The sequence below is a fragment of the Seohaeicola nanhaiensis genome (assembly GCF_042654245.1).
GTDB lineage: Bacteria > Pseudomonadota > Alphaproteobacteria > Rhodobacterales > Rhodobacteraceae > Seohaeicola_A > Seohaeicola_A nanhaiensis.
On record NZ_JBHSGI010000024.1, the window covers coordinates 1 to 50,550 of the forward strand.

The following is a 50,550-nucleotide window of genomic DNA, read 5'->3' on the forward strand; positions in this document are numbered from 1 at the left end:
CGCTTCGCCATCCGCGAAGGCGGCCGCACCGTCGGTTCGGGCGTCGTCGCCAAGATCGTCAAGTAAGGCGGACCTTGTCCGCCGGTTGGATGGCCGGAGGCTTTCTTCGAAGGTCTCCGGCGTGCCCGCACCGGACTAACGAAGGAGGCCCCCGCGGCCTCTGCCAAGAAAAAGAGGTTCGATGAGGGGCGGCGATGGGCGCCGGCCCTCCTCTCAACCGGACATGCCCTCGAAGGGGACGACAAAATGGCCATTCAAAGCCAAAACATCCGCATTCGGCTGAAGGCGTTCGACTATCGCGTGCTGGACGCCAGCACCGCAGAGATCGTCAGCACCGCCAAGCGGACCGGCGCGCAGGTGCGCGGACCGATCCCGCTGCCGAACAAGATCGAGAAGTTCACGGTTCTGCGTGGGCCTCACATCGACAAGAAATCCCGCGACCAGTTCGAGATCCGCACCCACAAGCGGCTGCTCGACATCGTCGATCCGACCCCGCAGACGGTGGACGCGCTGATGAAGCTCGACCTCGCCGCCGGCGTGGACGTCGAGATCAAGCTGCAGTCGTAATCAGGGAGGCGAGACGCGATGTTGCGCTCTGGAGTCATTGCTAAAAAAGTCGGTATGACGCGCCTCTTCATGGAAGACGGCCGTCAGGTTCCGGTGACCGTTCTGCAGCTCGACAACCTTCAGGTTGTCGCTCAGCGCACGGCCGAGAAAGATGGATATACCGCAGTTCAGCTCGGTGCCGGCGCGGCCAAGGCCAAGCGGACCAGCGCCCCGATGCGCGGCCACTTTGCCGCGGCAAAGGTCGAGCCCAAGCGGAAAGTGGCAGAGTTCCGGGTCGACCCCGAGAACCTGATTGGCGTCGGTGAGGAAATTACAGCCGACCACTACTTTGCGGGCCAGTATGTCGATGTGGCCGGCACTTCAATCGGTAAAGGCTTTGCCGGTGTCATGAAGCGGCACAACTTCGGCGGCCTTCGGGCGTCGCACGGTGTGTCGGTCAGCCACCGCTCGCACGGGTCGGTCGGTCAGTGTCAGGATCCCGGCAAGATCTTCAAAGGAAAGAAGATGGCCGGTCACATGGGCACCGTCCGTGTCACCACCCAGAACCTGGAAGTGGTGCGCACCGATTCTGCCCGTGGCCTGATCATGGTCAAGGGCGCGGTCCCGGGTTCGAAGGGCGGTTGGGTGACGGTGAAGGACGCCGTCAAAAAACCGTTCCCCGAGAATGCGATCCTGCCGGCCGCTCTGCGTTCGGCTGCCGAAGAGGCCGCCAAGGCCGCTGAAGTAGCCGCCGCCGCCGCCGCCGCAGAGGCCGAAGCCGAAGCCAAGCGTCTTGCCGAAGAGCAGGCCGCCGCCGAAGCCGCCGCGCTGAAGGCCGCCGAGGAATCGGTCGCCGAGGACAAAGCCGGTGACGAAGCCGCCACCGAGAAGAAGGAAGGCGAAGAATGAAACTCGACGTGATCAAGCTCGACGGCGCCAAGGCTGGCAGCGTCGATCTGGACGAGGCCCTGTTCGGGCTGGAGCCGCGCGCCGACCTTCTGCACCGTGTGGTGCGCTGGCAGCGCAACAAGGCACAGGCCGGCACCCACTCGGTGCTGGGCAAGTCGGATGTCAGCTATTCGACCAAGAAGATCTATCGCCAGAAGGGCACCGGCGGCGCTCGCCACGGCTCCAAGAAGGCCCCGATCTTCCGTCACGGCGGCACCTACAAGGGCCCGACGCCGCGCAGCCACGGGCATGACCTGCCCAAGAAGGTGCGCAAACTCGGCCTGATGCATGCCCTCTCGGCCAAGGCCAAGGCGGGTGAGCTGGTGGTGATCGAAGCCGCCGAGGCCGCGGGCAAGACCGGCGCCCTCGCCAAGCAGATCGCCAGCCTCGGCTGGAAGCGCGCGCTCATCATCGATGGCGCCTCGGTCAACGAAGACTTCGCACGCGCCGCACGCAACATCGAAGGCCTGGACATCCTGCCGACGATGGGCGCCAACGTTTACGACATCCTCAAGCGTGACACCCTGGTGATCACCAAGGCGGGGATCGAAGCACTGGAGGCTCGTCTGAAATGAGCGCGAAACCCCAGCACTATGATGTGATCCGCAAGCCGATCATCACCGAAAAGGCAACCATGGCGTCGGAAGCCAACGCCGTTGTCTTCGAGGTGGCGATGGACAGCACCAAGCCGCTGATCAAGGAAGCAGTGGAGACGCTGTTCAATGTCAAGGTGAAGGCCGTCAACACGACCATCACCAAGGGCAAGGTCAAGCGGTTCAAGGGCCGTCCGGGCACGCGTCGGGACGTCAAGAAGGCCTACGTGACGCTCGAAGAGGGCAACACGATCGACGTGACCACGGGTCTCTGAGGCCACCTCCGTCCGTGAAATTGGAAGCCCCCGGCAATGCCGGGGGTTTTCTTTTTGCCGCGCGGTTCTGGCGGGGGCGCACTTTTGTTGGTTCGGAAGTTGCGTCGCAATGTCTTTGCTGTCGGTAAGCCCCCGTCGAAGGGGTCGCACAGGCGTAAATTCGGCATTACCTGCCAGCCTAGGTCACAAAGTCTCGGCGTAACGCTTGAAACTGTCCAGAATGGCCCGCCAGCCGTCCCTTTGCATCTCGACTGGGTGGGTGTCTTCGGCTTCGAAAACCGTCGTCACGCGCACGCCATCGCCTTCCGGCGTGAAATCGGTCTGCACCCGCCGGCCGTCACCGATGGTGTAGACCAGCCGTTCGCCGGGCTTGACCTCATTGTAGACAGCCTCGAAGTCGAAGCCAAAGCTCTTGTCCTTCGCCTCCATACGCGCCTGGTAGACTCCACCGACGCGCAGGTCGTTCTCAGCCCAAGGGCAGCACCAGTCGTCGCTCGCAAAGTTCCACTGGGTGATGTGGGCGGGCTCGGTATAGGCCCTCCACACAGTGTCGATCGGGGCCTTCACCAGCGCGTCTATCGTGATCGTCCCAGAATTCATGGCCCGTTCTCCCAAACCGCTCGCGCGTGATCCTAGCATCACCCCGGCGTATTCCCAGCCTGCCTGGGCGTCTCGGCAATAAATCGCGGTGAACCTATGGACAGGGCAGGGGCGCTCTGTTACCTGACCGCAGTCGCGCGGCCCCGGATTCGTTCCGGGGCCTGTGACTTTATACGAACCGGGGACCTTCGGGGCCCTATACCACGGGCCTCAGGGCCTCAAACATAGCGGTGGGGATACCCGCCGCAAAGCTAACGGAAGACAGAAAGCATGGCACTCAAGTCGTATAAGCCGACGACGCCGGGCCAGCGCGGGCTGGTGCTGATCGACCGTTCGGAGCTGTACAAGGGCCGTCCTGTCAAATCCCTCACCGAGGGTTTGAACAAGCACGGTGGCCGTAACAACACCGGACGGATCACGATGCGCCGCCAGGGCGGCGGGGCAAAACGCCTCTATCGGATCGTCGATTTCAAGCGCGCCAAACTCGACGTGGCCGCTACCGTGGAACGGATCGAATACGACCCGAACCGCACCGCCTTCATCGCGCTGGTGAAGTATGAGGATGGTGAGCAGACCTATATCCTTGCGCCCCAGCGTCTCGCCATTGGCGATCAGGTGATCGCCTCGGCCAAGGCCGACATCAAGCCCGGTAACGCGATGCCCTTCTCGGGTATGCCGATCGGCACGATCGTCCACAACATCGAGATGAAACCCGGCAAGGGCGGCCAGATCGCACGCGCCGCGGGCACCTACGCCCAGTTCGTCGGCCGTGACGGCGGCTATGCGCAGATCCGCCTGTCCTCGGGCGAACTCCGCATGGTTCGTCAGGAGTGCATGGCCACCGTCGGTGCCGTCTCGAACCCGGACAACAGCAACCAGAACATCGGCAAGGCTGGCCGCAACCGGCACCTTGGCAAGCGCCCCGCCGTCCGCGGCGTCGCGATGAACCCGATCGACCACCCGCACGGCGGTGGTGAAGGCCGCACCTCGGGTGGCCGTCACCCGGTGACCCCGTGGGGCAAGCCGACCAAGGGTGCCAAGACCCGCAATCGCAACAAGGCGTCCAGCAAGCTGATCATCCGGTCGCGGCACGCCAAGAAGAAGGGGCGCTAAATGTCTCGCTCTGTCTGGAAAGGTCCCTTCGTCGACGCCTATGTGTTGAAGAAGGCCGAAGCGGCCCGCGAAGGCGGCCGTCACGATGTCATCAAAATCTGGTCGCGCCGCTCGACGATCCTGCCCCAGTTCGTGGGCCTGACGTTTGGCGTCTACAACGGCAAGAAGCATATTCCCGTCAACGTCTCCGAAGACATGATCGGTCAGAAGTTCGGTGAGTATTCGCCGACCCGGACCTATTACGGTCACGCGGCCGACAAGAAAGCGAAGCGGAAGTAAGTCATGGGCAAGGAAAAGAACCCCCGCCGCGTGGCTGACAACGAAGCAATGGCCAAACTGCGCATGCTTCGCACCAGCCCGCAAAAGCTGAACCTGGTCGCCGCAATGATCCGCGGCAAGAAGGTCGACAAGGCGCTGAGCGACCTGACCTTCTCGAAGAAGCGGATTGCCGAGGACGTGAAGAAATGCCTTCAGTCCGCGATCGCCAACGCCGAGAACAACCATAACCTGGACGTCGACGAACTCGTCGTCGCCGAGGCCTATGTCGGCAAGAACATGGTGCTCAAGCGTGGCCGTCCCCGGGCACGTGGCCGCTATGGCCGCATCCTGAAGCCGTTTTCGGAACTGACGATCAAGGTGCGTCAAGTCGAGGAGCAAGCCTGATGGGTAACAAAGTCAATCCGGTCGGCATGCGCCTTCAGGTCAACCGCACCTGGGACAGCCGTTGGTACGCCGACACCAAGGATTACGGCGATCTTCTTCTCGAAGATCTCAAGATCCGCGCATTCATCCATGAAGAATGCAAACAGGCCGGCATCGCCCGCGTGATCATCGAACGCCCGCACAAGAAGTGCCGGGTCACGATCCACGCGGCTCGTCCGGGTGTCATCATCGGCAAGAAAGGCGCGGACATCGAGACGCTTCGCAAGAAGATCGCGTCGATGACCAAGTCGGAACTGCACCTCAACATCGTCGAGGTCCGCAAGCCCGAACTGGACGCCCGCCTGGTCGGCGAGAGCATCGCCCAGCAGCTGGAACGCCGTGTGTCCTTCCGCCGCGCCATGAAGCGCGCCGTGCAGAACGCCATGCGGATGGGTGCGCTCGGCATTCGGGTCAACGTTTCGGGCCGCCTCGGCGGGGCCGAGATCGCCCGGACCGAGTGGTATCGCGAGGGCCGCGTGCCCCTGCACACCCTGCGTGCCGACATCGACTATGCACATGTCGAGGCCATGACCGCCTACGGGATCATCGGGATCAAGACCTGGATCTTCAAGGGCGAGATCATGGAGCACGATCCCGCTGCGCGTGACCGCAAGACGCAGGAACTGCAGGATGGCCCCGCACCGCGCGGCGCCGCCGGCGGTCGCCGGTAAGGAGTAGAACAGATGCTTCAACCAAAGCGTACGAAATTCCGCAAACAGCACAAGGGCCGTATCCACGGCGAGGCGAAGGGCGGAAGCGACCTGAACTTCGGCAGCTTCGGCCTGAAGGCGCTGCAACCCGAACGCGTCACCGCGCGTCAGATCGAGGCCGCACGGCGGGCGCTCACGCGCCACATGAAACGCCAGGGCCGCGTCTGGATCCGGATTTTCCCGGATGTTCCGGTGACCTCCAAGCCCACCGAAGTCCGGATGGGTAAGGGTAAGGGTTCGGTCGACTATTGGGCCTGCCGGGTGAAACCGGGCCGGATCATGTTCGAACTCGACGGCGTCGACGAGGAAATCGCCCGCGAGGCCCTGCGCCTTGCGGCGATGAAACTCCCGATCAAGACCCGCGTCGTGCACCGCGAAGACTGGTAAAACCTCGCGCAGCGCGGTTCAGCGGGTTTCGAGGAATCCGGGGTCCGCGCGCCGATGAACAGTAAGAGCCCCCGCCGAAGCGTTCGGCGGGGGTTTTGTTTTCCGACTAGCATCTGGCCAGCGGGACGCGTCAAGAACCGTCGGAAGAGAGCGAAAGGGCCAGCTGGAGTGCTCTCGCCAAATTCCGGAACCTGCTGTATGTCACCGCCATGGCTCAGATCGATTCACTCTTCGTCACCCGTTTTTATCGCGCGCAACTGTCCGAGCAGGGCAAGCCGGTGGATCTGGACGAGTTGGAAAACTCGTGTCTGTCGATTGCAGAGGACGACGAGGCCGGCCAGAAATGGTGCGAAAAGAACGGCTATCCGGGCTACACCAGCTACGCCTCGCTCGCAGACCTGGCCTGGCGCTTTCCGGTCTTCAAGGAGCTGGTGAAGGTGCTCGACAAACACGTCGCGGCCTTCGTCAAGGAACTGCAATTCGATCTCGGCGGCCAGAAGGTCAAGCTCGACTCGCTCTGGATCAACATCCTGCCTCCCGGAGGGGTGCATACTTCACACATCCATCCTCACAGCGTGATCAGCGGCACGACCTATGTCGCGGTGCCCGAGGGCGCCAGCGCGCTCAAGCTCGAGGACCCGCGGCTGCCGATGATGATGGCCGCCCCACCACGTCGCAAGAAGGCGGACCCCGAGCTACGCCCCTTCGTCTACGCTGCGCCGCTGCCGGGGGAGGTGTTCCTCTGGGAAAGCTGGCTGCGCCACGAGGTGCCGGTGAACATGTCCGACGAAGACCGGATTTCGGTCAGCTTCAACTACGGCTGGGGCTAGGGCTGTGTAGGGTGGGCGATTCCGCTCACCTTGGCCGGGAAAGGTGGGCAGATTGCGCACCCTACGCGACAACGGGCATGAAGGGCTTGCCATCCCCGCCAATCCCGCCTATAGGGGCCGCTCATCCATGTACTCCACTGGAATCAGGGTGACCCTCGCGCATGAGGCAAGGGGCCTTCCGGTGATGTTGAAAGGAGTTTGGCGCATGAACGCCAAGGAACTGCACGACAAGACCCCGGACCAGCTCCGCGAGGAACTGGCCAACCTGAAGAAGGAAAGCTTCAACCTGCGTTTCCAGCAGGCCACCGGCCAGCTGGAAAACCCGGCCCGGATCCGCGCCGCCCGCCGCAACGCGGCCCGCGTGCTGACCGTGCTGAACCAGAAGGCCGCCGCTGCGGCCGCGCAGGAATAAGGAGTTTTCGAAGATGCCCAAGCGTATCCTGCAAGGCACCGTGACCAGCAACGCCAACGAGCAGACCATCACCGTTCTGGTCGAGCGTCGCTTTACCCATCCGGTTCTGAAGAAAACCGTCCGTCGGTCCAAGAAGTATCGGGCCCACGACGAAAAGAACGCATTCAACGTGGGCGACACCGTCCGCATCATCGAATGCGCTCCGAAGTCGAAAACCAAGCGCTGGGAGGTGCTGGAGGCGTAAGTCTTCAACACACCCGGTTTGAGCGAAACCCTGGGGGCAATAACCAGAACAGCCCCCAAAGGTCGGGAGAAACCAAATGATCCAGATGCAGACCAATCTGGATGTCGCTGACAACTCCGGCGCCCGCCGAGTTCAGTGCATCAAGGTCCTCGGTGGGTCGCATCGGCGCTACGCGTCGGTTGGCGACATCATCGTGGTATCGGTCAAGGAAGCGATTCCGCGCGGCCGCGTGAAAAAGGGTGACGTCCGCAAGGCCGTTGTCGTTCGCACCGCCAAGGAAGTCCGCCGTGAGGATGGCACGTCCATCCGCTTTGACCGCAACGCCGCGGTCATCATCAACAACAACATGGAGCCGATCGGCACCCGTATCTTCGGGCCGGTGGTGCGCGAACTGCGCGCCAAGAACTTCATGAAAATCATCTCGCTGGCTCCGGAGGTGCTCTGATGGCTGCGAAACTCCGCAAGGGCGACAAGGTCGTCGTGCTCACCGGCAAGGACAAGGGCAAGGAAGGCACTATCGCCTCCGTTGACCCCAAGGCCGGCAAGGCCGTCGTGGAGGGCATCAACGTCGCCATCCGCGCCACCCGCCAAAGCCAGAACAGCCAGGGCGGCCGCATCCCCAAGGCGATGCCGATCCAGCTGTCCAACCTCGCACTGATCGACGCCAACGGCAAACCGACCCGGGTCGGATTCAAGTTGGACGGCGACAAGAAGGTGCGTTTCGCCAAGACCACGGGGGACGTGATCGATGCTTGACACCGCCAACTACACCCCGCGCCTCAAGGCCGCTTTCAAGGACAAGATCCGTGCGGCCCTGAAGGAAGAGTTCGGCTACAAGAACGACATGCAGATCCCGCGCCTTGAGAAGATCGTTCTCAACATCGGTGCCGGCGCAGAAGCGGTTCGCGACAGCAAGAAGGTCAAGTCGGCCCAGGAAGACCTGAGCACGATTGCCGGCCAGCACGCCGTCGTCACCAAGGCCAAGAAATCGATCGCCGGCTTCCGCGTCCGCGAGGACATGCCGCTGGGTGCGAAAGTGACCCTGCGCGGCGACCGGATGTATGAATTCCTCGATCGCCTGATCACCGTCGCCTTGCCGCGCGTCCGCGACTTCCGCGGCGTCTCCGGCAAATCCTTCGACGGCCGCGGCAACTATGCCATGGGTCTCAAGGAACATATCGTGTTCCCCGAAATCAACTTCGACAAGGTTGATGAAGTCTGGGGAATGGACATCGTGATCGCCACCACGGCGAAAACCGACGCTGAAGCCAAGGCGCTGTTGAAACATTTCAACATGCCCTTCAACTCGTAAGCGCGGGAAGGAACAGACATGGCCAAGAAATCGATGATCGAACGCGAGAAAAAGCGTCAGGAACTGGTCGACAAGTATGCCGCCAAGCGGGCCGCGCTCAAGGCAATCATCAACGACCAGAGCAAGCCGATGGAAGAACGCTTCCGCGCAACGCTCAAGCTCGCCGAACTGCCGCGCAACAGCTCGGCAACCCGGCTGCACAACCGCTGCCAGCTCACCGGGCGTCCGCACGCCTATTACCGCAAGCTGAAAATCAGCCGGATCGCGCTCCGGGACCTGGGCTCGAACGGCCAGATCCCCGGCATGGTGAAATCGAGCTGGTAAGGGAGAGACAGTCATGAACGATCCTATCGCAGACATGCTCACCCGGATCCGCAACAGCCAGCTGCGCGGCAAGTCCACGGTAACGACCCCCGCCTCCAAGCTTCGCGCCTGGGTGTTGGATGTCCTCGCCGCCGAGGGTTACATCCGCGGCTACGAGCACACCACCGGGGCCGACGGCCATCCGGCTCTGGTGATCAGCCTGAAATACTTCGAAGGCACCCCTGTCATTCGCGAGCTCAAGCGGGTTTCCAAGCCCGGCCGCCGCGTCTACATGGGCGTCAAGGACATTCCTTCGGTCCGTAATGGCCTGGGCGTGTCGATTGTCTCCACCCCGAAAGGTGTGATGTCGGACGCAGCCGCACGCGACGCCAACGTTGGCGGCGAAGTGCTCTGCACCGTATTCTAAGGAGGGTTGAAATGTCTCGTATTGGCAAGAAGCCCGTTCCGCTGCCCTCGGGCGTGACCGCGACGGTCAAAGGTCAGTCGATCGAAGTCAAGGGCCCCAAGGGCACCCGCACCTTCAATGCGACGGATGACGTGACGATCACCGTGGGCGACGGCGAAGTGAAGGTTGAACCGCGCGGCATGTCCAAGCGGGCCCGCCAGCAGTGGGGGATGACCCGTTCGATGATCGAGAACCTCGTCATCGGCGTCAGCACCGGTTTCAAGCGCGAGCTTGAGATCAACGGTGTGGGTTTCCGTGCGGCAATGGCCGGCAACATTCTGAAGCTGAACCTCGGGTACAGCCACGATGTCGACTTTGCGCCGCCTCCGGGCGTCACCGTCACGGTGCCGAAGCAGACCGAGATTGTCGTCGAAGGGATCGACGAACAGCAGGTCGGCCAGGTCGCCGCGAACATTCGTGCTTGGCGCGCCCCGGAGCCCTACAAGGGCAAGGGCATCAAGTACAAGGAAGAGTTCATCTTCCGCAAGGAAGGCAAGAAGAAGTAAGGACGCGAGAGATGGCAAACAGCAAAAGACAACTGTTCCTCAAGCGCCGCCTGCGCGTCCGGAACAAACTTCGCAAGGTCAACGCCGGGCGTCTTCGCCTGTCGGTGCACCGCTCGAACAAGAACATCAGCTGCCAGCTGATCGACGACGTGAAAGGCGTTACCGTTGCCGCGGCCTCGACCCTCGAAAAGGATCTGGCCACCGGCAAGAACGACGCTGCCACGGCGGCCAAGATCGGTGCGGCAATTGCCGAACGCGCGAAGAAGGCCGGTGTATCCGACGCCTACTTCGACCGCGGCGGCTATCTGTTCCACGGCAAGGTGAAGGCTCTGGCCGACGCCGCGCGTGAAGCAGGGCTGAACATCTGACGGTGGCGGTGGGCAGATTGCCCACCCTACCCATACTCGTAGGGTGGGCAATCTGCCCTCCTTGCATTTGCAGGCGGCACCTGTCGCCTCGATGATCCGGGAGCCTTACGCTCACCTGGATTGGAAAACCGGGCGCCACGGCGCCGCGACAGAAAGGATGCCGTATGGCACGGGAAGACAACAACAACCGCAGGGGCAACCGCCGCGAACGCGAGGAAACCCCCGAATTCGCCGACCGCCTGGTCGCGATCAACCGGGTCTCCAAGACCGTCAAGGGTGGTAAGCGCTTCGGTTTCGCGGCGCTCGTCGTCGTGGGCGACCAGAAGGGCCGCGTCGGCTTTGGCAAGGGTAAGGCCAAGGAAGTTCCCGAGGCGATCCGCAAGGCGACCGAACAGGCGCGCCGCCAGATGATCCGCGTTCAGCTGCGCGAAGGCCGCACGCTGCACCACGACATCGAAGGCCGTCATGGCGCCGGCAAGGTCGTCATGCGCAGCGCGCCGGAAGGGACCGGGATCATTGCCGGTGGTCCGATGCGCGCCGTGTTCGAGATGCTGGGCGTCAAGGACGTTGTGTCCAAGTCGCTGGGCTCGCAGAACCCCTACAACATGATCCGCGCCACCATTGACGGGCTGAAGAACGAACAGTCGCCCCGCTCGGTGGCTCAGCGCCGTGGCAAGAAGGTTTCGGATATCCTGCCGAAGCGCGACGAAGCCCCGGTCGAAGCGGCCGAAGCCTAAGGAGAGCCGGACATGGCAAAAACCATCGTCGTCAAGCAGATCGGTTCGCCGATCCGCCGTCCCGCCAAGCAGCGTGCCACGCTGGTTGGTCTGGGGCTGAACAAGATGCACCGCACCCGCGAGCTCGAGGATACTCCCTCGGTGCGCGGCATGGTGAATTCGATCCCGCATCTGGTGCAGATCGTCGAAGAGAAGGAATAAGGCGCCCTTACAGCGCCTTGTGCGACGCCCCGGAGACATCTCCGGGGCGTTTTCCTTTGCGCCGAGCCCTGCCTCTGGCGCAGGGCGGCTTTGCCGGAATGGCCGTTGTTGACGCGCTGCAGTATGATTATTCTGCATTGCAGCAATTGCGGGTTCCGGGAGGCGGAGGAGGCGGGCCCCGCGCAACTTGAAAGGGCCTTGAAATGGCACAGACTCTCCGCGCTACGGCACAAGACATTCACTTCGGCGACCGCTTCCGCGCGCTGACTGCAGCGGTTCGCGAAGCCTATTCGCGCAACAAGGTTTACCGCCGCACGGTTGCAGAACTTGCCGGCCTCTCCGATCGTGAACTCGCAGACCTCGGCCTGCACCGCTCGCACATTCGCAGCATCGCTCGCGAGCACGCCTACGGCAAATAAGCTGTCTCTGGATCAGGCGCGCAGCATGCGCCTGACCAGCACCAGCCCCAAGACGGCGCCGATCAAGGCGCCGACGGGTCCGCCAACAAATGCGGCTGTCATCGCGCGTTCCCCTTCGAAATCGCCCAGTCCCAAAGCCGATCCCAGTATCAACAGCAGAAACATACCCGCCGCCGCGCCCACAATCGCGCCTGCGGCAATACCCAAAGCGCTCAGAACGATTTTCATCAGATGATACCCCTCACGGCGCGAGAGGCTAATCCGGCCATGCGGCGCTTGCAATCGGATCAATTGCGAATGATCTGTGCATCCATCTGCATCAGATAGCTGTCCACCAGCGCGGTCTCCTCCACGCTCAGCTGTTGTGCGCGGGGATAGAGTGGCGCCGGTCGATCATCCAGAATGGGCGCGTTCCAGCCATGTGTGGTGGAAAAGAACCGGCCGACTCCATCGCGGCCGAACTCTCGCAGATAGCCCTGAACCACCACGTCGAGATAGCTGAGCAGAATCGGGTGCGAAATATCCGGGGAGGCCTGATGGGTGTTGGGTACTGCGTAGACGGCGATCTCCACCGAGCCCGGCAGGTCATGGACGACGTCTGTTGTCAGCAACCGCTCATAAGCCCATTCGCGCGCATCCAGCGCCATCCAGTCGCCGCCCGGCACGGGGGCGATCAGACCGTCTATGGTGCTGGATGGATCGCGCACAGCCGTGAGGAAGGCGACCGGTCGCAGCGCGGTGTGCTTCCACGTCCGCGCCCAGCCGGTCAGTCGCGCGGGCCGCGGCATCGGGTAGTCATGGGTGGCCCGGTTCACAAGGCTTCCGTAACCGAAGAAGTATGGGTCGGGGCCGGACATCCGCCTAATCCGTCATTTGACTTGTATCAAATCGCGGTCTGCCCCGATGTGAGACAGTGACGCAAGTGGATTTACCGGGAGAGTCCATAAATGCGTGTCACCAAAAGAACCAGTATCGCGATGCGACTTCTGATGTATTGCGCGACCAATGACAGCCGGCTCGTGACAAAAGCCGAGATTGCCCAATGTTGCGATGTGTCTGAAAACCATCTGGCCCAGGTGATTAACCAGTTGGGCCGGCTTGGCTATCTCGACACCCAGCGCGGGCGGAACGGCGGTATCCGGTTGGGACGCGCGCCCGAGAAAATCGGCATCGGTCAGGTGTTTCGCGATGTCGAAGGATGTGTGTCACCGGAAAATTGCGTGGCGGATGCGGACTGCTCTTGCCGCTTTGTCGCCGTCTGCGCGTTGCGTGGCGTCCTGGAAGAGGCCACACACGCCTTTTACAACCATCTCGACAATTACACCTTGGCTTCGGTCATGCGGGACAACCCCGCGATGGCTCAGCTTTTGCAGCCGCTGCGCAGCGTGGCCTGACCTACTCTCGAGCGCGCAGCACCCGGGCGGGCCGAGCGGCCAGCGGCCGCCAGGCAAACAAAAGGCCAGCAACCAGGGTCGTCAGGACCCCGCCGCCCACGATCCCAAGCGCCGAGGGCCAGATCACGGCGAATTTCGTCTCCATGATGAACCGGCTGACGGCCCAGCCTCCGGCGATCCCTGCTCCCAATGCCACCACTCCGGCCGCCAGGCCAAGCAGGGCGGCGCGCAGCGCAAAGCTCGACAGAATGCGCGCGCGGGTCGCGCCCAATGTCTTCAACACCGCGGCTTCGTAGGTGCGTACGCCTTCGCCTGCGGCCGCCGCTCCGATCAGCACAAGGAACCCGGTGAGCAGCGTCGCTGCGGCCCCCCATGAGGTTGCGGCGGCCAGGCTCGCCAGCACGTCCGACACCCGGTCGATCGCATCGCGTACGCGAATCGCGGTGATGTTCGGATAGGCTCCGGCCAGATCGCGCAGGATCGCGGCCTCGGCCTCCTCGTCGGCGTAGACGGTCGAGATGAAGGTATGTGGTGCGCCTTCCAGCGCGCCGGGGTTCATCGTCAGGACAAAGCCGATTCCGGCGGTCGAGAAATCCACCTCGCGGAAACTGGTGATTGGCGCGGTGATGTCGCGCCCAAGGATGTTTACCGTGATTTCGTCACCCAGTTTCAGTCCCATCTCGGCGGCTTCTTCGGCGGCAAAGCTGATCTGCGGCGGCCCGGAATACTCCGCACCCCACCAGGTGCCGGCCGTAATGTGCGTCCGCGCGGGCAGGGCGCCAGCATAGGTCACCCCCCGGTCGCCACGCACCACCCAGTGATCGCCTGCCACCTCCCGCGCGGGGCGGCCGTTGATCCGGGTGATCACGCCGCGCAGCATGGGCGCCGAATCGACGCGATGCACCGCCGGGTCGGTTTGCAGCCGTTCGGTGAAACCCTCCATCTGGTCCTTCTGGATGTCGACGAAGAAATACGACGGCGCGATATCTGGCAGGTCGCCGGTGATGGCATTGCGCAGGTTGCCGTCGATCTGTCCGACCGCAGCCAGCACCGACAGCCCCAGCCCGAGCGACAGCACCACGGACGCCGCCGCCTCACGCGGGCCCGAGATGGCCGCCAGCGCCCAGCGCAGCGGTGGTCGCCCTCGCGCCAGCCGGGTCGACCGTCGCGCGATACGGCGAATGGCCCAGGCCGCGCCCGCCAGCAACAGCAGGGCGCCCACGAGGCCGCCACCGGTCCAAAGCGTCAGCCACAGCGTGCCGCTGAACCAGGCCGCGAGTCCCACCAGCAGCGCCAGCCCCAGGGCGGTGGCGGCCAGATAGCGCGGCGCCGGAAGCAGTCGCGCGCCCGATAAGGCATCACGGAACAGCGTGGCCGCCCGCACCTCCTCAGTCCGTGCCAGCGGCCAGAGGGTGAACAGGAAGGCCGTCAGCAGCCCGTAGGTCGCGGCTTCCATCAGCGGCGCGGGATACAGCGCAAAGGCCGAAGGGACCGGCAATTGCGCCTCGATCAGCGGACCCAGCAGCACCGGGATCAGCCCGCCAAGGGCCAGCCCGATGACAATGCCGACCAGTGAAAGCACGCCGATCTGCAGGAAATAGGTGCGGAAGATCGTGCGGCGTTCGGCCCCGAGGGTGCGCAGGGTGGCAATCACGCTGGTCTTGCTGGCAAGGTAGGACCTCACCGCCGCCGAAACGCCAACGCCCCCCACGGCCAGCCCCGACAACCCCACCAGCACCAGAAACGCACCCATCCGCTCGACAAAACGCGAAACACCGGGTGCGCCGTCGCGCGAGTCTCGCCAGCGCATCCCGCTGTCGCGAAACTGCGCCTCGGCTTCCTGCGACAACGCTTCGAGGTCGGTGCCCGCCGGCAGGTCCAGCCTGTATTTCGTCGAATAGACCGACCCCGGCGCCAGCAGCCCCGCACCCTCCAGCGCCGGTGTCGCCACCATCGTGCGCGGCCCAAGGCCGAACCCCGCCGAGGCATTGTCCGGCTCGCGCACCAACGCTGCCATCAATACGAAATCCTGCGTGCCTAGTCGAAAGGTATCGCCAGGCGCCAGCCCCAGGCGGTCGATCAGCACACGCTCCATCAAAGCACCGGGCTGGCCATCCCTGCCGGCCAGCGCCACTTCCAACGGCATCTCAGGGTCCAGAACGGCGGCGCCGATCAGCGGATAGGCCCCGTCCACCGCCTTCACCTGCGTCAGCGCACGCTCCGGCGTGCCGTCCCGGTCGACCAGGGCCATCGAGCGGAAATCGACCACTTCCGACACTGCCAGCGCCTGCTTGCCCATCCAGGCCTTTTCGGCATCGGTGGCAAAGCGATAGGTGAAATCCATCTCGGCATCGCCGCCCAGCAGCGCCGCTCCTTCGCGCACCAGCCCGGCCTCGATGCTTGCCCGGACCGTGCCAACCGCAGCAATCGCCGCGACGCCAAGCGCCAGACAGGCCAGGAAGATGCGAAAACCCCGCAATCCGCCCCGCAACTCGCGCCGCGCCAGCCGCCACGGCAGGCCCCAGTTCATTCGGCGGCGTCCCGCTGCGCGTCTTGGGCAATGCGACCGTCATGCAACCGAACCACCCGGTCGCACCGGGCCGCCAGGTCGTCCGAATGCGTCACCAGCACAAGCGTCGCCCCGTGGCGGTCGCGCAACCCGAACAGAAGTTCGACAATCGCGGCACCATTGGCGGCGTCAAGGTTGCCCGTCGGTTCGTCCGCCAGCAGGATCTGCGGGCGGGGCGCGATTGCCCGGGCCAGCGCAACCCGCTGCTGCTCCCCACCCGACAGCTGCGCCGGATAGTGGTTTGCGCGCGCGCCAAGGCCGACGGCCTCCAGTTCTGCCGCGGCCCTCGCAAACGCGTCCTTGGCGCCGGCCAGTTCAAGCGGCGTCGCCACATTCTCCAGGGCTGTCATCGTCGGGATCAGGTGGAACGACTGGAACACGACCCCCATGTGATCGCGCCGGAAACGTGCCAGCGCATCCTCGTTCATGCGCGTCAAGTCTTTGCCCAGGGCCAGGATGCTGCCCCACGTCGCCATCTCCAGCCCGCCCATCAACATCAGAAGAGAGGATTTACCGGATCCCGATGGCCCGACCAGCCCCAGACTTTCGCCCTGCATCACGTCCATCGTGATGCCATGGAGGATATCGACACGCCCGGCATTGCCATTCAGCGACAAAGCAGCATCTTTGAGGGAAAGCACTGGGTCTGACATCGGCCCTGTCAATTTGATGATCTGTTCCAAGCCATATGGAGTTCCGCTCGCAATGCGCAAGCTAATGGCCGTCATTCTCGTGATTTTCTCGCCGTTGATGGTCCATGCCGAGGAAATTACCATCGCCGCCCTCGGCGACAGCCTGACCCAGGGCTATGGGCTTCCTCCCGACGACGGTCTGGTGCCTCAGCTGCAGCGCTGGCTCAACGGGCAGGGGGCCGAGGTGCATCTGATCAACGCCGGCGTCTCGGGCGATACCACGGCCGGCGGCGCGGCGCGGGTAGGCTGGACCCTGACGCCAGATGTCGATGCAATGATCGTGACGCTGGGCGGGAACGATCTCTTGCGCGGCATCGACCCCGCCGAGGCGCGCAGAAATCTGGAAACCATTCTCAAGGCGGCCGGTTCGGCGCAGGTGCCGGTCCTGCTGATCGGGATGCGCGCCCCGGGCAACTACGGCCCGGAGTACAAGGCCGAGTTCGAGGCGAATTACGCGGATCTGGCCCAGCAATACGGCACACTCTTTCTGCCCGATTTCTTCGCGGGCCTGGGTGGGGGAGGCGACCCCGCGGCGCTGCGCGCATGGTTCCAGCAAGATGGCATTCACCCCAACGCACAGGGCGTCGCCAGGATCGTCGCCAGCATCGGGCCGAGCGTCCTCGACCTCGCCGCACGTGCCCGGGCCGATTAGGTCATGCCGGGCCGGGTGTTCCTGACAACCCCCGTGGCCGAGATCGCGGCCCGGTTCGGCCTTGATCCAGAGCCGGTTGCCAATGAGCCACCGCGTCAAAACATATCCCCCGGACAGACGGTCGTCGCGCTGACTCCCGAAGGCCTGCAACACATGCGCTGGGGGATGATCCCTGTCGGCCGCGTCAACGCGCGTGGCCGCCCGGTGATGGAGACCATCGTCAACGCCCGGTCGGAAACCGTTTTCGACAAGAGCGCCTTTGCCGGCACCGGCCGCGCCGTCCTGCCGGTGGACGGTTGGTACGAGTGGACCGGCGAGCGACGCCGCAAGATCGCTTGGCGCATCCGCTCCGCCGAGCCCGGCCTTCTGTTCTTTGCCGCCATTACCGATACCTGGACCGCTCCCGGCGGACAGGTGGTGCCCCAGATCGCCACGGTCACCTGCGAACCCAATGCCGACGTCCGCCCGGTGCATCACCGCATGGCCGTGATCATTAAGGCCGAAGACGTGCCGATCTGGCTGAACGGTTCGGAGGAGCGGGCGGCGCAGCTGATGAACCCATGGCCTGACGGTCGTTTGGTCGTGGAAGCGGCGACAGGAGTGGATTGGTCCGACACCTGAGGGCCAAGGTGCCTATGCGGACGAAACAGTCATCCGCGACCAGGAAACCGCCCCTGTTCATCGGGCCACGTCCAGATACTGTCACCCGCGGCCTGAATGGCTTCCACGACAGCTTCAGCCCGTTGACGGGATGTCAGACTTTCCCCAAGTCCCATATGGCTGGTTTCGATGTCAACGAGGTAATCGACCACCTTCTCGGTCAATTCTCCTCGCCTTAACTGTGAGGCTGCATGAACAAGGTAGCGGTCATATTCATTTGCAAACGCCTCGCAATTCTCATCGTCCCATTCCCCTTGCGAAACTTCGTCAGAATCCAAAAGTCCGATGGGATCCCAAAGGTTCCAACCAATGTCACGTAGCTTCGAAAGCTTGACACGAGGAGCAGAGGTATTGCGTTGCATGACGGCACTAAGCCCCACAAAGTCATTAAAAAGCTGATATTGGACTCAATCGCCTCAAAAAGCAAAACCCAGAGATCGGCGTAACAAGAAAAAAGGCCGGACGCTTGCGCATCCGGCCCCTATTTCGCGGTATCGTCAGGCTTAGTCGGCCAGAGTGATATTCACGGCAGCTTCGCGGCCATCGCGGCCGGGCTGGATGTCGAAGTTGACCTTCTGGTTGTCGGCGAGACCGGTCAGACCGGCGCGCTCAACAGCCGAAATGTGGACAAACACGTCCTTGGAACCGCCCTCGGGGGCGATGAAACCGAAACCTTTGGTGGCGTTGAACCACTTGACGGTGCCTTTGGCCATCGTCGTTACTCCTGTTTGTCAGCTGCCCACGGGATGCGGCAGGTCGGCTCAGTCTTTGCAAGATCGAGGACTGAGCCGGGTCGGAGCAGTTGGGTCGATAGCTTAACGTCGCAGCATGCCATATGGGACTAAAAACACATTCTGGCAAGTGTTTTCAGGGGGCGCCGCCTTCGAGGGCAAGCAGTTGCCGATGGCTGTAGCGGATCGCGATGACTCCGTCATCGCCGTCGTGAAAGTCCGGATCCTGCGGCAGGCAGCCGGTTCCGCACAGCTGATAGGTCACCATCCGCACGCTATCGATATACCATAACCGCCCTCCCGGAGTGGCGACATATCCCGCAACACCCTCGCGACGGTCGCTCTCCAGATCGAGAGTCGTGGGGAACTCGGCCGGCACCTGCGGATCGTATGAACCATGGGTATGTACCGAGGCCACCACACGGGGCCCGGAATCTGGCATCCGGGGCGTGCAGCCGTCCCGCCCGCCGCGGGTCATCTTGGTAAAGAACAGAACGCCGCCCCTGCCTTCCAGAAGATAGCCGCAGAACTCGCGATCGGTCGCGAAGGACATGGTCTGCAGCGGACCCAGCTTGCGGATCACCAGCGCGACCTCATCGGCCGGAGGCGGCCGCGGCGGAGCCGGACTCCGCCCCAGCACAAGCGCCGTTGCCAGAAACAGAAGTATGATCACGGCGCTCTGCCCGACGTGCGCGGCAGGCTCAGAATACCGTCACGACCGTGCCGAGCGGCACCCGGTTGTAGAGGTCCATCACGTGTTCGTTGATCATCCGGAAACAACCGCTCGACGCCGCCGTGCCAATGGATTCGGGTGCGATGGTGCCATGGATGCGAACGCCGGTGTCGCGGCCGTCCTGGAACAGGTAAAGCGCCCGCGCCCCCAGCGGGTTCCCGGGTCCTCCCGGCTGCACATAGTCGGAATTGACGAATTTCGCATAGGTGCGCGGATCGCGCTGGATCATCTCCGGCGTCGGCCGCCATGTGGGCCATTCCTTCTTGACCTGCACCACCGCCTGCCCGGTGAACTGAAGCCCCGCGCGCCCGACGCTGATCCCGTACCGGATCGCCTTGCGCGGCTCGGTCACGAGGTACAGGTAGAAGTCCGCCGGGGTGATCAGAATCTGGCCGGGGAGGAAATCCCGTTTCACCCGGATATATTGCGGGGTGGGATCAAAGGTCTCGGCCGCTTTGGCACGTGCGAGCGTCGGCGCGGCCAGGGCGGCGGCGGAACCGGTCAGAAAGCTGCGGCGCGAAAACATCTCAGGTCTCCGGCAGGACATCGTCTGGTGCCATGATGAATCCACTCGGCCCTGCGGTCAATATGCTCGCGCATTCGTAGCAGGCGTTCCGGCCCGCTTACTTCTTGCCGATCAGCGCGCGGCCTTGCTTGGTCTTCTTCTTGACCTTGTCGTTGAACAACTGAATCACCTGCGTCAGCTGGTTCGTCAGCATCTCGGAGTTCTTCGCATCGCTGGTCTTGGCGAAATAGAGGTTCTGGTCGATGCAGAATGCCTTGGTCTTCAGCTCGCGGCAAATGTCCTTGATATTGCCTCCGGTATGCACGCGCACCTTGTTCAGCTTGACTCCAAAATGTTCTTCAAGCCCTTCCTTGACCTCCTTCGGCAGCTTCTTTTCGCGGGTGCCCGAAGGTTCAGTCTCCAGTTTTTTCATACGCGCCTTCTTGCCCTCTCTGGACTGGGCCATCTGGATTACGTCATCCTTGCTCATGGTCTCCCTCCCGATTTGGGCGCGGTCGATTCGCCGGCGTCATGCACAGCATAACCGCTTGCCGTCGCGATAACTGTGAACAATGTCACCGACGAAGCGGTCTGATTAAGGTCGCAATGGCGTCACAGAACCGCCCGGTTCCGGGCCGATGATATTTCGGCGCTGTACCGGCCAGACTCGGAAAGGGTGCCCATGCAAGGCCAGAGGCCAGGCAGATTCGACACAGGACGAAACGCGCGCAGGTTTGGGCAGGTAGGAATTTACCGCCAATTAACCGGTTTGCGGAAAGACTGATTCCATGTTGCACCGATCTTTTGACCTCGACAGCCCGTCGACCATGTTCATGACCCTCGCGCTGGCCAAACCCGGGCAGCAGCTTCTGGTCGAGGAAATCGACGCCCTGCGCGCCGCCTTCATGCGTGTTCAGAAGCATCGGCCCTTCCGCCTTGACGCCTGGGTCGCGCTTCCCGACCGTATGCTCTGTGTCTGGACCCTGCCACCGGGCGACTTGGATACCGCCGGGCGCTGGCGCGCGATTCGCCGCGCGTTTGCCGGGGCGGTGGGCCCGGGCCGCGCGCGCTGGCGCTCTGCCGAACCGCCCCGCATTGTCAGCAGTGTCGTCGATTACGCCGACTGCGTGCGCCAATGCTGGTTCGCGCCCGTTCGCCAGGGGCTGGCCGGCCGGCCGGAAGAGTGGGCGCATTCCTCGATCCACGACGATTCGCCGATTTCCGGCTGAGCACGGCCGCTAGGCGTTTCGCGGGTCCGGTGTTAGAGTTGTGAAAATTCAAGACAATGCGATTGGATAGTGCCGTTATGATTTCTTATGCATTCCGCCTGCTGCTCGCAGTCTCCCTTGCCTTGCCCACAACCGTTTTCGCCTATGGCGACGGCTACGACAGCTCGAGCCGGCTGCGAATCAACGGCTCCACTGGTGGCGCCTCGTCGGGCTGGTCTTCGGGAAGCAATTCAGGCGGCCAGATCAGTGCGGCGACCACCAATGCCGTTATCAAGCTGCTGACCAGCGGCGTGCGCGGCTGCCAGCGGCTGGACAAGGTCTATCGCTACGACTGCTATGGTCAGGTCTACGGCCAGGCCGCGGGCCAACTGGCGGGCAACGCGGCCTACGAGCAGGCGCGGATCATCCTGTCCGACGTCGAGCGCTCGCTCAGCCGCACCGTCCGCCGAAACCAGGACCGCCGCGCGCCGCAGGTTCGTATGGGCAGCCAGCAATTCCGCGCGATCCGGGCTGACGCGCTGCCCTCTGCCAAGACTGAGTTTATCGCCGCTCTGGAGCAGGCCGAAACCCGGCTGCTGCGGTCCTCTGCCGGCGCGGGCGATCATCACATCCGCATCGCCGCCGCGCTGAATTCGAACAAATTGCTGCTGCGCTCGGCCCTTCTGTTTCTTCCGCTGGTGGTCTGAAAAAACCACAGACGTTTTCGCGAGACGTGACGCGTTCGATGGCGTCACCCGAGGATCCGCAAGCCTTTCGGGAATGTCGTCAGTGACCGGCAGCCATCCTGGGTGACGAGCATGTCATCCTCGATGCGTACCCCGAAGCCGCCAATGCAATAGAGGCCCGGTTCATTCGTGAACACCATCCCGGGCTCCAGCAGCTGACGGTTGCCGCGCATGATATAAGGCGCCTCATGCACCTCGCGCCCCAGGCCATGCCCGGTCTTGGTGCGGATCCTGTCGGCAAACACCGAAGCCTCCAGCACACCCGTCACCGCATCATCCACGTCATGTGCGGTGATACCGGCGCGCGTCACCTCATGGCCCTTCAGGTTCGCCTGCAACACGGTCTCGTACACGGCCTGCGCCTCGTCGCTGGCATGGCCGACAAACACCGTCCGCGTGATGTCGGCGCAGAAGCCGCCATGTCGCGCGCCCCAGTCGAACAGCAGCGCATCGCCGGGCTGCACCGGAACGTCGCGCGCGTGCGCATGGGGCAGGGCGGAGTTCTCACCCGCCGCAACAATCGGACCAAAGGCCAGCTCGGACGCCCCGTGCCGGAACATTGCCTGGATCAGATGCCCCTCGATCTGCGTCTCGGTCATGCCGATACGCACATCGTCCAGCACCTCGGCCAACGCCAGCTCGGAAATCCGGATCGCCCCTTCCAGCGCCGCCACCTCCTCGGCGGTCTTGCGCAACCGCAGTCCGGAAATCTCGCGCTCGGCATCTACGATTTTCAGCCCCGGAAAGGCGGTGGCCAAGGCATGATGCACAAAGACACGCATGACTTGCCCCTCGACCGCCAGCGAACCTAAAGGGATGTGCCGCGCCAGCGCCGCGAAAGCGCCAGCATAGCCGCTCTGGTCCATCCAGTCGAAAACCTCGCCCTCGAACCCCAGTTTCGCGAAGGACGACAGCTCCAGGTTCGGCACGATGGCCGCCACCGGTCCCGCGGCCGGGATGACGAGAAGAAGCGGCCGCTCATGACTGTGGAAATCCTGCTTCATCAGCCGCACGAAATTCGGCCCCGGCACCAGCGCTACCGCATCGACGCCCAGCGATTGCGCCAGCGCGCGGTATTCCGCATACCGGCTCATCGCGTCGTCTCCTGAACGAGGTCCTTGTAAAGCTGACGGATGCGTCGGAACACCGGACCTCGCCCGCCCTCGGTGCCAATCGCCTTGCCATCGATCTCCGAAACAGGCGTCTGCGCACCAAATGTCCCGGTCAGAAAGGCCTCGTCCGCCCCATAGGCATCGACCAGCGAGTAATTCCTCTCGAACACCGGAATGCCATCGGCCCGGCAAAGGTCGATCACCTTCTGTCGCGTGACACCGTTCATGCAGTAGTCGCCCGTGCTCGTCCACACTTGGCCTTTCCGCACGATGAAGAAGTTGCAGGCGTTGGTCGTGTTCACGAACCCATGCGGATCGAGCATCAGCGCCTCGTCCGCGCCCGCCTGCTCCGCCTGCAGGCAGGCGATCACGCAGTTCAGCTTCGAATGGCTGTTGTATTTGGCATCCTGGCTCATCGGCAGTCCGCGCACCTGCGGCACGGTGGCCAGGCGGATCCCCTTCGATTGCAGCGTGTCGACCGGTTTCGAATGCTCCATGATGATCACCACCGTCGGCCCCGACCGTGAAAGCGAGGGATGCTGAAACGGCCGCACCTTGGCGCCGCGCGTCACCATCAGCCGGCAGTGTACGTCTTGGGTCATGCCATTGGCCGCCGCCGTCTCGGTCAGCGCCGCAAGCACCCCCGCGCGATCCATGCCGATGTCGAGGCTCACGGCGCGGCAGGAGTCGAAGAGGCGGTCCATATGCTCGTCAAAGAACGCCCATTTGCCGTTATACAGGCGCATCCCCTCCCACATGCCGTCGCCCAGCATGAATCCCGAATCATAGACCGAGACCTTGGCCTCGTCGCGGTGTTTCAATTCACCATTCACCCAGATCAGGATATCTCGGTTGCGCGCATCCTCCTCGGCGCTGTGGGTCGTGCTGCTTTCGGGGGCCATCCGCCATTCTCCTTGCCGGGTCGCGGCAGGGTGTCGGCAATCGGCGCGATTCGCAATTCAGCTGCGGGCAAGGACCGCTTCGATCTCGGCAACCAGTGCCTGCATTTCGGCATGGGCCGGGCCTTTCGGAGCCTCCAGTACCGAGCGGCCATCGCCCAGCGTCTCGGCATAGACCACTCGGTTTGCCATCGCCGAAGAAGCCACTTCGGCCGCCATATCGGCCGCTTTCTCGGACACATCGGCAGACAGCTTGGTGCCCGGTCGGGCACGGGTCATCACCATCAGCGCGGGCGTCTCGGCACGTTCGGTCAGGTCCAGCACAGCTTCGACAGCCCAGAGATCGACATGGCTGGTTGCCACCGGAATCAGCACCAGATCGGCGGCGCGCAGGGCAGGCCGCAGGTCGCTGTCGGCCTTGGGCGGCGTGTCGATGATCACGATATCATGGGCATCGGCCAACTTGCGGCACTCATAGGATACACCCCAGGCCGAAGCGGTCGAGAAGTCGAGCAACGGATCCTCCATCGCCTCGACCCTTGTCATGAACCAGCGCCCGGCGCTGCCCTGCGGGTCGATATCCATCAGGGCCACGGATTTGCCAGCCTGCGCAAAGGCGACGGCCAGGTTCACCGCCAAAGTTGTCTTGCCGGCGCCACCCTTCTGCTGGGCGATGGTCACTACATATCCCACGAGGCCCTCTCAGACGTTGCTGCGCCGCAGCATAGCGCAAGCGCCACGCTCCGGAAAGAATATTCCCCCGGTCGCCCTGCGCCAGTAACGGGATGTTAACCGAGATTAACCATCCTGTCCGCCGAAAGGTGTTCCATGCGCATCTGGCTGATCTCACTTCTGCTGATATGGCCGGCGCATATCGCGGCGGGCGGCGCCTTTCCGCAGAGCGAAGGCACCGCCTTCCTGTCCACCTCCGGCACCTACCGCTGGAACACACAAGGCGCGCAACAGGAGGTGGGCCTCTACGGCACATACGGGTGGAAACCGCGGCTGACGATTGGCGTCGATGCCTATTTTACGCCCGGCGTTTCCGGACATGCTCTGATGTTCTTGCGCCTGCCGCTGAGCAGGATCAGGGGGACGAGCCACATTGCCGTCGAATTCGGTGCAGGCGCCGCGCAGGATGCAAACGGCTGGGCGCCGATGTATCGCCTTTCGCTGTCCCATGGCCGCGGCTGGCCGCGTGGGTGGTATGACCTAACCGCGTCACTCGAACGCCGCTCCGGCGAACCGGCCCTCGGCTGGAAACTCGATGGCACCCTGGGGTGGAAGGGGGCGGCGCGGGTGCAACCGATGCTTGAGGTCGGCGTGGGGCGAACCGGCTGGGACACCCCGGAACGCCGCGTCTCTGCAAAGCTGAGGATCGCAAGCCGGCGCGGACCGGTCTGGGTGCTGGGGATCGAGCGCAAACGATCCGGCACCGAAACCACCGGACTGTCGCTCGCCCTCTGGCGCCGGTTCTAGGCGCGCGCTACCGTGCGCGCATGCCCTCGCCCATCCGCCCGACCGATGAAGCTGCCCGCCAGATGGCCCGCGACCTGATCGCCAACGCCCGCATCGCAGCCCTCGCGGTGACGCTGGACGGGGCGCCCTTCGTCAGCCGTATTGCCTTTGGGACCGCCCCCGACGGCGCACCGCTCACCCTGATCTCCAGCCTGGCGGCGCATACGCGCGCGATCGTGTCCGACCCGCGCGCCGCGCTCCTTTTGGGCGAGGCCAACGGCAAGGGCGACCCGCTGAACCTGCCGCGGCTCACGCTGATTGCCCGCGCCGTGGCCGTCGACGAAGACCAGCGCGCAGCGACGGCGGCGCATTACCTGCGCGGCCACCCCAAGGCGAAACTCTACATCGGGTTCGCCGATTTCACTCTGTTCCGCTTTTCGGTGACGCGCGGCCATCTCAACGGCGGTTTCGGCAAAGCTTTTGCGCTGACCTCCGCGGACATGGGCCTGCCGGGCTGAACAGGGCGTCTGCTGTCCAATCCCTCAGTTGTCATCCCCCGCCGTCAGAGTCATTTGCCGCTGCACCGGAGAATACTTGAAGGCGGTCTCATGTCGCCGTTAAGGAGCCGGAATCAGGCGTTCACACCCGGCGGCTCGAGCAGACGAACACCGTTGATCTTCCATCCGGTGTCGAGCTCGATCATCTCGTATTCCAGAAGATGCGTGCGGCCGTCGCCATCTGTGATCTGCACGGTCTGATATAGCCGGCCGCCTCGTTCCGACAGATCGAGATAGCGCACCTCGGCCGGCCGCCACACCATCGGATAGCCGCCGCGTACCATGCTGCCGAAGTTCTCGGGTGTCTGGAACATGCCCTGGATCGTCGGGCTGGCGAAGGTGAAGGCGCGGCCGAAATCGTCGGCCTTGAAGGCTTCGATCTGGCTGGAAATCGTGCCTTCGATCTCGGCGGTCTGGGCCATGACCGGCAGCGCCGGACCAACGAGGAAGAGCAGTGCGATGAGGAATTGGCGCATGGTTCAGCCTCCTGACATTCATTGATCATACGGATGCGGGGTTCCGCTGGATCAAAATCAGCAAAACAGGAACGCGAAAGCGCGGCGTAATTCGTCGACGGCACCCGTCTCAAACCAGCGCCCGTGTGCCAGGATCAACCGCTCAGGCGCCCATCCGATCATCTGCTCGACCGCCGCGCGCAGGCTGTCATGATGGCCCCGGAAGGTCGCCCGCATGTCGCGCGGCATTCCGCCATGGGGCGCGAGGATCCCGGCAAGGCGCAGGAACGGACGCATGTACCAGGGCTGAAGCTGCGGTTCAAAATTCTCGATCAGGTCGGTCAGGATCAGGGTGCGAGAGGCGCGGTGAAAGAACACCGCCTCGCGGTGCACGTCGCTGCCCATCACGATCAACTGGTCGATTTGTCCGGCCCAGGGCGCCTCAGCGCGCAGCGGGTCCAGCAGATGGTCGATGTGCAACGCATGTCCCCGGCTTTCCGCCCGCTGGGCCACACCGGGCGCCGCCCAGGTCGTCGCACCAAAGACCTTCTGCCATTCCGTCACGAATGCATAGTGGATCCAGTTCGGTGCCACCAGGTGACGGACCGGCCCCAGGGCGCGCAACTCAACTGTCAGTTCCGGTGTCAGCTTGGTTGGAGAATGCACCCAGAGATCACCGTTTTCCAGCCGCACCACCGTCGCCCGTGTGGGGAAAGGCAGGCCAAAGAATCGGATGGCCGGGGCATCGATGATCCAGATGTCATCGGCCACCGGCTTCAGGGTATTCAGCGGTTCGTATCCGGTCATCCCGCCCTTTCCTATCCGGACGGGCGGCGGCTTCAGGCCAGCTCGCCCGCCAGTGCGGCATCAATCAGTGCGATGGTCTCGGCGACGCCATAAAGCGCGATGAAGCCGCCAAAGCGCGGTCCTTGCGAGGCGCCCAGCAGAACCTCGTAGAGTGCGGTGAACCAGCCACGCAGCGGGTCGAAGCGGTCGCGGCCGACAGCGTAGACCACGGATTGCAGTGCCTCGTCCTCCAGCGGTCCATCATAAGCTGCCAGTTCGGTCCGCAAGGCTTCAAGCGCCTCTCGCTCCTGGTCGGTCGGCGCACGGAAGCTTCGGGTCGGCTTAACGAAATCGTTGAAATACCGAACCGCAAAACCCGCCGCCTGATCCAGATCGGGATGGCTTTCGGGCGAAGCGTCGGGTGCGTAGCGGCGGATAAAGCCCCACAGAGCCTCCTTGTCCGTCGCGCCCGAGACCGAGGCCAGGTTCAGCAGCATGGCAAAGGGCACGACCAGCGTCGACTCCGGCACCTTGCCGCCATGGATGTGCCAGACCGGGTTCGCCAACTGCGCGGCCGCGTCCTGCGTCGGATAGGCCCGAAGCTGCTGGTGGTATTCGTCCACCGCCTTCGGGATCACGTCGAAATGCATCCGCTTGGCCGTCTTCGGCTTCTGATACATGAAATACGCAAGGCTCTCGGTGCTGGCATAGGTCAGCCATTCGTCGATGCTGACACCATTGCCCGATGATTTCGAAATCTTCTGGCCATTCTCGTCAAGGAACAGCTCATAGGTGAAGTGCTCGGGCGCCTTCACGCCCAGAATTTCACAGATCGCGTCATAGATCGGGGTATTGGTCGAATGGTCCTTGCCATACATCTCGAAATCGACGCCAAGCGCGGCCCAGCGGGCGCCAAAATCGGGCTTCCACTGCAACTTCACGTTGCCACCGGTCACCGGCAGGGTCCATTCGCGGCCCGTTTCGTCGTCGAAGGTGATGGTGCCCTCGGCGGCGTTCACCTCTTTCATCGGAACGTAGAGCACACGCCCCGTTTCCGGATGGATCGGCAGGAAGATCGAATAGGTCTGCTGGCGCTCTTCCCGCAGCGATTTCAGCATGACCTTCATGATTGCGTCATAGCGTTCGGCCGCCAGGCGAAGGGTCGCGTCGAATTGCCCCGACTTGTAGAACTCGGTGGCCGAGTAGAATTCGTATTCGAACCCGAAGGTGTCGAGAAACCGCCGCAGCATGGCGTTGTTGTGGTGCCCGAAGCTCTCGTATTCCCCAAATGGATCGGGAACGCTGGTCAGCGGCATCTGCAGATATTCGCGCAGCATCTCCTGGTTCGGCACATTGCCGGGCACCTTGCGCATCCCGTCCAGGTCGTCCGAGAAGCAGATCAGGCGCGTGGGGATGTTCGAGATCTCCTCGAAGGCGCGCTTGATCATCGTCGTCCGCGCCACTTCGCCAAAGGTGCCGATATGCGGCAGCCCAGACGGGCCGTAACCCGTTTCGAACAGCACATAGCCCTTTTCCGGCGGCGCCTTCTCGTACCGTTTCAGCACGCGACGCGCCTCGTCGAAGGGCCAGGCTTTCGAACTCAGGGCGGCGTCGCGCATGGTCGGCATTTCAGTCTCCGGGGTCAGGGCCGCGCCGGGCGCGGCGTGACGTCGCTACCTATTGTGCGAATGCAGCGACGTCAATAATTTGGGCTCCAATCACAATTCAATCGTAAGGATCGCGCCCGTGCCCGATACCCTCGACCACCCGCTCAGCGAACAGGATTGCCTCGTCGCCCTCATGGTCGCTGTCTCGGCCGCCGACGAAAACATCCGAACCTCCGAACTTGTCCGTATCCAGGCATCGGTCAACCATCTGCCGGTTTTCGCAGACTATGACATCAATCGCATGAAAGAGGTCAGCCAGACCGTATTCTCCCTCTTCGAACAGGAAGACGGCCTCGACGCGCTCTTCGGCCTGATCCGCGACAACCTCCCCGAGCGGCTGTTCGAGACCGCCTATGCGCTGGCCTGCGACGTGGCCGCTGCCGATGGCACGATTACCGAGAACGAGAACCGGATGCTGGAAGAGATCCGCTACGAGCTCAGCCTCGACCGGCTGCACGCCGCCGCCATTGAACGCGGAGCCCGGGCACGGCACCAGACCTGAGCCGCGGAGGGGGGCGGTGCATCGTGCTTGAACTGCGCGCGCTCCTCGCCTATACGCCCCCGGTGGCCTCATGCGGGGCGACTCGAAACCAGATTTGAAACGCCGTGGTCGGCCGCTCCCGTCGCTGGGGGCCGCATCCGGCAAGGAGAAGCGACAATGAAACTTCATGAACTGCGCGACAACGAAGGCGCGACCAAACGCAAGAAGCGCGTGGCGCGCGGCCCGGGTTCGGGCAAGGGCAAGACCGCAGGCCGCGGTATCAAGGGCCAGAAATCCCGTTCAGGCGTGGCCCTGAATGGCTATGAAGGCGGTCAGATGCCGCTCTATCAGCGCCTGCCCAAGCGCGGCTTCAACAAGCCGAACCAGAAATCCTTCGCCGTTGTGAACCTGGGCCTGATCCAGAAGTTCATCGACGCCAAGAAGCTGGACGCTGCCTCGATCACCGAAGACACGCTGGTGTCCAGCGGTCTGGTCCGTCGCAAGCTCGACGGCATCCGCGTCCTGGCCAAGGGTGACTTCAGCGCGAAAGCCACTATCGAGGTCACCGGCGCATCCAAGTCGGCGGTTGAGATGGTCGAAAAGGCCGGCGGCTCGCTCACGGTCAAGGCGGCGCCCGCGACCGAGTGACGGGTTGTGAGCGGCGCCCGTGCCGCTTACATAGTCTAGAGTTTTCCCTGGCGCCGCCCGGACCCGAAAACGGTCCGAGGCGGCGCAGCACCAGATAGAGACCCCTTTCATCATGGTATCAGCAGCAGAGCAGATGGCCGCCAACACCAGCTGGGCAGCGCTCGGCAAGGCGACGGATCTGCGCAACCGGATCCTGTTCACGCTCGGTCTTCTGATCGTCTATCGCCTTGGCACCTACCTTCCGGTTCCCGGCATCGACGGCAATGCGCTGCGTCAGTTCATGGAACAGGCGGGGCAGGGGATCGGTGGCATGGTCTCCATGTTCACTGGCGGTGCCCTGGGCCGGATGGGCATCTTCGCCCTGGGCATCATGCCCTATATCTCGGCCTCGATCATCGTTCAGCTGCTGGCAGCGATGGTGCCCTCGCTCGAACAGCTGAAGAAAGAGGGCGAGCAGGGCCGCAAGAAGATCAACCAGTATACGCGCTACGGTACCGTCATTCTGGCAACGGCGCAGGCCTATGGCCTCGCCGTCAGTCTGGAATCGGGCGATCTGGCGACCGACCCAGGCCTGTTCTTCCGCATCTCCTGCATGATCACCATCGTCGGGGGCACCATGTTCCTGATGTGGCTGGGCGAGCAGATCACCTCGCGCGGGATCGGCAACGGTATCTCGCTGATCATCTTCGTCGGGATCATCGCCGAAGTTCCGGCTGCCCTCGCGCAGTTCTTTGCCTCGGGCCGGTCGGGTGCGATCAGCCCGGCGATCATCGTCGGGGCCATGTTGATGATCGTGGTGGTGATCACCTTTGTCGTCTTCATGGAACGCGCCCTGCGCAAGATACATATACAATATCCGCGCCGTCAGGTCGGCATGAAGGTCTATGACGGCGGCTCCTCGCACCTGCCGGTCAAGGTCAATCCGGCCGGCGTGATCCCGGCGATCTTCGCCAGCTCGCTGCTGCTGCTGCCGGTCACCATCTCGGCCTTCAGCCAGGGTGCTGCCTCGGGTTCAGTCATGTCGTGGCTGCTGGCCAACTTCGGCCCCGGCCAGCCGCTGTATCTGCTGTTCTTCGTCGCAATGATCGTGTTCTTTGCCTACTTCTACACGTTCAACGTTGCGTTCAAGCCGGATGACGTGGCGGACAACCTCAAGAACCAGAACGGCTTCGTGCCCGGCATCCGTCCCGGCAAGAAGACGGCGGAATATCTCGAATACGTGGTCAACCGCATCCTCGTCCTTGGCTCCGCATATCTGGCGCTGGTCTGCCTGCTGCCGGAAATCCTGCGGCACCAGTTCTCGGTTCCCTTCTACTTCGGCGGCACTTCGGTTCTGATCGTCGTCTCGGTCACGATGGACACGATCCAGCAGATCCAGAGCCACCTTCTGGCCCACCAGTACGAAGGTCTGATCGAGAAATCGCAGCTGCGCGGGCGCAGCAAGAAACGCACCACCAAACGGAGTCCTGCGCGTCGATGAACATCATACTTCTCGGGCCCCCGGGGGCCGGCAAGGGCACCCAGGCCCGCTTTCTTGTCGACGAGCGTGGGATGGTCCAGCTCAGCACGGGGGACATGCTGCGCGCCGCCAAGGACTCGGGTACCGAGATGGGCAACCTGGTTGCCGGAGTGATGGCGCGGGGCGAGCTGGTGACGGATGAGATCGTCATCGGCCTGATCCGGGAACAGCTGGAAAGCGGCAAGGGGACCGGGTTCATCTTCGACGGCTTTCCGCGCACGCTGAAGCAGGCCGATGCGCTGGGCGAACTTCTCGCCGAGACCGGGCAAAAGCTGGATGCCGTGATCGAGATGGAAGTGGACGATGCAGCGCTGGTGGCTCGGATCACTGCGCGCTCGACCTGCGGCACCTGCGGCGAAGTCTACAACGACAACACCAAACCGATCCCGGCAAACGGAAAATGCACCAACTGCGGCGGCACCGAGTTCAAGCGCCGGGCGGACGACAATGAAGAATCGCTGCGCACCCGGCTGATGGAATATTACAAGAAGACATCGCCGCTGATCGGATACTATTACGCCAAGGACAAGCTCTCGAAGGTCGACGGTCTGGCCGACATGGATTCGGTCAAAGCGGCGATCGCGAAGGTTCTGGGCGGCTGAACCGCGCGGAAGCGGCTTTGCGCAACAGCAACGGCGGGCGCCTCGGGTGTGCCGCCGTTTCCATTTGAAACGGCACAGTTTCGACCCGGCACTCCAAGCCTCTGCAACCGTCTCGCCCGAAGCTCTTGACCCTCCTCCCGTTTCCCACTAGGACGCACCATCCCGAAAGGGAATCACTTCGTGTGCGATTCCTTAACGGATCGCACGGATCACCTCGAAGTTTTGCCGGACCGGACGGGTCTCCCGCCCGGTTCATGTTGTGAAAAAAGGGTCTGGCACGACGGACCCGCGACGAAAGGAAAGACGACCGTGGCACGTATTGCCGGCGTGAACATCCCGACTGCCAAGCGGGTTCCCATCGCCCTCACCTATATCACCGGAATCGGCCATACCTCGGCCAAGGCGATCTGCGATGCCGTCGGCATCGACCAGACCCGTCGTGTCAACGAGCTGTCGGATTCCGAAGTTCTCGCCATCCGCGAGCACATCGACGCCAACTACACCGTCGAAGGCGACCTGCGTCGCGAGACCCAGATGAACATCAAGCGCCTGATGGACCTCGGCTGCTACCGCGGCCTGCGCCATCGCCGCAACCTCCCGGTGCGCGGTCAGCGGACCCACACCAACGCTCGCACCCGCAAAGGCCCCGCAAAGGCCATTGCCGGCAAGAAGAAATAAGGAGGCAGGCAGATGGCTCGCGAAAAAACCCGCGTCAAGCGCAAGGTTTCCAAGAACATCGCCGCTGGCGTTGCGCATGTGAACTCGTCCTTCAACAACACCAAGATCCTGATCTCCGACGTGCAGGGCAACGCGATCTCCTGGTCGTCCGCCGGCACGATGGGCTTCAAGGGGTCGCGCAAGTCGACCCCCTATGCCGCCCAGATGGCCGCCGAAGATGCAGGCCGCAAGGCGCAGGAACACGGTGTGAAGACGCTCGAAGTCGAAGTGCAGGGCCCCGGTTCGGGCCGCGAGAGCGCGCTGCGCGCCCTGGCCGCCGTCGGCTTCAACATCACTTCGATCCGTGACGTGACGCCGATGGCCCACAACGGCTGCCGCCCGCCGAAGCGCCGCCGGGTCTGACACTTTTACCTTTCGGGGGTCGTGCTTTGCGCGCGGCCCCCATCCGTCATTTTGAAACCTCGAGCGTTTGCACCTTACGGACATGGGGCGCAGGCAGGAATGGAGGGACCGCATGATCCACAAGAATTGGGCTGAACTGATCAAGCCGACCCAGCTTGACGTCAAGCCGGGCAACGACCCGGCGCGGCAGGCCACCGTCATCGCCGAACCGCTGGAGCGCGGCTTTGGTCTGACTCTGGGCAACGCGCTGCGCCGCATCCTGCTGTCGTCGCTTCAGGGGGCCGCGATCACCTCGGTCCAGATCGACAACGTCCTGCACGAGTTTTCCAGCGTGGCCGGTGTGCGTGAAGACGTCACCGACATCGTGCTGAACCTCAAGGGCGTCAGCCTGCGCATGGAAGTCGAAGGCCCCAAGCGCCTTTCGATCAACGCAAAGGGTCCGGCGGTTGTGACTGCCGGTGACATCAGCGAAAGCAATGGCATCGAGGTCCTGAACCGCGACCATGTGATCTGCCACCTGGACGACGGCGCCGACCTGTTCATGGAACTGACTGTGAACACCGGCAAGGGCTATGTCTCGGCCGACAAGAACAAGCCGGAAGACGCACCGATCGGCCTGATCCCGATCGATGCGATCTACTCGCCGGTCAAGAAGGTCAGCTATGACGTCCAGCCTACCCGCGAGGGCCAGGTTCTGGACTATGACAAGCTGACCATGAAGATCGAGACCGACGGCTCGCTGACCCCGGACGACGCCGTGGCCTATGCCGCGCGCATCCTCCAGGATCAGCTGTCGATCTTCGTCAACTTCGACGAGCCGGAAAGCGCCTCGCGGTCCGACGATGACGACGGGCTGGAGTTCAACCCGCTGTTGCTCAAGAAGGTGGACGAACTGGAACTGTCGGTGCGTTCTGCGAACTGCCTGAAGAACGACAACATTGTCTATATCGGCGACCTGATCCAGAAGACCGAAGCCGAGATGCTCCGCACCCCGAACTTCGGCCGCAAGTCGCTGAACGAGATCAAGGAAGTGCTCTCGGGCATGGGCCTGCATCTGGGCATGGACGTCGAGGACTGGCCGCCAGACAACATCGAGGATCTGGCGAAGAAGTTCGAAGACGCGTTCTGAAAGCTGCGCCCGGGTAGGGCGGGGCTTGACCCCGCCGACCCGCAAGACAAATGCCCGGACAGCCGGGGAAAACAAGGGCAATGGTGCCCCAACAGAGCCTCCGGCCACGCACCGGCGGTCGTACAAAGCATAAGTAGGAGACTGACATGCGTCACGCCCGCGGCTATCGCCGCCTGAACCGTACTCACGAACACCGCAAGGCGCTGTTCTCGAACATGGCCGGCTCGCTGATCGAGCACGAGCAGATCAAGACGACCCTGCCGAAGGCCAAGGAACTGCGCCCGATCATCGAAAAGATGATCACGCTGGCCAAGCGCGGCGATCTGCACGCCCGCCGCCAGGCCGCGTCCAAGCTCAAGGAAGACAAGGACGTCATCAAGCTGTTCGACGTGCTCGGCCCCCGCTACAAGGACCGCAACGGCGGTTATGTGCGCGTGCTGAAAGCCGGCTTCCGCTATGGCGACATGGCGCCGATGGCGATCATCGAATTCGTGGACCGCGACCGCGACGCCAAGGGCGCAGCCGACAAGGCCCGTCTTGAAGCTGAAGAAGCTGCTGCCGAAGAATAAAACTCGTCCCGTCTCAGGATGAAAAGAAACCCCCGCTCGTGCGCCGAGCGGGGGTTTGTGTATGTTGAAGAACCCGTAGTCTGACCGTCCAGCCTCAGGCGGCGTCAAGCTCGCTCTTGACCAGCTTTTCAATCTCGCTCAGCGGATGATTGGTTAGGGTCTTGGGGACTTCCGCAATGATTTTGTCCGAAACTTCCTTGTGAAGCGACTCGCGCAGGTTGCCCAGAACCTGCGGCGACGCCACCAGCACGAGAGAGTCAAAGTCACCGCGGTGCGCCCGGGCATACAGCCTGTCCGACAGATCGGCAGCAAAGCGCTCCTTCGCCAGTTGATGCCAGTCTGTGTCGTCCATGGCCGATTTCTGGCCCTGTCCGTTGTCGTTCATGCGCCCAGGTCGATTGGCGCCCTGTTCACGGCTCGGCGGGTTTTCCTGCTCTTCCTTGCTCACCACCTCGAAATTCGGGTCTTCGTGGTCGGTGAGGTTGCGCAGGAACAGCGCTTTTTCGCTGTCAGTCACAACCACCCAAGTTCCTTCCTTCAATTCAGCCATCGTCATTCTCCTTCTCGTCCGCCTTGCGCACGCGCGTGGCGCCCGGCCGATCCTGCGTGGCGCGCTTTAGCATGTCGCGGGTGCCGACCTTGCGCTCAAGATCCCCACCCGCGCGACCCTGCTGACCCGGTGTCGCAGCATCGTCCAGATATTGGTCCGTTTCCCTTTTGGGACGTTCGGTTTCACGAGACTTGGTCATCAGTGCTCCCTTTCTGTTCGGAGGGGAAACGCCCCGACATGGTGAATGTTCCGGACCTGTCGCCTTGCATTGCCGCGATCGGCCAAGCATATCTGCCGCAAAGACGGAGGGTTTCCATGTTCCGCACCATCCTGACGATCACCGCAATTGCCCTGGCTGCGCCGGTCGCCGCCGAGACGCGCGTGCCGTCCTCACCGGCCGAAATCTCTCTGGGCTTCGCACCGCTGGTCAAACAGGCCGCGCCCGCGGTGGTCAACATCTACGCCCGACGCGTGATCGAGGCCCAGCAAAGTCCCTTCGCCGATGACCCCTTCTTTCAGCAGTTCTTCAAGGGCTTCGGCACACCGCGCCCAAGGGTTCAGAACTCGCTCGGCTCCGGCGTGATCCTGTCCGAAGACGGCTATGCCGTCACCAACTTCCACGTCGTGGGGATGGCGACCGAAATCCGCGTCGTCATGGCAGACCGCCGCGAATACAACGCACAGGTCGTGCTGGCCGATCAGGACGCCGATCTGGCCATTCTCCAGCTGGACGGCGGCAAGGGATTGCCCCATCTCGAGCTTCGCGACAGCGACGAGGTCGAGGTCGGCGAACTCGTTCTGGCCATCGGCAACCCCTTCGGCGTCGGACAAACCGTGTCGAGCGGCATCGTGTCGGGGCTCGCGCGCTCGGGCATCGCCACGGGGAACGAGCGGGGGTATTTCATCCAGACCGATGCTCCGATCAACCCCGGCAACTCGGGTGGCGCCCTGATCGACGTGAACGGCCGGCTGATCGGCATCAATACCTCGATCCTCAGCCGGTCCGGCGGATCGAACGGCATAGGCTTTGCCATTCCGGCGAATCTCGTGGCGCAATTCGTCAGCCAGGCCCGGGCAGGCGAACACAGCTTCCAGCGGCCGTGGGCCGGCATGGCCGGGCAACCGGTCGATGGCGATCTGGCCGGTTCGCTGGGACTGGCGGTGCCCGAGGGCATCGTGATCAGCGATATGCACGACCAGAGCCCGTTCAAGGCGGCCGGGGTCGAGGTCGGCGACGTGATCACCCATGTCGACGGCGAGCCGGTCAACTCGCCCTCGGAAATGCTCTTCCGCATGAGCATCGCCGGTATCGGCAACGCAACCACGATCCGGCTCAGCCGCGACGGCGACACCCGCGAACTCTCGGTGGTGATGTCGCAGGCCCCTGATGAGCCGCCCGCAGAAGAAGTCACATTGGGGGACGATACTGCCGTGCCCGGCCTGCGGGTGGCGCGGGCCAATCCGGCGGTGATCGCGCGGCTTCCCGGGGCGCTCAATGTCGAGGGAGTGGTTGTCACCGATCCCGGCCCACTGGGCGCGCGTGCCGGGTTCCGCCTGGGCGACGTTCTGGCCCAGATCAACGGGCAGGACATGGCGACAAGCGGAGACGTGGTGCGCGCGCTGACCGATCCGGGCCGGCGTCTGCGCGTCGACATTCTGCGCGGCGGCCAGCGGGTCACGCTGCAGTTCCGGCTTTAGGCACATGGCTGACCTGTTCGACAACCAGACCCCTGAAGAACCGGCCAGGAACCGGCCGCTTGCCGACCGGTTGCGACCGACGATGCTGGCGGAGGTGATTGGCCAGGAACAGGTGCTTGGCCCCGAGGCGCCGCTGGGCGCGATGCTCGCAGCCGGTTCGCTCGGCAGCCTGATACTCTGGGGCCCGCCGGGTGTGGGCAAGACCACCATCGCGCGCCTGCTGGCCGACGCGAGCGATCTGCATTTCGTTCAGATCAGCGCCATTTTCACTGGGGTCGCCGACCTGAAGAAGGTTTTCGAGGCGGCCCGGATCCGGGCGCGGAACGGGCAGGGGACACTGCTGTTCGTCGATGAAATCCACCGCTTCAACAAGGCCCAGCAGGACGGCTTCCTGCCTTACATGGAAGACGGCACCATCCTGCTGGTTGGCGCGACAACCGAGAATCCGTCCTTCGAACTGAACGCCGCACTGCTCTCTCGCGCGCAGGTGCTGGTCCTTGAACGCCTCTCCCCCGCCGATCTCGAACGCCTTGCGCAGCGTGCCGAAAAGGAACTCGGCCGCAAGCTGCCCCTGAGCGGCACTGCGCGCGACCAGCTGATCGGAATGGCCGATGGGGACGGGCGGGCCCTTCTGAACCTGATCGAACAGGTCAGCGCCTGGAAGGTCGATGCGCCCCTGGAGCCCACGGCGCTCGGCAATCGTCTTATGCGGCGGGCCGCGAAATACGACAAATCCGGCGAAGAGCACTACAATCTGATCTCGGCCCTGCACAAATCCGTCCGCGGCTCCGACGCCGACGCCGCGCTCTACTGGTTCGCGCGGATGCTGGAAGGCGGCGAAGACCCGCGCTTCCTCGCGCGGCGCATCACCCGGATGGCGGTCGAGGACGTGGGCCTCGCCGACCCTCAGGCGCAGGCGCTCTGTCTGCAGGCATGGGAGACGTACGAGCGCCTCGGTAGCCCGGAAGGCGAACTGGCGCTGGCCCAGGCTGTCGCCTATCTCGCGCTCGCGCCCAAGTCGAACGCGATCTACGTGGCCTACAAGGCTGCTCGCAAGATGGCGCGCGACACCGGAAGCATGATGCCGCCCAAGCATATCCTCAACGCACCTACCGGCATGATGAAGGATCAGGGCTATGGCGCCGGATATGCCTATGATCACGACGCAGAAGACGGTTTCTCGGGGCAGAACTATTTCCCCGAAGACATCAAGCGCCCGGTGCTTTATGCGCCGGTCGAACGCGGATTCGAGCGCGAACTGAAGAAACGGCTGGACTGGTTCGTCAAGAAGCGTGCAGAACGCGGCGGTAACTGAATTCAAGGAGATACCCATGATCGAACGCATCCAACCCGGCCCCCGCATGACCGGTGCAGTGAAATACAACGGCATCGTCTGGCTGGCTGGACAGGTGGGCGAAGGCGCGACTGTCGCCGAGCAGACCAAGGATTGCCTGCGTCAGATCGACGAGCTGCTCGCCGATGCCGGCAGCAGCAAGGAGAAGATCCTCCAGACGATCATCTGGCTGGCCGACATGAACGACTTCGCGGAAATGAACGCCGCGTGGGATGCATGGGTCCCCGCTGGCAACACGCCCGCCCGCGCGACGGGCGAGGCCAAGCTTGCCGCGCCGAAATACCGCGTCGAAATCATCGTCACCGCGGCCTGCTGAACCGGCTCGCTTGACAAGGCAGCGTGGGCGCGCGACACGGGCGCCCATGCTCTCGACCCTTTCCCTCGTCGCCTTCGGGGGCGCTGTCGGCGCCAGTCTCCGGTATCTTTCCGGACTGGCGATCCTGCGCCTTCTGGGACATCCCTCTTTCCCCGTTGCGATCATCTTCGTCAACGTGGTGGGATCGTTTCTGATGGGGGCCTTCGTCGTGGCCGCGGCGAACAAGGGCCTGACCCATCTCAGCCCGCTTGTCATGACCGGCATTCTCGGCGGCTTCACGACCTTCTCGGCCTTCTCTCTCGAAACCATGAACCTGATCGAACGCGGCGATACAATCCAGGCGGCGCTCTACGTGCTGCTTTCGGTCATCCTTTCGGTTGGCGCTCTGGCGGCGGGCATGGCCACTGCACGGGGCATCTTCGCATGATCCGTGCCCCGATACACCCTGACCGGGCGCCTTGCGCGCGTCCCTCTCTGCGAAAGGGCCGGAAATGAGCGGCGTGATGATCCTGACCGTGGCCGAAGGCGATGGCGACCAGCGGCTCGACCGCTGGCTGCGCCGGCTGTTCCCCCATGTCAGCCAGGGGCGCATCGAAAAGATGTGCCGCAAGGGCGAACTGCGCATCGACGGCGGCCGCGTCAAGGCATCCACCCGGGTCGAAGTCGGCCAGCAGGTGCGCATTCCACCGCTCGAAGCGGTCGACACACGCCCCGCACCGGAACCCGGCCAGATCTCCGAGCGCGACGCCAAGATGATCCGCGCCTGCGTGATTTACCGGGATGACCACGTTCTGGCGCTGAACAAGCCGCACGGCCTCGCCGTGCAGGGCGGCAGCGGTCAGACCAAACATCTGGACGCGCTCTCCGAGGCTCTGCGCTTCGATCTCGACGAGAACCCGCGCCTTGTGCACCGCCTCGACAAGGATACCTCTGGCGTCCTGCTGATGGCCCGTACCCGCGCGGTCGCCGCCGCGCTGACTGAGAGCTTCCGCCACAGGGCGACCAAGAAAATTTACTGGGCTGTCGTCGCCGGCGTGCCCGCGCCCAAGGCCGGCACCATCCGGACCGGTCTGGTCAAGGCCCCCGGGCATGGATCCAAGGGAGAGGGCGAGAAGATGATCAATGTCCATCCCTCCGAGATCGACGCGACACCCGGCGCCAAACGCGCGGTCACCGAATACATGGTGCTCGAGGCCGCGGCGCGGCGCGCCGCCTGGGTTGCACTGAATCCGATCACGGGCCGTACCCACCAGCTGCGCGCCCATATGGCCGAACTTGGCCATCCGATCGTCGGCGACGGCAAATACGGCGGTTCCAGCCAGGAAAACGCAGGCGACGGCTGGGGTGCGCAACTCGGCGGCGATCTCAGCCGCAAGCTGCACCTGCACGCCCGTTCGCTGATGCTGGAGCATCCAATGACCCGCGCCCGTCTGACGCTGACCGCGCCCTTGCCGGAACACATGCAGCAGACGTGGGACACCTTCCAGTGGTCCACCCGGGATGCCCCGGAGGATCCGTTCGAGGATGAGGAATGACCCGGCTCGTGATCTTCGACGTCGATGGCACTCTGGTCGATAGCCAGGCCGTCATCCTCGCGGCCATGCGCGAGAGCTTTGCCCAGCACGGCCTTGCGGCGCCTTCGCGCGAGGCCATCCTTGGCATCGTCGGTCTCTCGCTCGACCAGGCCCTCTGGCGTCTGGCGCCGGAACAGCCTCCCGAAATGCGCGGCAGGCTTGTCGATGGCTACAAACGTGCCTATCAGGACAACCGTGCGCATCACGGTGCCGCCGCCGGCTCGCCGCTCTTCCCCGGTGCCCGCGAGGTGCTTGAAACGCTGGCCAACACGCCGAATACCCTTCTGGGCGTGGCAACCGGCAAATCGCGGCGCGGGCTGAACGTCTTGCTGGACGATCATGGTCTGACGCAGCTTTTCGCAACCACACAGGTGGCCGACGACCACCCGTCCAAACCGCACCCGTCGATGATCCTGACTGCTCTGGCCGAGACCGGCTGCAGCCCGGACAATGCCACAATGATCGGCGACACAACTTTCGATCTCGAAATGGCCCGCGCCGCCGGCGTATCCGCCATAGGGGTCAATTGGGGCTATCACAAACCGGAGGCGCTCGCCCCGCACGCCCAATTCATCGCCCGCGATTTCGGCGATCTCGGGGCACTGCTTGCCAGCCCGGGGCGCGCGGCATGAGCGAGTGGCGGCCCCGCGTCTTCTGGAAAGAGGTCAGCGTCGTCCCTGTGGACGAAGGCTTTGCGATCCAGCTTGATGGCCGTCCGGTCAAGACGCCGGCCAAGAAGCTCCTCGCTCTGCCGACACGGGGGCTTGCCGGCGCCGTGGCGGCGGAATGGGCCGCCCAGAAAGACCATGTCGATCCGGGCTCGATGCCGATGACCCGCACCGCAAATGCCGCCATCGACAAGGTGGCCCTCCAGCATGCCGAAGTGGCCGATATGCTTGCGGCATATGGCGACACCGATCTGCTCTGCTATCGCGCCGACAGCCCGGCCGAACTGGTGGCCCGCCAGTCATCTCTCTGGGATCCGGCCCTTGATTGGGCCGAAACCACCCTTGGCGCGCGACTGAATGCTGTCGCAGGCGTCATGCACGAACCGCAGTCGCCCGACGCTCTGGCCCGGCTCTCCGCCCGCGTCCATGCGCTCGACCCGTTCCGCCTCGCGGCGTTTCACGATCTCGTGCTGACCTCTGGCTCGCTGGTGCTCGCCTTCGCCGCGGCCGACGACTGGCAGGATGCCGAAACGATTTGGCAGATGTCTCGGCTGGACGAACTTTGGCAGATTGAACACTGGGGTGAAGACCCCGAGGCGCAGGCCTCCGCCGAACGGAAACGGCGGGCGTTCCTGCACGCCAAGCGATTTTTCGATCTCGCCTGATCGGTGGGCGACGCTGGAAAGATTGCCGTGTGGTCAATCTCCAGTCCATTCGAATCCCTGATGAACCGCTTGACCTTTGTTGATGATTGCGCCCAAACTCGCTCCACTGAGGGGGGATGCCCCACAATCGGTGTTTCGTCCGGCATGAAAATGCCGGGATAAAAGTCGCCCGACACGAGGCGAAAAATCAGGAAGAGGTAAAAATGAAAAAAACCGTATTTTTGGGCGCGTTGACAGTGGCCAGCTTCGCGGCAGCAGCCGCGGCGGCGGGTACTCTGGACGACGTCAAGGCACGCGGCAAGCTGAACTGCGGCGTGACGACGGGCCTGGTCGGCTTCGCGGCCCCGGATGCGAACGGCGTCTGGAGCGGCTTTGACGTGGCCCTGTGCCGCGCCGTCGCAGCCGCTGTGCTCAGCGATGGCAACGCCGTGGAATTCGTGCCGACCACCGGCAAGACCCGCTTCACCGCGCTGGCTTCGGGCGAAATCGACATGCTGGCCCGGAACACAACCTGGACCTTCAGCCGCGACGTCGACCTCAAGTTCGAATTCGTCGGCGTGAATTACTATGACGGTCAGGGCTTCATGGTTCCGAAGGAACTGGGCGTGACCTCCGCCAAGGATCTCGACGGCGCCACCGTCTGCATCCAGACCGGCACCACCACCGAACTGAACCTGGCCGACTTCTTCCGCGCCAACAACATCAGCTACGAGCCGGTTCCGATCGAAACCAACGCCGAAGCGCAGCAACAGTATCTGGCCGGCGCCTGCGACGTCTATACCACCGACGCCTCGGGTCTGGCCGCAACCCGCGCCACCTTCGAGAAGCCGGGCGATCACATCCTGCTGCCCGAGATCATCTCGAAAGAGCCGCTGGCACCGCTGGTTCGCCATGGTGACAGCGAATGGGCCGATGTCGTCCGCTGGACGCTCAATGCCCTGATTTCGGCCGAAGAGTATGGGATCACCTCGGCCAATGTCGAAGAACTGGCCAAGGGCAGCGACAACCCCGAGATCAATCGCATCCTCGGCACCGAAGGCACCCTGGGCGAAATGCTCGGCCTGGACAACGCCTGGGCCAAGCGCGCGATCGCCGTGGGCGGCAACTATGGCGAAATCTTCGACGCCAACATCGGGGAAAGCACCCCCATCGCCCTGTCGCGCGGCCTGAACGCGCAATGGACCAAGGGTGGTCTGCTCTACTCTCCGCCCTTCCGCTGAGAACGACACCGAAGGGCGCGGCGCAGGTCGCGCCCTTCTGCTAAAGACGAAAAACGCACTCGGGACGCGAGGAGCTGGGGGAAACCCGGCCGGAGGACGTAACCGGGGAAGCCAACAGGGACCAAAGCATGACGACGATCACAGACCCTCCTAAGGGGGATTTCCGCCTATCCATGCTGCTGTACGATACGCGGTTCCGGTCGCTGACCCTGCAGGTCATCGCCGCCATCGCCCTCGCGCTTGTGCTGGCCTATCTCTACCACAACCTTGCCACCAACCTGGCTGAAGCCGGGCTGAACATCTCTTTCGGGTTCCTCTCCAACCCGTCCGGATACGACATCAACCAGACCCTGATCGACTACAACAGCCAGTCCAGCAACCTGCGCGCCGCAATGGTCGGCATTCTGAACACCCTGCTGGTGGCGTTCCTCGCCTGCATCACGGCGACGGTCTTCGGCGTCATCGCAGGTGTCCTGCGCCTGTCCAACAACTGGCTCGTCCGCAAGCTGATGGCGGTCTACGTCGAGATCTTCCGGAACATTCCTGTGCTGATCTGGATCATCATCATCTTCACCATCATGACGGCAGTCCTTCCGTCGCCAAGCGCGTTCCGGGGCGAAAACTCCGAGTCGTCCATGCTGCTGAACCTCTTCGCCTTCACTAACCGGGGTGTCTACGTTCCCGGGCCCTATTTCACCCGTGGATTTGCCGGCGAGAGCGCCATCCTGAACTGGGTGCTGGTTATCGCTGTGCTGGTCGGTTCGCTGCTGGCCACACGTGCCGTGACCGCGCGCGCGAACCGCATCCAGGAACAGACCGGCAAGCGGCCCGTCACCGTCTGGACGAACCTCGCCATCTGGCTGGTTCCCATCATCGCGCTCTGCCTCATCCTCGGACTGGCCTGGGACGTCCCCGAACTCAAGGGCTTCAACTTTGCCGGCGGCATCAAGGTCGGTGGCCCGCTGATCGCGCTCTGGTTCGCCCTTTCGATCTATACCGGCGCCTTCATCGCCGAGAACGTGCGCGCCGGCATCCAGGCCGTTTCCAAGGGTCAGACCGAGGCGGCATCGGCGCTGGGCCTGCGCCCCAACCGCACCATGAGCCTCGTGATCCTGCCGCAGGCCTTGCGGGTCATCATTCCCCCGCTGATCTCGCAGTATCTCAACATCACCAAGAACTCGTCGCTGGCCATCGCCGTCGGTTATGCGGACATCACCGCCACGCTGGGGGGCATCACGCTGAACCAGACCGGGCGTGCCATCGAATGCGTTCTGCTGCTGATGCTGTTCTACCTGATCATCTCGCTGCTCATCTCGGCCGGGATGAACGTCTACAACAACGCCATCAAGCTGAAGGAGCGCTGAGATGTCCGACACGCACGCACACTCAGTCGCCTTTGTGCGGGAAACCGCGATCCCGCCCGCCCCGGCGCCGGCCGATGCCACCGGCCCGGTGAAGTGGCTGCGCGAGAACCTGTTCGCCACCTGGGCAAATGCCCTTCTGACCATCCTGGCAATCGCCTTCATCTACCTGATCCTGTCGAAGACCCTTCCCTGGATCCTGAATGGCGTCTGGAACACGGCGTCCCTGACAGAGTGCCGCGAGGTGCTCGCGGGCAAGGCGGGGGCCTGCTTCTCGGTCCTGGCCGATCGCTGGTATCAGTTGCTGTTCGGCTTCAAGTATCCCAGCGAATACTACTGGCGTCCGACGCTGGCCCTTGTCCTGCTTTTCATTGCGGCGGCGCCGGTGTTGTTCTTCGACCTCCCGCGCAAGCTGCTGATCTTCACGGCCCTCTACCCGTTCATTGCGTTCTGGCTGATCTGGGGCGGCCCCCTTCTGGTTCCGGTCTTCGCGCTGCTGGGGTTCGTCGCGGGCTATGTCGCCTTCAGCCGGCTCGTGAACCGAAGCTTTGCCGCAGGCTTTTTCGGAGCCGTCGTGGCAGCCCTTGTCGTCTGGTTCATCGGCAGCCTCATCAACGGCGCACTGGCGGTCGAGAACCCGCTGCTGGGCGCCGTGCCCTCGCGTGACCTGGGCGGCTTCATGCTGAACCTGATGCTGGGCGTCACCTGCGTGTCGCTGTCGATCCCGCTGGGGATTGCACTGGCGCTGGGGCGGCAAAGCTCGATGCCTCTGATCAAGGGCATCTGCGTGATCTTTATCGAGTTCGTGCGCGGCGTGCCGCTCATCACCCTGCTGTTCGTCGCCAGCGTGATGCTCGCCTACTTCTTCCCGCCCGACGCGACCGTCGACCTGTTCCTGCGCGTGGTGATCATGATCACCATGTTCTCCTCGGCCTATATCGCCGAGGTGATACGGGGCGGTCTCGCCGCCCTGCCAAAAGGGCAATACGAGGCGGCGGACAGCCTCGGGCTGGAATACGCCCAGGCGATGCGGCTGATCATCCTGCCGCAGGCGCTCAAAATCTCGATCCCGGGTATCGTCAACATCGCCGTGGGTCTGTTCAAGGACACGACGCTCGTCTCGGTCATCTCGATGTTCGACCTTGTCGGCATGATCCGCGGTCCGATCCTGGCCTCGACCGAATGGAACGGCGTTTACTGGGAACTTCTGGGTTTCGCCGCCCTTCTGTTCTTCGTTGTCTGCTACGGCATCTCGCAATATTCGCAGTGGCTCGAACGCCGCCTTAGAACCGATCACCGGTAAGGACTCAAGCTATGACCAACACCTCAGAAACCCTCGCCAAGGCACCGGCCGACATGAAGGTCTCGGAAGAAGTCGCGATTTCCATCCAGAAGATGAACAAGTGGTATGGCGCGTTCCACGTGCTTCGCGACATTGATCTTACTGTTTTCCGCGGCGAACGGATCGTCATCTGCGGGCCGTCCGGTTCGGGCAAGTCGACGCTCATCCGTTGCATCAACGCCCTGGAAGAGCATCAGAGAGGCACCATCACCGTCGACGGGACGCTGCTGAGTTCAGACCTGAAGAACATCGACCGCATCCGCTCGGAAGTCGGGATGGTGTTCCAGCACTTCAATCTCTTCCCGCATCTGACGATCCTCGAGAACTGCACCCTGGCACCCATCTGGGTGCGCAAGACTCCGAAGAAAGAGGCGGTCGAGACCGCCATGCACTTCCTCGCCAAAGTGAAGATCCCCGAGCAGGCGAACAAATACCCGGGCCAGCTGTCGGGTGGCCAGCAGCAGCGGGTCGCAATTGCCCGTTCGCTCTGCATGAAGCCGCGGATCATGCTCTTCGACGAACCGACCTCGGCGTTGGACCCGGAGATGATCAAGGAGGTGCTAGACACCATGATCGAACTGGCCGAAGAGGGGATGACCATGCTCTGCGTGACCCACGAGATGGGTTTTGCCCAGGCCGTGGCAAACCGCGTGATCTTCATGGATCAGGGGCAGATCGTCGAACAGAACGAGCCGCGCGAGTTCTTCAACAATCCCAAGAGCGACCGGACCAAGCTGTTCCTCAGCCAGATTCTGGGGCATTGAAAAAAATGCCCGACCACAGCGGCGCCCGTTCCCGCGGGCGCCGTCTGCTCGTCTACTCCGTCAGCTCGCGCGGCACCACGAACGCCGCAGCCTCACCGATGCCCCAGCGCAGAGCGCTCCAAGTGTCGAGCGGAAATCGCGCGATCAGCGTGGCCCCGGTCGGGTAGTCGCGGAACCGGCCATGACGCGGCGCCGCCGCCAGCAGCAATCTGGCAAATTCGGCAATACCCGGGTTGTGACCGATCAACAGCACTATGTCGCCCTGCGCCGCCTTCAGAGTCTCCTGCATGACCTCCGGCCCCGCATGGTAAAGCACATCGAGAAAGCGAACCGGCGCCTCCAGCCCCAAACCCTCGAGCGTTTCGCGCGTGCGCAGGGCGGACGAGCACAAGACCTCATCCGGCAACCAGCTCTTGTCGCGCAGCCAGTCGCCCAAAGCCAGCGCCGAGGCACGCCCGCGCGGGTTCAGCGGGCGGGCATGGTCGCTGTCAATGCCGCTGGTCCAGTCCGATTTGGCATGGCGCATCAGGATCAGGGTTTTCATCGCTTGTGAAACGCCTTCATGTGGTGGTGCGACTGCGCCGCGACACGTCCCGCGCCCGCGCTCAGCGGGCAGGCCCGACGCACGGCACAGCCCCGCTCCATGCAGTCCTGTCCGGGACCAGTTTCAAGGAACCCATGACAGGCGTCCAGATCATAGGCCTGTCCGGCCGCCAATGCGCCGACCGGACAGGCCTTGGTGCAGGGTTTCGCGGCACAGGAGTGGCAGGGATGCGCAGCGGGCGGGGCAGGGCAGTCCACCAGCCCCGGAAGGTGTAGCGCCCCGCGATAGGAAATCATCAGCCCCACCCGATCATGAACCAGCATCCCGACCGGGCTCTGAAATGCGCGTCCCGATTGCCGCGCCCAGGCGATGAACGGCTGATAGGGCGGCCCACCGAAAGGGAACAGGGCCTGCGCGCCGAACCGCGCGGCCAGTGCGCCGACCACCCGCAGCGACCAGCGGTCGACCGGATCGGGCGCTGTGTCGCGGGCTTCGGGTGCCGCCTGGAAGGCCGGCCAGAAGTCAGCCCCGGCGCCCAGCAAAACCAGCGTACGCCCGTCTTGGACCAGCGTGCCCATGACGATCAGCCCGACGGCATGGGCCGCCTCTTCGATCTCGCCATACCCGGCCGCAGCCGGCATCGGATCAGTCCGCCCGGATCATCGACCCGGCGCCATGCTCGGTGAAAAGTTCCAGCAGGCAGGCGTTGGGCGCACGGCCGTCCACGATCACAGCGGCCCGAACCCCGCCTTCGACGGCGTCGAGCGCCGTTTCGGTCTTCGGGATCATGCCCCCGGCAATGACGCCGCTGGCCGTCATCTCGCGGATATCCTGCGCCTTCAGCTCGGTCAGAACCTCGCCCGCCGCGTTCTTCACCCCGGCCACGTCAGTCAGCAGCAGCAGGCGGTCGGCTTTCAGCGCCTTCGCATAGGCGCCGGCAGCCGTATCGCCGTTGACGTTGTAGGTCTCGCCGTTGCGCCCCGCGCCGATGGGGGCGATCACCGGGATGATCTCCTTCTCGAACAGCAGCTTGAGCAGCGAGGTGTCCATCTGCACCGGATTTCCCACCAGCCCCAGTTCGGGCTCGGCGGATTCGCAGATCATCAGGTTGGCATCCTTGCCCGACAGGCCGACGGCCTTGCCGCCCTGTTGCTGGATGGCGGAGACGATCTGCTTGTTCACCGTGCCCGAAAGCACCATCTCGACCACCTCGACCGTGGCGGCGTCGGTCACCCGTTTGCCCTTCACGAACTCGGACTTGATCTCCAGCTTGTCCAGCAGCCGGTTGATCTGCGGTCCGCCACCATGCACCACAACCGGATTGACCCCGCACAGACGCAGCAGAACCACGTCGCGCGCGAACTCGAGCAGCGCCTCATCGCTGCTCATGGCGTGGCCACCCAGCTTGATTACCACAATCGCGTCGTCGAAGCGTTGCAGATACGGGACCGCGCGCGACAGGGTCTCGGCGGTGGCTTTCCAGTCGCGGTTCATGTCCTGGGTTTTCATCCTTGGCTCCGGTTTTCAGCGGTTATCGGAAATGGGATCAAACGGCGCAAGCGCTTTTCCCGCGACCGGCTTATTCCAGCCCGGCGATGATACTGCGCAGGGTGGGGATGCCTTCGCCCTTTTCCGACGATGTCAGCACCAGCTCTGGATAGGCCGCGGGATGTTTCGCGAGCGCGCCGCGCACCTGATCCAGGACCTTCTCCCGCTCGGCGAGCGAAATCTTGTCGATCTTGGTCAGAACGCATTGGAAGGTCACGGCCGAGGTATCGAGCAGAGTCAGGATTTCCTCGTCCACAGTCTTTATGCCGTGGCGCGAGTCGATCAGTACGAAGGCCCGGCGCAAAGTCTGCCGGCCCGAGAGATACTGCTTCAGCAGCTTCTGCCACTGCTTCACCTTGTCGAGCGGCGCATTGGCGTAACCATAGCCCGGCAGGTCGACCAGATAGAGCCCGGGTCCCTGGGTGAAGTAATTGATCTCTTGCGTCCGTCCCGGTGTGTTCGAGGCACGGGCCAGCGCCTTGGTGCCCGTCAGGGCATTGATAAGACTGGATTTTCCGACGTTCGATCGCCCGGCGAAACAGACCTCGACCCGGTCGGCCGGAGGCAGGCCAGACATCGCGACGACACCCTTCACGAAGAGGGATTCGCCTGCGAACAGCTTGCGCCCGGTCTCGGCGGCCTGCTCGTCCGGAGCCTCGGCCACGGGGAACGGAAGGGCCATTACGCCACCCCCTCCAAGGCGCCGGACCGTATCATTTCTTGCCGGCCTTCGCGTCAGCCGCCTTCGGCTTGCGCCGGAAGCTCTTCTTGATGTTGCCAAACACGTCAGGCCGGTGCCCGTGGCTGCGCATGATGATATATTGCTGCGTGAAGGTGATGGTGTTGTTGGTGATCCAGTAGACGACAAGGCCGCTCGCGAAGCCACCCAGCATGAACATGAAGATCCACGGCATCCAGGCAAAGACCATCTGCTGCGTCGGGTCGGTCGGCGCCGGGTTCAGCTTCTGTTGCAGCCACATCGAGATGCCAAGCAGCAGTGGCAGGATGCCGATGAAGATCAGCGCCAGGATCGTCCCCGGCTCGGGCGGGGCGATGGGCAGAAGACCGAACAGGTTCAGCAGCGAGGTCGGGTCCGGCGCGGAAAGGTCCTGGAATGGCCCGAACCAGGCCGCATGGCGCAATTCGATGGTGACGAAGATCACCTTGTAGAGCGAGAAGAAGATCGGGATCTGCAGGAGGATGGGCAGGCAGCCCGAAGCAGGGTTCACCTTCTCGCGCTTGTACAGCTCCATCATCCCCTGCTGCATCTTCTGGCGGTCGCCGCCGGACTGCTCCTTCAGCTTCTCCATCTGCGGCTGAAGTTCCTTCATCTTCGCCATCGAGACATAGGATTTGTAGGCCAGCGGGAACAGCAGCGCCTTGAGGAAGAAGGTCAGGGCGATGATCGACCAGCCCATATTGCCGATCAACTGGTGCAGATGGTGCAGCACCCAGAAAATCGGCTTGGTCAGGAAAAAGAACCAGCCCCAATCGATGGAGTCAATAAAGCGCTGGATGCCGCCCGCCTCATAGTCGCGGATGGTCTCCCACTCCTTCGCTCCTGCAAACAGCTGGGTCTTCGCGGATACCGTGGCCCCGTCGGCGATCTGCTGCGTCGGCAGCACGGCCTCGGCCTGATAGATGTCGCGCCGCTCGTCATATTTGACCACCGACTTGAAGGCGCTCCCGGGCGAGGGCACCAGCGTCGCCATCCAGAAGTGATCGGTGAAGCCGATCCAGCCGTTTTCGGCGACCTGAATGACCTCGGCCTTGGCGCCTTCGGCGGGCACCACCGGCAGGTCGGCCAGGTTGCTGTAGGTGGTTTCCTCCAGTTCGCCGTCCGACATCCGGACGACGCCTTCGTGGAGGATGAAGAACTTCTTACGGTCCTTCGGTTCGCCATGGCGGGCAATGATGCCATAGGGCGCCGCGCTGACCGCAGTTCCCGAGGCATTGGTGACCGACTGCGTCACCGTGAACATGTAATTCGCGTCGATCGCGATGGTCCGGCGGAAGGTCAGCCCCTTGCCATTGTCCCAGGCCAGCGTCACCGGCGTGTCAACGGTCAGCGTGTCACCCGATTCCAGCTGCCACTGGGTTTTCGGCCCAGGCACGTCCTCGACCGCCAGACCGGCGCCCGGCGCCCAGCCATAGAGCGCATAATAGGCGTCTTCGCTCCCGGCGGGCTGCAAGACCTTCACGATCGGCGACGTATCGTCGATGGTTTCGTGATAGTCCTTCAGGGAAAGATCGTCGATCCGTCCGCCCAGGGTCGAGATACTGCCCGTCACCCGCGCCGTGTCGATCTTCACGCGCGGCGCGGTCGCCAGAGCCTCCTCGGCGGGCGCGGTTGCGGGCGTTGTCCCCGTGGCAGGCACCGTGCCGGCCGTGGGCGTCGCTGTGGCGGTCGACGGGGGTGTCG

Annotated in this window: 71 protein-coding genes (1 of these 71 only partly in view); 48 read left to right on the forward strand and 23 right to left on the reverse strand. The window is 63.4% G+C overall.

What is annotated here, in order from left to right:
• Window positions 1–252 precede the first annotated feature (252 nt).
• Genes rpsJ through ACFO5X_RS14365 form a run of 4 tightly spaced genes read left to right on the forward strand, consistent with a single transcriptional unit; the run spans window position 253 to window position 2,362 of the window.
• Entirely contained in the window at window positions 253–567 is a 315-nt protein-coding gene (rpsJ, locus tag ACFO5X_RS14350; protein WP_189681786.1) for a 30S ribosomal protein S10, read from the forward strand.
• Window positions 568–585: 18 nt separating this feature from the next.
• The gene (rplC, locus tag ACFO5X_RS14355; protein WP_380718153.1) at window positions 586–1,455 is read left to right on the forward strand and encodes a 50S ribosomal protein L3; all 870 of its coding nucleotides are present in this window, start codon (window positions 586–588) and stop codon (window positions 1,453–1,455) included.
• Window positions 1,452–2,069 carry a 50S ribosomal protein L4 gene (rplD, locus tag ACFO5X_RS14360; RefSeq protein ID WP_380718154.1) on the forward strand — a complete coding sequence of 206 codons (618 nt, stop codon included), beginning with the start codon at window positions 1,452–1,454 and terminating at the stop codon, window positions 2,067–2,069. Before rplC ends, rplD begins: the two co-directional genes overlap by 4 nt.
• The gene (locus tag ACFO5X_RS14365) at window positions 2,066–2,362 is read left to right on the forward strand and encodes a 50S ribosomal protein L23 (RefSeq protein ID WP_380718156.1); all 297 of its coding nucleotides are present in this window, start codon (window positions 2,066–2,068) and stop codon (window positions 2,360–2,362) included. The genes rplD and ACFO5X_RS14365 overlap by 4 nt, the downstream gene beginning before the upstream one ends.
• Before the next feature lie 183 nt (window positions 2,363–2,545).
• On the opposite strand, the gene ACFO5X_RS14370 is transcribed toward ACFO5X_RS14365, so the two are convergent.
• Complete coding sequence (locus ACFO5X_RS14370; RefSeq protein ID WP_380718157.1) at window positions 2,546–2,962, reverse strand: SRPBCC family protein; 417 nt, start codon at window positions 2,960–2,962, stop codon at window positions 2,546–2,548.
• A gap of 270 nt (window positions 2,963–3,232) precedes the next feature.
• Here ACFO5X_RS14370 and rplB point away from each other — a divergent pair, with 270 nt between their 5' ends.
• The 18 genes from rplB to ACFO5X_RS14460 all read left to right on the forward strand — a co-directional run bounded on the left by rplB (window position 3,233) and on the right by ACFO5X_RS14460 (window position 11,672).
• The gene (gene rplB, locus ACFO5X_RS14375) at window positions 3,233–4,075 is read left to right on the forward strand and encodes a 50S ribosomal protein L2 (RefSeq protein ID WP_380718160.1); all 843 of its coding nucleotides are present in this window, start codon (window positions 3,233–3,235) and stop codon (window positions 4,073–4,075) included.
• Window positions 4,076–4,354, forward strand: coding sequence for a 30S ribosomal protein S19 (gene rpsS, locus ACFO5X_RS14380; protein ID WP_380718161.1), 279 nt, complete (start codon window positions 4,076–4,078; stop codon window positions 4,352–4,354).
• A 3-nt stretch (window positions 4,355–4,357) separates the two neighbouring features.
• Entirely contained in the window at window positions 4,358–4,738 is a 381-nt protein-coding gene (rplV, locus tag ACFO5X_RS14385) for a 50S ribosomal protein L22 (RefSeq protein ID WP_380718162.1), read from the forward strand.
• Complete coding sequence (gene rpsC, locus ACFO5X_RS14390) at window positions 4,738–5,448, forward strand: 30S ribosomal protein S3 (protein ID WP_380718163.1); 711 nt, start codon at window positions 4,738–4,740, stop codon at window positions 5,446–5,448. Before rplV ends, rpsC begins: the two co-directional genes overlap by 1 nt.
• 12 nt (window positions 5,449–5,460) lie before the next feature.
• The gene (rplP, locus tag ACFO5X_RS14395; RefSeq protein ID WP_380718164.1) at window positions 5,461–5,874 is read left to right on the forward strand and encodes a 50S ribosomal protein L16; all 414 of its coding nucleotides are present in this window, start codon (window positions 5,461–5,463) and stop codon (window positions 5,872–5,874) included.
• A gap of 209 nt (window positions 5,875–6,083) precedes the next feature.
• Window positions 6,084–6,704 carry a TIGR02466 family protein gene (locus ACFO5X_RS14400; protein ID WP_380718165.1) on the forward strand — a complete coding sequence of 207 codons (621 nt, stop codon included), beginning with the start codon at window positions 6,084–6,086 and terminating at the stop codon, window positions 6,702–6,704.
• Window positions 6,705–6,909: 205 nt separating this feature from the next.
• The gene (rpmC, locus tag ACFO5X_RS14405) at window positions 6,910–7,116 is read left to right on the forward strand and encodes a 50S ribosomal protein L29 (RefSeq protein WP_189679327.1); all 207 of its coding nucleotides are present in this window, start codon (window positions 6,910–6,912) and stop codon (window positions 7,114–7,116) included.
• Window positions 7,117–7,129: 13 nt separating this feature from the next.
• A complete protein-coding gene (rpsQ, locus tag ACFO5X_RS14410; RefSeq protein WP_380718166.1) occupies window positions 7,130–7,360 on the forward strand; it encodes a 30S ribosomal protein S17 in 231 nt (76 codons plus the stop codon).
• A gap of 76 nt (window positions 7,361–7,436) precedes the next feature.
• Window positions 7,437–7,805, forward strand: coding sequence for a 50S ribosomal protein L14 (gene rplN / locus ACFO5X_RS14415; protein ID WP_189679329.1), 369 nt, complete (start codon window positions 7,437–7,439; stop codon window positions 7,803–7,805).
• Complete coding sequence (gene rplX / locus ACFO5X_RS14420) at window positions 7,805–8,116, forward strand: 50S ribosomal protein L24 (protein WP_380718167.1); 312 nt, start codon at window positions 7,805–7,807, stop codon at window positions 8,114–8,116. Before rplN ends, rplX begins: the two co-directional genes overlap by 1 nt.
• Window positions 8,109–8,672, forward strand: coding sequence for a 50S ribosomal protein L5 (gene rplE / locus ACFO5X_RS14425; protein ID WP_380718168.1), 564 nt, complete (start codon window positions 8,109–8,111; stop codon window positions 8,670–8,672). Before rplX ends, rplE begins: the two co-directional genes overlap by 8 nt.
• An 18-nt stretch (window positions 8,673–8,690) precedes the next feature.
• Window positions 8,691–8,996, forward strand: coding sequence for a 30S ribosomal protein S14 (gene rpsN / locus ACFO5X_RS14430; RefSeq protein WP_380718169.1), 306 nt, complete (start codon window positions 8,691–8,693; stop codon window positions 8,994–8,996).
• A gap of 13 nt (window positions 8,997–9,009) precedes the next feature.
• Window positions 9,010–9,402: a 30S ribosomal protein S8 gene (gene rpsH, locus ACFO5X_RS14435; protein ID WP_380718170.1), complete on the forward strand. Its 393-nt coding sequence runs from the start codon at window positions 9,010–9,012 to the stop codon at window positions 9,400–9,402.
• 11 nt (window positions 9,403–9,413) lie between these two features.
• The gene (rplF, locus tag ACFO5X_RS14440) at window positions 9,414–9,947 is read left to right on the forward strand and encodes a 50S ribosomal protein L6 (protein WP_380718171.1); all 534 of its coding nucleotides are present in this window, start codon (window positions 9,414–9,416) and stop codon (window positions 9,945–9,947) included.
• An 11-nt stretch (window positions 9,948–9,958) separates the two neighbouring features.
• Window positions 9,959–10,315 (forward strand): 50S ribosomal protein L18, encoded by a 357-nt coding sequence (rplR, locus tag ACFO5X_RS14445; protein WP_380718172.1) that lies wholly within the window; start codon window positions 9,959–9,961, stop codon window positions 10,313–10,315.
• A 164-nt stretch (window positions 10,316–10,479) separates the two neighbouring features.
• The gene (gene rpsE / locus ACFO5X_RS14450) at window positions 10,480–11,052 is read left to right on the forward strand and encodes a 30S ribosomal protein S5 (RefSeq protein WP_380718173.1); all 573 of its coding nucleotides are present in this window, start codon (window positions 10,480–10,482) and stop codon (window positions 11,050–11,052) included.
• Window positions 11,053–11,064: 12 nt separating this feature from the next.
• Entirely contained in the window at window positions 11,065–11,253 is a 189-nt protein-coding gene (gene rpmD, locus ACFO5X_RS14455; RefSeq protein ID WP_380718174.1) for a 50S ribosomal protein L30, read from the forward strand.
• A gap of 203 nt (window positions 11,254–11,456) precedes the next feature.
• Entirely contained in the window at window positions 11,457–11,672 is a 216-nt protein-coding gene (locus tag ACFO5X_RS14460) for a DUF1127 domain-containing protein (RefSeq protein ID WP_380718175.1), read from the forward strand.
• 12 nt (window positions 11,673–11,684) lie between these two features.
• Here the strand turns inward: ACFO5X_RS14460 and ACFO5X_RS14465 are convergent, their stop codons facing one another.
• Window positions 11,685–11,900, reverse strand: a complete 216-nt coding sequence (locus ACFO5X_RS14465; RefSeq protein ID WP_380718176.1) for a hypothetical protein — start codon at window positions 11,898–11,900, stop codon at window positions 11,685–11,687.
• Window positions 11,901–11,959: 59 nt separating this feature from the next.
• Entirely contained in the window at window positions 11,960–12,529 is a 570-nt protein-coding gene (locus tag ACFO5X_RS14470; RefSeq protein ID WP_380718178.1) for a gamma-glutamylcyclotransferase family protein, read from the reverse strand.
• Window positions 12,530–12,619: 90 nt separating this feature from the next.
• Here ACFO5X_RS14470 and ACFO5X_RS14475 point away from each other — a divergent pair, with 90 nt between their 5' ends.
• Window positions 12,620–13,066, forward strand: coding sequence for an RrF2 family transcriptional regulator (locus ACFO5X_RS14475; protein WP_380718179.1), 447 nt, complete (start codon window positions 12,620–12,622; stop codon window positions 13,064–13,066).
• Window position 13,067: 1 nt separating this feature from the next.
• Here the strand turns inward: ACFO5X_RS14475 and ACFO5X_RS14480 are convergent, their stop codons facing one another.
• Window positions 13,068–15,596, reverse strand: a complete 2,529-nt coding sequence (locus tag ACFO5X_RS14480) for an ABC transporter permease (protein ID WP_380718180.1) — start codon at window positions 15,594–15,596, stop codon at window positions 13,068–13,070.
• The gene (locus ACFO5X_RS14485; protein WP_380718181.1) at window positions 15,593–16,288 is read right to left on the reverse strand and encodes an ABC transporter ATP-binding protein; all 696 of its coding nucleotides are present in this window, start codon (window positions 16,286–16,288) and stop codon (window positions 15,593–15,595) included. Before ACFO5X_RS14485 ends, ACFO5X_RS14480 begins: the two co-directional genes overlap by 4 nt.
• A gap of 52 nt (window positions 16,289–16,340) precedes the next feature.
• On the opposite strand from ACFO5X_RS14485, the gene ACFO5X_RS14490 reads away from it, so the two are divergent.
• Both ACFO5X_RS14490 and ACFO5X_RS14495 read left to right on the forward strand, forming a co-directional pair.
• Window positions 16,341–16,979 carry an arylesterase gene (locus ACFO5X_RS14490; protein WP_380718182.1) on the forward strand — a complete coding sequence of 213 codons (639 nt, stop codon included), beginning with the start codon at window positions 16,341–16,343 and terminating at the stop codon, window positions 16,977–16,979.
• A gap of 3 nt (window positions 16,980–16,982) precedes the next feature.
• Complete coding sequence (locus tag ACFO5X_RS14495; protein WP_380718183.1) at window positions 16,983–17,600, forward strand: SOS response-associated peptidase; 618 nt, start codon at window positions 16,983–16,985, stop codon at window positions 17,598–17,600.
• A gap of 29 nt (window positions 17,601–17,629) precedes the next feature.
• Here ACFO5X_RS14495 and ACFO5X_RS14500 read toward each other — a convergent pair whose 3' ends face one another.
• The 5 genes from ACFO5X_RS14500 to ACFO5X_RS14520 all read right to left on the reverse strand — a co-directional run bounded on the left by ACFO5X_RS14500 (window position 17,630) and on the right by ACFO5X_RS14520 (window position 20,098).
• Window positions 17,630–18,001 carry a hypothetical protein gene (locus ACFO5X_RS14500; RefSeq protein WP_380718184.1) on the reverse strand — a complete coding sequence of 124 codons (372 nt, stop codon included), beginning with the start codon at window positions 17,999–18,001 and terminating at the stop codon, window positions 17,630–17,632.
• A 141-nt stretch (window positions 18,002–18,142) separates the two neighbouring features.
• Window positions 18,143–18,352 (reverse strand): cold-shock protein, encoded by a 210-nt coding sequence (locus ACFO5X_RS14505; protein ID WP_189679345.1) that lies wholly within the window; start codon window positions 18,350–18,352, stop codon window positions 18,143–18,145.
• Between the two features lie 154 nt (window positions 18,353–18,506).
• A complete protein-coding gene (locus ACFO5X_RS14510) occupies window positions 18,507–19,043 on the reverse strand; it encodes a DUF4329 domain-containing protein (RefSeq protein ID WP_380718185.1) in 537 nt (178 codons plus the stop codon).
• A gap of 28 nt (window positions 19,044–19,071) precedes the next feature.
• Window positions 19,072–19,629 (reverse strand): L,D-transpeptidase, encoded by a 558-nt coding sequence (locus tag ACFO5X_RS14515; protein WP_380718186.1) that lies wholly within the window; start codon window positions 19,627–19,629, stop codon window positions 19,072–19,074.
• 97 nt (window positions 19,630–19,726) lie between these two features.
• Entirely contained in the window at window positions 19,727–20,098 is a 372-nt protein-coding gene (locus ACFO5X_RS14520; protein WP_380718187.1) for an eCIS core domain-containing protein, read from the reverse strand.
• A gap of 298 nt (window positions 20,099–20,396) precedes the next feature.
• Here ACFO5X_RS14520 and ACFO5X_RS14525 point away from each other — a divergent pair, with 298 nt between their 5' ends.
• Both ACFO5X_RS14525 and ACFO5X_RS14530 read left to right on the forward strand, forming a co-directional pair.
• Entirely contained in the window at window positions 20,397–20,837 is a 441-nt protein-coding gene (locus ACFO5X_RS14525; RefSeq protein WP_380718188.1) for a transposase, read from the forward strand.
• Between the two features lie 77 nt (window positions 20,838–20,914).
• The gene (locus ACFO5X_RS14530; protein ID WP_380718189.1) at window positions 20,915–21,523 is read left to right on the forward strand and encodes a hypothetical protein; all 609 of its coding nucleotides are present in this window, start codon (window positions 20,915–20,917) and stop codon (window positions 21,521–21,523) included.
• Between the two features lie 44 nt (window positions 21,524–21,567).
• Here ACFO5X_RS14530 and ACFO5X_RS14535 read toward each other — a convergent pair whose 3' ends face one another.
• From ACFO5X_RS14535 to parA, 3 genes are read right to left on the reverse strand one after another with little or no spacing between them, the layout of a single operon-like run.
• On the reverse strand, window positions 21,568–22,656 hold the full coding sequence (locus ACFO5X_RS14535; protein WP_380718190.1) for a M24 family metallopeptidase: 1,089 nt from the start codon (window positions 22,654–22,656) through the stop codon (window positions 21,568–21,570).
• Entirely contained in the window at window positions 22,653–23,576 is a 924-nt protein-coding gene (locus tag ACFO5X_RS14540; RefSeq protein WP_380718191.1) for an aminotransferase class IV, read from the reverse strand. The genes ACFO5X_RS14535 and ACFO5X_RS14540 overlap by 4 nt, the downstream gene beginning before the upstream one ends.
• A 57-nt stretch (window positions 23,577–23,633) precedes the next feature.
• Complete coding sequence (gene parA / locus ACFO5X_RS14545) at window positions 23,634–24,266, reverse strand: ParA family partition ATPase (RefSeq protein WP_380718192.1); 633 nt, start codon at window positions 24,264–24,266, stop codon at window positions 23,634–23,636.
• A gap of 135 nt (window positions 24,267–24,401) precedes the next feature.
• Between parA and ACFO5X_RS14550 the strand changes: the two genes are divergently transcribed.
• Window positions 24,402–25,052 carry a hypothetical protein gene (locus ACFO5X_RS14550; protein WP_380718193.1) on the forward strand — a complete coding sequence of 217 codons (651 nt, stop codon included), beginning with the start codon at window positions 24,402–24,404 and terminating at the stop codon, window positions 25,050–25,052.
• Between the two features lie 20 nt (window positions 25,053–25,072).
• Entirely contained in the window at window positions 25,073–25,549 is a 477-nt protein-coding gene (locus tag ACFO5X_RS14555) for a HugZ family pyridoxamine 5'-phosphate oxidase (protein ID WP_380718194.1), read from the forward strand.
• A gap of 113 nt (window positions 25,550–25,662) precedes the next feature.
• Here the strand turns inward: ACFO5X_RS14555 and ACFO5X_RS14560 are convergent, their stop codons facing one another.
• From ACFO5X_RS14560 to ACFO5X_RS14570, 3 genes are read right to left on the reverse strand one after another with little or no spacing between them, the layout of a single operon-like run.
• Window positions 25,663–26,064: a DUF4864 domain-containing protein gene (locus ACFO5X_RS14560; RefSeq protein ID WP_380718195.1), complete on the reverse strand. Its 402-nt coding sequence runs from the start codon at window positions 26,062–26,064 to the stop codon at window positions 25,663–25,665.
• A gap of 57 nt (window positions 26,065–26,121) precedes the next feature.
• On the reverse strand, window positions 26,122–26,850 hold the full coding sequence (locus ACFO5X_RS14565; RefSeq protein WP_380718196.1) for a DUF4336 domain-containing protein: 729 nt from the start codon (window positions 26,848–26,850) through the stop codon (window positions 26,122–26,124).
• 32 nt (window positions 26,851–26,882) lie between these two features.
• Window positions 26,883–28,457, reverse strand: coding sequence for a lysine--tRNA ligase (locus ACFO5X_RS14570; RefSeq protein WP_380718197.1), 1,575 nt, complete (start codon window positions 28,455–28,457; stop codon window positions 26,883–26,885).
• Between the two features lie 172 nt (window positions 28,458–28,629).
• Between ACFO5X_RS14570 and ACFO5X_RS14575 the strand changes: the two genes are divergently transcribed.
• The 8 genes from ACFO5X_RS14575 (at window position 28,630) to rplQ (ending at window position 34,524) form a co-directional block, all read left to right on the forward strand.
• Window positions 28,630–28,998 (forward strand): tellurite resistance TerB family protein, encoded by a 369-nt coding sequence (locus ACFO5X_RS14575; protein ID WP_380719512.1) that lies wholly within the window; start codon window positions 28,630–28,632, stop codon window positions 28,996–28,998.
• Between the two features lie 156 nt (window positions 28,999–29,154).
• Window positions 29,155–29,625 carry a 50S ribosomal protein L15 gene (gene rplO / locus ACFO5X_RS14580; protein ID WP_380718198.1) on the forward strand — a complete coding sequence of 157 codons (471 nt, stop codon included), beginning with the start codon at window positions 29,155–29,157 and terminating at the stop codon, window positions 29,623–29,625.
• Window positions 29,626–29,737: 112 nt separating this feature from the next.
• The gene (gene secY / locus ACFO5X_RS14585; RefSeq protein ID WP_380718199.1) at window positions 29,738–31,105 is read left to right on the forward strand and encodes a preprotein translocase subunit SecY; all 1,368 of its coding nucleotides are present in this window, start codon (window positions 29,738–29,740) and stop codon (window positions 31,103–31,105) included.
• Window positions 31,102–31,746 (forward strand): adenylate kinase, encoded by a 645-nt coding sequence (locus ACFO5X_RS14590; protein ID WP_380718200.1) that lies wholly within the window; start codon window positions 31,102–31,104, stop codon window positions 31,744–31,746. The genes secY and ACFO5X_RS14590 overlap by 4 nt, the downstream gene beginning before the upstream one ends.
• 309 nt (window positions 31,747–32,055) lie before the next feature.
• Window positions 32,056–32,424 carry a 30S ribosomal protein S13 gene (rpsM, locus tag ACFO5X_RS14595; RefSeq protein WP_380718202.1) on the forward strand — a complete coding sequence of 123 codons (369 nt, stop codon included), beginning with the start codon at window positions 32,056–32,058 and terminating at the stop codon, window positions 32,422–32,424.
• A gap of 12 nt (window positions 32,425–32,436) precedes the next feature.
• Entirely contained in the window at window positions 32,437–32,826 is a 390-nt protein-coding gene (gene rpsK / locus ACFO5X_RS14600) for a 30S ribosomal protein S11 (protein WP_380718203.1), read from the forward strand.
• A 112-nt stretch (window positions 32,827–32,938) separates the two neighbouring features.
• Entirely contained in the window at window positions 32,939–33,955 is a 1,017-nt protein-coding gene (locus ACFO5X_RS14605) for a DNA-directed RNA polymerase subunit alpha (RefSeq protein WP_380718204.1), read from the forward strand.
• 146 nt (window positions 33,956–34,101) lie between these two features.
• Window positions 34,102–34,524, forward strand: coding sequence for a 50S ribosomal protein L17 (rplQ, locus tag ACFO5X_RS14610; RefSeq protein WP_380718205.1), 423 nt, complete (start codon window positions 34,102–34,104; stop codon window positions 34,522–34,524).
• A gap of 94 nt (window positions 34,525–34,618) precedes the next feature.
• Here the strand turns inward: rplQ and ACFO5X_RS14615 are convergent, their stop codons facing one another.
• Together ACFO5X_RS14615 and ACFO5X_RS14620 are read right to left on the reverse strand one after the other, a co-directional pair.
• Complete coding sequence (locus tag ACFO5X_RS14615) at window positions 34,619–35,074, reverse strand: host attachment family protein (protein ID WP_380718206.1); 456 nt, start codon at window positions 35,072–35,074, stop codon at window positions 34,619–34,621.
• On the reverse strand, window positions 35,067–35,273 hold the full coding sequence (locus ACFO5X_RS14620; RefSeq protein ID WP_380718207.1) for a hypothetical protein: 207 nt from the start codon (window positions 35,271–35,273) through the stop codon (window positions 35,067–35,069). The genes ACFO5X_RS14615 and ACFO5X_RS14620 overlap by 8 nt, the downstream gene beginning before the upstream one ends.
• A gap of 116 nt (window positions 35,274–35,389) precedes the next feature.
• Here ACFO5X_RS14620 and ACFO5X_RS14625 point away from each other — a divergent pair, with 116 nt between their 5' ends.
• The 11 genes from ACFO5X_RS14625 to ACFO5X_RS14675 all read left to right on the forward strand — a co-directional run bounded on the left by ACFO5X_RS14625 (window position 35,390) and on the right by ACFO5X_RS14675 (window position 46,036).
• Window positions 35,390–36,772 (forward strand): trypsin-like peptidase domain-containing protein, encoded by a 1,383-nt coding sequence (locus ACFO5X_RS14625; protein WP_380718209.1) that lies wholly within the window; start codon window positions 35,390–35,392, stop codon window positions 36,770–36,772.
• Window positions 36,773–36,776: 4 nt separating this feature from the next.
• Window positions 36,777–38,087: a replication-associated recombination protein A gene (locus ACFO5X_RS14630; RefSeq protein WP_380718210.1), complete on the forward strand. Its 1,311-nt coding sequence runs from the start codon at window positions 36,777–36,779 to the stop codon at window positions 38,085–38,087.
• Between the two features lie 16 nt (window positions 38,088–38,103).
• Window positions 38,104–38,442 (forward strand): RidA family protein, encoded by a 339-nt coding sequence (locus ACFO5X_RS14635; RefSeq protein ID WP_380718211.1) that lies wholly within the window; start codon window positions 38,104–38,106, stop codon window positions 38,440–38,442.
• A 46-nt stretch (window positions 38,443–38,488) separates the two neighbouring features.
• Window positions 38,489–38,869 carry a fluoride efflux transporter CrcB gene (gene crcB / locus ACFO5X_RS14640; protein ID WP_380718212.1) on the forward strand — a complete coding sequence of 127 codons (381 nt, stop codon included), beginning with the start codon at window positions 38,489–38,491 and terminating at the stop codon, window positions 38,867–38,869.
• A gap of 64 nt (window positions 38,870–38,933) precedes the next feature.
• Window positions 38,934–39,977, forward strand: coding sequence for an RluA family pseudouridine synthase (locus tag ACFO5X_RS14645; protein WP_380718213.1), 1,044 nt, complete (start codon window positions 38,934–38,936; stop codon window positions 39,975–39,977).
• Entirely contained in the window at window positions 39,974–40,648 is a 675-nt protein-coding gene (locus ACFO5X_RS14650) for an HAD-IA family hydrolase (RefSeq protein WP_380718214.1), read from the forward strand. The genes ACFO5X_RS14645 and ACFO5X_RS14650 overlap by 4 nt, the downstream gene beginning before the upstream one ends.
• Window positions 40,645–41,349 (forward strand): ATP12 family chaperone protein, encoded by a 705-nt coding sequence (locus tag ACFO5X_RS14655; protein WP_380718215.1) that lies wholly within the window; start codon window positions 40,645–40,647, stop codon window positions 41,347–41,349. The genes ACFO5X_RS14650 and ACFO5X_RS14655 overlap by 4 nt, the downstream gene beginning before the upstream one ends.
• A 203-nt stretch (window positions 41,350–41,552) precedes the next feature.
• On the forward strand, window positions 41,553–42,569 hold the full coding sequence (locus tag ACFO5X_RS14660) for an amino acid ABC transporter substrate-binding protein (protein ID WP_380718216.1): 1,017 nt from the start codon (window positions 41,553–41,555) through the stop codon (window positions 42,567–42,569).
• Between the two features lie 128 nt (window positions 42,570–42,697).
• Window positions 42,698–43,933 (forward strand): amino acid ABC transporter permease, encoded by a 1,236-nt coding sequence (locus ACFO5X_RS14665; protein ID WP_380718217.1) that lies wholly within the window; start codon window positions 42,698–42,700, stop codon window positions 43,931–43,933.
• A 1-nt stretch (window position 43,934) separates the two neighbouring features.
• Window positions 43,935–45,233, forward strand: a complete 1,299-nt coding sequence (locus tag ACFO5X_RS14670; protein ID WP_380718218.1) for an amino acid ABC transporter permease — start codon at window positions 43,935–43,937, stop codon at window positions 45,231–45,233.
• 11 nt (window positions 45,234–45,244) lie between these two features.
• Window positions 45,245–46,036, forward strand: a complete 792-nt coding sequence (locus ACFO5X_RS14675; protein WP_380718219.1) for an amino acid ABC transporter ATP-binding protein — start codon at window positions 45,245–45,247, stop codon at window positions 46,034–46,036.
• Between the two features lie 52 nt (window positions 46,037–46,088).
• On the opposite strand, the gene ACFO5X_RS14680 is transcribed toward ACFO5X_RS14675, so the two are convergent.
• The 5 genes from ACFO5X_RS14680 to yidC form a co-directional block, all read right to left on the reverse strand.
• Window positions 46,089–46,580 (reverse strand): SixA phosphatase family protein, encoded by a 492-nt coding sequence (locus ACFO5X_RS14680; RefSeq protein ID WP_380718220.1) that lies wholly within the window; start codon window positions 46,578–46,580, stop codon window positions 46,089–46,091.
• Window positions 46,577–47,221, reverse strand: a complete 645-nt coding sequence (locus ACFO5X_RS14685; RefSeq protein ID WP_380718221.1) for a ferredoxin — start codon at window positions 47,219–47,221, stop codon at window positions 46,577–46,579. The genes ACFO5X_RS14680 and ACFO5X_RS14685 overlap by 4 nt, the downstream gene beginning before the upstream one ends.
• A 4-nt stretch (window positions 47,222–47,225) precedes the next feature.
• Window positions 47,226–48,089, reverse strand: coding sequence for an acetylglutamate kinase (argB, locus tag ACFO5X_RS14690; protein WP_380718222.1), 864 nt, complete (start codon window positions 48,087–48,089; stop codon window positions 47,226–47,228).
• 70 nt (window positions 48,090–48,159) lie between these two features.
• Entirely contained in the window at window positions 48,160–48,810 is a 651-nt protein-coding gene (yihA, locus tag ACFO5X_RS14695) for a ribosome biogenesis GTP-binding protein YihA/YsxC (protein WP_380718223.1), read from the reverse strand.
• Between the two features lie 31 nt (window positions 48,811–48,841).
• On the reverse strand, window positions 48,842–50,550 hold the 3' portion of the coding sequence (gene yidC / locus ACFO5X_RS14700; protein WP_380718224.1) for a membrane protein insertase YidC. The gene runs 124 nt beyond the window's last position; the window shows 1,709 of its 1,833 coding nt (coding positions 125–1,833); its start codon lies off the right edge, out of view — the gene reads right to left on this strand; its stop codon occupies window positions 48,842–48,844.

What these genes read in the sequence shown, in the direction of transcription:
- rplF (WP_380718171.1), top strand. Translation starts at nt 9,414, where the DNA reads ATGTCTCGTATTGGCAAGAAGCCCGTTCCGCTGCCCTCGGGCGTGACC.
- ACFO5X_RS14530 (WP_380718189.1), top strand. Translation starts at nt 20,915, where the DNA reads ATGATTTCTTATGCATTCCGCCTGCTGCTCGCAGTCTCCCTTGCCTTG.
- ACFO5X_RS14590 (WP_380718200.1), top strand. Translation starts at nt 31,102, where the DNA reads ATGAACATCATACTTCTCGGGCCCCCGGGGGCCGGCAAGGGCACCCAG.
- ACFO5X_RS14540 (WP_380718191.1), bottom strand. Translation starts at nt 23,576, where the DNA reads ATGGCCCCCGAAAGCAGCACGACCCACAGCGCCGAGGAGGATGCGCGC.
- rplO (WP_380718198.1), top strand. Translation starts at nt 29,155, where the DNA reads ATGAAACTTCATGAACTGCGCGACAACGAAGGCGCGACCAAACGCAAG.
- ACFO5X_RS14665 (WP_380718217.1), top strand. Translation starts at nt 42,698, where the DNA reads ATGACGACGATCACAGACCCTCCTAAGGGGGATTTCCGCCTATCCATG.
- ACFO5X_RS14570 (WP_380718197.1), bottom strand. Translation starts at nt 28,457, where the DNA reads ATGCCGACCATGCGCGACGCCGCCCTGAGTTCGAAAGCCTGGCCCTTC.
- rpsE (WP_380718173.1), top strand. Translation starts at nt 10,480, where the DNA reads ATGGCACGGGAAGACAACAACAACCGCAGGGGCAACCGCCGCGAACGC.
- ACFO5X_RS14495 (WP_380718183.1), top strand. Translation starts at nt 16,983, where the DNA reads ATGCCGGGCCGGGTGTTCCTGACAACCCCCGTGGCCGAGATCGCGGCC.
- ACFO5X_RS14670 (WP_380718218.1), top strand. Translation starts at nt 43,935, where the DNA reads ATGTCCGACACGCACGCACACTCAGTCGCCTTTGTGCGGGAAACCGCG.
- argB (WP_380718222.1), bottom strand. Translation starts at nt 48,089, where the DNA reads ATGAAAACCCAGGACATGAACCGCGACTGGAAAGCCACCGCCGAGACC.
- rpsH (WP_380718170.1), top strand. Translation starts at nt 9,010, where the DNA reads ATGAACGATCCTATCGCAGACATGCTCACCCGGATCCGCAACAGCCAG.
- ACFO5X_RS14625 (WP_380718209.1), top strand. Translation starts at nt 35,390, where the DNA reads ATGTTCCGCACCATCCTGACGATCACCGCAATTGCCCTGGCTGCGCCG.
- rpmC (WP_189679327.1), top strand. Translation starts at nt 6,910, where the DNA reads ATGAACGCCAAGGAACTGCACGACAAGACCCCGGACCAGCTCCGCGAG.
- ACFO5X_RS14475 (WP_380718179.1), top strand. Translation starts at nt 12,620, where the DNA reads ATGCGTGTCACCAAAAGAACCAGTATCGCGATGCGACTTCTGATGTAT.
- ACFO5X_RS14635 (WP_380718211.1), top strand. Translation starts at nt 38,104, where the DNA reads ATGATCGAACGCATCCAACCCGGCCCCCGCATGACCGGTGCAGTGAAA.
- ACFO5X_RS14515 (WP_380718186.1), bottom strand. Translation starts at nt 19,629, where the DNA reads ATGTTTTCGCGCCGCAGCTTTCTGACCGGTTCCGCCGCCGCCCTGGCC.
- ACFO5X_RS14555 (WP_380718194.1), top strand. Translation starts at nt 25,073, where the DNA reads ATGCCCTCGCCCATCCGCCCGACCGATGAAGCTGCCCGCCAGATGGCC.
- ACFO5X_RS14575 (WP_380719512.1), top strand. Translation starts at nt 28,630, where the DNA reads ATGGTCGCTGTCTCGGCCGCCGACGAAAACATCCGAACCTCCGAACTT.
- ACFO5X_RS14365 (WP_380718156.1), top strand. Translation starts at nt 2,066, where the DNA reads ATGAGCGCGAAACCCCAGCACTATGATGTGATCCGCAAGCCGATCATC.
- ACFO5X_RS14470 (WP_380718178.1), bottom strand. Translation starts at nt 12,529, where the DNA reads ATGTCCGGCCCCGACCCATACTTCTTCGGTTACGGAAGCCTTGTGAAC.
- ACFO5X_RS14680 (WP_380718220.1), bottom strand. Translation starts at nt 46,580, where the DNA reads ATGAAAACCCTGATCCTGATGCGCCATGCCAAATCGGACTGGACCAGC.
- rplP (WP_380718164.1), top strand. Translation starts at nt 5,461, where the DNA reads ATGCTTCAACCAAAGCGTACGAAATTCCGCAAACAGCACAAGGGCCGT.
- ACFO5X_RS14620 (WP_380718207.1), bottom strand. Translation starts at nt 35,273, where the DNA reads ATGACCAAGTCTCGTGAAACCGAACGTCCCAAAAGGGAAACGGACCAA.
- ACFO5X_RS14460 (WP_380718175.1), top strand. Translation starts at nt 11,457, where the DNA reads ATGGCACAGACTCTCCGCGCTACGGCACAAGACATTCACTTCGGCGAC.
- ACFO5X_RS14645 (WP_380718213.1), top strand. Translation starts at nt 38,934, where the DNA reads ATGAGCGGCGTGATGATCCTGACCGTGGCCGAAGGCGATGGCGACCAG.
- rplR (WP_380718172.1), top strand. Translation starts at nt 9,959, where the DNA reads ATGGCAAACAGCAAAAGACAACTGTTCCTCAAGCGCCGCCTGCGCGTC.
- ACFO5X_RS14630 (WP_380718210.1), top strand. Translation starts at nt 36,777, where the DNA reads ATGGCTGACCTGTTCGACAACCAGACCCCTGAAGAACCGGCCAGGAAC.
- ACFO5X_RS14505 (WP_189679345.1), bottom strand. Translation starts at nt 18,352, where the DNA reads ATGGCCAAAGGCACCGTCAAGTGGTTCAACGCCACCAAAGGTTTCGGT.
- ACFO5X_RS14485 (WP_380718181.1), bottom strand. Translation starts at nt 16,288, where the DNA reads ATGTCAGACCCAGTGCTTTCCCTCAAAGATGCTGCTTTGTCGCTGAAT.
- rplE (WP_380718168.1), top strand. Translation starts at nt 8,109, where the DNA reads ATGCTTGACACCGCCAACTACACCCCGCGCCTCAAGGCCGCTTTCAAG.
- rplN (WP_189679329.1), top strand. Translation starts at nt 7,437, where the DNA reads ATGATCCAGATGCAGACCAATCTGGATGTCGCTGACAACTCCGGCGCC.
- rpsN (WP_380718169.1), top strand. Translation starts at nt 8,691, where the DNA reads ATGGCCAAGAAATCGATGATCGAACGCGAGAAAAAGCGTCAGGAACTG.
- rplQ (WP_380718205.1), top strand. Translation starts at nt 34,102, where the DNA reads ATGCGTCACGCCCGCGGCTATCGCCGCCTGAACCGTACTCACGAACAC.
- rplV (WP_380718162.1), top strand. Translation starts at nt 4,358, where the DNA reads ATGGGCAAGGAAAAGAACCCCCGCCGCGTGGCTGACAACGAAGCAATG.
- ACFO5X_RS14500 (WP_380718184.1), bottom strand. Translation starts at nt 18,001, where the DNA reads ATGCAACGCAATACCTCTGCTCCTCGTGTCAAGCTTTCGAAGCTACGT.
- rpsS (WP_380718161.1), top strand. Translation starts at nt 4,076, where the DNA reads ATGTCTCGCTCTGTCTGGAAAGGTCCCTTCGTCGACGCCTATGTGTTG.
- ACFO5X_RS14520 (WP_380718187.1), bottom strand. Translation starts at nt 20,098, where the DNA reads ATGAGCAAGGATGACGTAATCCAGATGGCCCAGTCCAGAGAGGGCAAG.
- rplB (WP_380718160.1), top strand. Translation starts at nt 3,233, where the DNA reads ATGGCACTCAAGTCGTATAAGCCGACGACGCCGGGCCAGCGCGGGCTG.
- rpmD (WP_380718174.1), top strand. Translation starts at nt 11,065, where the DNA reads ATGGCAAAAACCATCGTCGTCAAGCAGATCGGTTCGCCGATCCGCCGT.
- ACFO5X_RS14525 (WP_380718188.1), top strand. Translation starts at nt 20,397, where the DNA reads ATGTTGCACCGATCTTTTGACCTCGACAGCCCGTCGACCATGTTCATG.
- ACFO5X_RS14605 (WP_380718204.1), top strand. Translation starts at nt 32,939, where the DNA reads ATGATCCACAAGAATTGGGCTGAACTGATCAAGCCGACCCAGCTTGAC.
- ACFO5X_RS14550 (WP_380718193.1), top strand. Translation starts at nt 24,402, where the DNA reads ATGCGCATCTGGCTGATCTCACTTCTGCTGATATGGCCGGCGCATATC.
- ACFO5X_RS14565 (WP_380718196.1), bottom strand. Translation starts at nt 26,850, where the DNA reads ATGACCGGATACGAACCGCTGAATACCCTGAAGCCGGTGGCCGATGAC.
- ACFO5X_RS14655 (WP_380718215.1), top strand. Translation starts at nt 40,645, where the DNA reads ATGAGCGAGTGGCGGCCCCGCGTCTTCTGGAAAGAGGTCAGCGTCGTC.
- ACFO5X_RS14560 (WP_380718195.1), bottom strand. Translation starts at nt 26,064, where the DNA reads ATGCGCCAATTCCTCATCGCACTGCTCTTCCTCGTTGGTCCGGCGCTG.
- ACFO5X_RS14685 (WP_380718221.1), bottom strand. Translation starts at nt 47,221, where the DNA reads ATGCCGGCTGCGGCCGGGTATGGCGAGATCGAAGAGGCGGCCCATGCC.
- rpsK (WP_380718203.1), top strand. Translation starts at nt 32,437, where the DNA reads ATGGCTCGCGAAAAAACCCGCGTCAAGCGCAAGGTTTCCAAGAACATC.
- crcB (WP_380718212.1), top strand. Translation starts at nt 38,489, where the DNA reads ATGCTCTCGACCCTTTCCCTCGTCGCCTTCGGGGGCGCTGTCGGCGCC.
- ACFO5X_RS14675 (WP_380718219.1), top strand. Translation starts at nt 45,245, where the DNA reads ATGACCAACACCTCAGAAACCCTCGCCAAGGCACCGGCCGACATGAAG.
- ACFO5X_RS14480 (WP_380718180.1), bottom strand. Translation starts at nt 15,596, where the DNA reads ATGAACTGGGGCCTGCCGTGGCGGCTGGCGCGGCGCGAGTTGCGGGGC.
- ACFO5X_RS14660 (WP_380718216.1), top strand. Translation starts at nt 41,553, where the DNA reads ATGAAAAAAACCGTATTTTTGGGCGCGTTGACAGTGGCCAGCTTCGCG.
- rpsQ (WP_380718166.1), top strand. Translation starts at nt 7,130, where the DNA reads ATGCCCAAGCGTATCCTGCAAGGCACCGTGACCAGCAACGCCAACGAG.
- ACFO5X_RS14650 (WP_380718214.1), top strand. Translation starts at nt 39,974, where the DNA reads ATGACCCGGCTCGTGATCTTCGACGTCGATGGCACTCTGGTCGATAGC.
- ACFO5X_RS14490 (WP_380718182.1), top strand. Translation starts at nt 16,341, where the DNA reads ATGCGCAAGCTAATGGCCGTCATTCTCGTGATTTTCTCGCCGTTGATG.
- secY (WP_380718199.1), top strand. Translation starts at nt 29,738, where the DNA reads ATGGTATCAGCAGCAGAGCAGATGGCCGCCAACACCAGCTGGGCAGCG.
- ACFO5X_RS14465 (WP_380718176.1), bottom strand. Translation starts at nt 11,900, where the DNA reads ATGAAAATCGTTCTGAGCGCTTTGGGTATTGCCGCAGGCGCGATTGTG.
- ACFO5X_RS14615 (WP_380718206.1), bottom strand. Translation starts at nt 35,074, where the DNA reads ATGGCTGAATTGAAGGAAGGAACTTGGGTGGTTGTGACTGACAGCGAA.
- rplC (WP_380718153.1), top strand. Translation starts at nt 586, where the DNA reads ATGTTGCGCTCTGGAGTCATTGCTAAAAAAGTCGGTATGACGCGCCTC.
- ACFO5X_RS14370 (WP_380718157.1), bottom strand. Translation starts at nt 2,962, where the DNA reads ATGAATTCTGGGACGATCACGATAGACGCGCTGGTGAAGGCCCCGATC.
- ACFO5X_RS14535 (WP_380718190.1), bottom strand. Translation starts at nt 22,656, where the DNA reads ATGAGCCGGTATGCGGAATACCGCGCGCTGGCGCAATCGCTGGGCGTC.
- rpsC (WP_380718163.1), top strand. Translation starts at nt 4,738, where the DNA reads ATGGGTAACAAAGTCAATCCGGTCGGCATGCGCCTTCAGGTCAACCGC.
- ACFO5X_RS14400 (WP_380718165.1), top strand. Translation starts at nt 6,084, where the DNA reads ATGGCTCAGATCGATTCACTCTTCGTCACCCGTTTTTATCGCGCGCAA.
- rplD (WP_380718154.1), top strand. Translation starts at nt 1,452, where the DNA reads ATGAAACTCGACGTGATCAAGCTCGACGGCGCCAAGGCTGGCAGCGTC.
- yihA (WP_380718223.1), bottom strand. Translation starts at nt 48,810, where the DNA reads ATGGCCCTTCCGTTCCCCGTGGCCGAGGCTCCGGACGAGCAGGCCGCC.
- rplX (WP_380718167.1), top strand. Translation starts at nt 7,805, where the DNA reads ATGGCTGCGAAACTCCGCAAGGGCGACAAGGTCGTCGTGCTCACCGGC.